Annotated in this window: 50 protein-coding genes, 1 pseudogene and 1 riboswitch (2 of these 52 only partly in view); of the genes and pseudogenes, 31 read left to right on the forward strand and 20 right to left on the reverse strand. The window is 72.4% G+C overall.

Annotation, left to right across the window (positions count from 1 at the left end):
- Positions 1-518, reverse strand: the 5' portion of a protein-coding gene (locus tag ABZ404_RS23180) for a VOC family protein (RefSeq protein ID WP_358837202.1). It extends 271 nt beyond the left edge of the window; 518 of the gene's 789 nt are visible here — the first part of the coding sequence; its start codon is at positions 516-518; its stop codon lies beyond the left edge, outside the window.
- Between the two features lie 212 nt (positions 519-730).
- Between ABZ404_RS23180 and ABZ404_RS23185 the strand changes: the two genes are divergently transcribed.
- The 3 genes from ABZ404_RS23185 to ABZ404_RS23195 all read left to right on the forward strand — a co-directional run bounded on the left by ABZ404_RS23185 (position 731) and on the right by ABZ404_RS23195 (position 3,578).
- Positions 731-1,393, forward strand: coding sequence for a CatB-related O-acetyltransferase (locus tag ABZ404_RS23185; protein ID WP_358837203.1), 663 nt, complete (start codon positions 731-733; stop codon positions 1,391-1,393).
- 48 nt (positions 1,394-1,441) lie between these two features.
- Complete coding sequence (locus ABZ404_RS23190) at positions 1,442-1,987, forward strand: flavoprotein (protein WP_358837204.1); 546 nt, start codon at positions 1,442-1,444, stop codon at positions 1,985-1,987.
- Between the two features lie 265 nt (positions 1,988-2,252).
- Positions 2,253-3,578 (forward strand): phosphatase PAP2 family protein, encoded by a 1,326-nt coding sequence (locus tag ABZ404_RS23195; RefSeq protein WP_358837205.1) that lies wholly within the window; start codon positions 2,253-2,255, stop codon positions 3,576-3,578.
- Between the two features lie 37 nt (positions 3,579-3,615).
- On the opposite strand, the gene ABZ404_RS23200 is transcribed toward ABZ404_RS23195, so the two are convergent.
- Positions 3,616-4,875, reverse strand: a complete 1,260-nt coding sequence (locus ABZ404_RS23200; protein ID WP_358837207.1) for an MFS transporter — start codon at positions 4,873-4,875, stop codon at positions 3,616-3,618.
- A gap of 468 nt (positions 4,876-5,343) precedes the next feature.
- Between ABZ404_RS23200 and ABZ404_RS23205 the strand changes: the two genes are divergently transcribed.
- The gene (locus tag ABZ404_RS23205; protein ID WP_358837206.1) at positions 5,344-5,577 is read left to right on the forward strand and encodes a chaplin; all 234 of its coding nucleotides are present in this window, start codon (positions 5,344-5,346) and stop codon (positions 5,575-5,577) included.
- 213 nt (positions 5,578-5,790) lie between these two features.
- A complete protein-coding gene (locus ABZ404_RS23210) occupies positions 5,791-6,771 on the forward strand; it encodes an endonuclease/exonuclease/phosphatase family protein (RefSeq protein ID WP_358837654.1) in 981 nt (326 codons plus the stop codon).
- Between the two features lie 43 nt (positions 6,772-6,814).
- On the opposite strand, the gene ABZ404_RS23215 is transcribed toward ABZ404_RS23210, so the two are convergent.
- The 3 genes from ABZ404_RS23215 to ABZ404_RS23225 all read right to left on the reverse strand — a co-directional run bounded on the left by ABZ404_RS23215 (position 6,815) and on the right by ABZ404_RS23225 (position 12,039).
- Positions 6,815-7,432: a TOPRIM nucleotidyl transferase/hydrolase domain-containing protein gene (locus ABZ404_RS23215; protein ID WP_358837653.1), complete on the reverse strand. Its 618-nt coding sequence runs from the start codon at positions 7,430-7,432 to the stop codon at positions 6,815-6,817.
- 165 nt (positions 7,433-7,597) lie between these two features.
- A complete protein-coding gene (locus tag ABZ404_RS23220; RefSeq protein WP_358990798.1) occupies positions 7,598-9,340 on the reverse strand; it encodes a ferritin-like domain-containing protein in 1,743 nt (580 codons plus the stop codon).
- Positions 9,337-12,039, reverse strand: a complete 2,703-nt coding sequence (locus ABZ404_RS23225; protein ID WP_358836899.1) for a molybdopterin cofactor-binding domain-containing protein — start codon at positions 12,037-12,039, stop codon at positions 9,337-9,339. Before ABZ404_RS23225 ends, ABZ404_RS23220 begins: the two co-directional genes overlap by 4 nt.
- 116 nt (positions 12,040-12,155) lie before the next feature.
- A riboswitch (cobalamin riboswitch) is annotated at positions 12,156-12,238 on the forward strand.
- A gap of 131 nt (positions 12,239-12,369) precedes the next feature.
- Here ABZ404_RS23225 and ABZ404_RS23230 point away from each other — a divergent pair.
- The 3 genes from ABZ404_RS23230 to ABZ404_RS23240 are packed head-to-tail and all read left to right on the forward strand — an operon-like array spanning position 12,370 to position 15,205.
- Positions 12,370-13,425, forward strand: a complete 1,056-nt coding sequence (locus ABZ404_RS23230) for an iron ABC transporter permease (protein ID WP_358836898.1) — start codon at positions 12,370-12,372, stop codon at positions 13,423-13,425.
- 2 nt (positions 13,426-13,427) lie between these two features.
- Positions 13,428-14,198, forward strand: coding sequence for an ABC transporter ATP-binding protein (locus tag ABZ404_RS23235; RefSeq protein ID WP_358836897.1), 771 nt, complete (start codon positions 13,428-13,430; stop codon positions 14,196-14,198).
- Between the two features lie 8 nt (positions 14,199-14,206).
- Positions 14,207-15,205, forward strand: coding sequence for an ABC transporter substrate-binding protein (locus ABZ404_RS23240; RefSeq protein ID WP_358836902.1), 999 nt, complete (start codon positions 14,207-14,209; stop codon positions 15,203-15,205).
- Positions 15,206-15,314: 109 nt separating this feature from the next.
- On the opposite strand, the gene ABZ404_RS23245 is transcribed toward ABZ404_RS23240, so the two are convergent.
- The 4 genes from ABZ404_RS23245 to ABZ404_RS23260 all read right to left on the reverse strand — a co-directional run bounded on the left by ABZ404_RS23245 (position 15,315) and on the right by ABZ404_RS23260 (position 18,699).
- The gene (locus tag ABZ404_RS23245; protein WP_358836901.1) at positions 15,315-16,460 is read right to left on the reverse strand and encodes a DUF6596 domain-containing protein; all 1,146 of its coding nucleotides are present in this window, start codon (positions 16,458-16,460) and stop codon (positions 15,315-15,317) included.
- A gap of 8 nt (positions 16,461-16,468) precedes the next feature.
- A complete protein-coding gene (locus tag ABZ404_RS23250; protein ID WP_358990801.1) occupies positions 16,469-16,876 on the reverse strand; it encodes a YciI family protein in 408 nt (135 codons plus the stop codon).
- A 195-nt stretch (positions 16,877-17,071) separates the two neighbouring features.
- Positions 17,072-17,932, reverse strand: coding sequence for a methyltransferase domain-containing protein (locus ABZ404_RS23255; protein WP_358835806.1), 861 nt, complete (start codon positions 17,930-17,932; stop codon positions 17,072-17,074).
- A 119-nt stretch (positions 17,933-18,051) separates the two neighbouring features.
- Positions 18,052-18,699: a TetR/AcrR family transcriptional regulator gene (locus ABZ404_RS23260; protein WP_358835807.1), complete on the reverse strand. Its 648-nt coding sequence runs from the start codon at positions 18,697-18,699 to the stop codon at positions 18,052-18,054.
- Positions 18,700-18,785: 86 nt separating this feature from the next.
- Here ABZ404_RS23260 and ABZ404_RS23265 point away from each other — a divergent pair, with 86 nt between their 5' ends.
- A complete protein-coding gene (locus ABZ404_RS23265) occupies positions 18,786-19,592 on the forward strand; it encodes an SDR family oxidoreductase (RefSeq protein WP_358835808.1) in 807 nt (268 codons plus the stop codon).
- 195 nt (positions 19,593-19,787) lie between these two features.
- On the forward strand, positions 19,788-21,059 hold the full coding sequence (locus ABZ404_RS23270) for a hypothetical protein (RefSeq protein WP_358835809.1): 1,272 nt from the start codon (positions 19,788-19,790) through the stop codon (positions 21,057-21,059).
- Positions 21,060-21,073: 14 nt separating this feature from the next.
- Here ABZ404_RS23270 and ABZ404_RS23275 read toward each other — a convergent pair whose 3' ends face one another.
- Positions 21,074-21,520, reverse strand: coding sequence for a PaaI family thioesterase (locus tag ABZ404_RS23275; RefSeq protein ID WP_358835810.1), 447 nt, complete (start codon positions 21,518-21,520; stop codon positions 21,074-21,076).
- Positions 21,521-21,585: 65 nt separating this feature from the next.
- Between ABZ404_RS23275 and ABZ404_RS23280 the strand changes: the two genes are divergently transcribed.
- Complete coding sequence (locus ABZ404_RS23280) at positions 21,586-22,014, forward strand: MarR family winged helix-turn-helix transcriptional regulator (protein WP_358835811.1); 429 nt, start codon at positions 21,586-21,588, stop codon at positions 22,012-22,014.
- 41 nt (positions 22,015-22,055) lie between these two features.
- On the opposite strand, the gene ABZ404_RS23285 is transcribed toward ABZ404_RS23280, so the two are convergent.
- A complete protein-coding gene (locus ABZ404_RS23285) occupies positions 22,056-22,442 on the reverse strand; it encodes a MerR family transcriptional regulator (RefSeq protein WP_358835812.1) in 387 nt (128 codons plus the stop codon).
- An 80-nt stretch (positions 22,443-22,522) separates the two neighbouring features.
- On the opposite strand from ABZ404_RS23285, the pseudogene ABZ404_RS23290 reads away from it, so the two are divergent.
- Positions 22,523-23,658, forward strand: a pseudogene (locus tag ABZ404_RS23290) (alkene reductase).
- A 197-nt stretch (positions 23,659-23,855) separates the two neighbouring features.
- Here ABZ404_RS23290 and ABZ404_RS23295 read toward each other — a convergent pair.
- Positions 23,856-24,083, reverse strand: a complete 228-nt coding sequence (locus ABZ404_RS23295) for a hypothetical protein (protein ID WP_358835813.1) — start codon at positions 24,081-24,083, stop codon at positions 23,856-23,858.
- Between the two features lie 254 nt (positions 24,084-24,337).
- On the opposite strand from ABZ404_RS23295, the gene ABZ404_RS23300 reads away from it, so the two are divergent.
- The 3 genes from ABZ404_RS23300 to ABZ404_RS23310 all read left to right on the forward strand — a co-directional run bounded on the left by ABZ404_RS23300 (position 24,338) and on the right by ABZ404_RS23310 (position 27,536).
- Positions 24,338-25,321 (forward strand): helix-turn-helix domain-containing protein, encoded by a 984-nt coding sequence (locus ABZ404_RS23300; RefSeq protein WP_358835814.1) that lies wholly within the window; start codon positions 24,338-24,340, stop codon positions 25,319-25,321.
- 291 nt (positions 25,322-25,612) lie between these two features.
- The gene (locus ABZ404_RS23305) at positions 25,613-26,026 is read left to right on the forward strand and encodes a hypothetical protein (protein ID WP_358835815.1); all 414 of its coding nucleotides are present in this window, start codon (positions 25,613-25,615) and stop codon (positions 26,024-26,026) included.
- A gap of 328 nt (positions 26,027-26,354) precedes the next feature.
- Positions 26,355-27,536, forward strand: coding sequence for an IMP dehydrogenase (locus ABZ404_RS23310; RefSeq protein ID WP_358835816.1), 1,182 nt, complete (start codon positions 26,355-26,357; stop codon positions 27,534-27,536).
- A gap of 86 nt (positions 27,537-27,622) precedes the next feature.
- Here ABZ404_RS23310 and ABZ404_RS23315 read toward each other — a convergent pair whose 3' ends face one another.
- The gene (locus tag ABZ404_RS23315; protein WP_358835817.1) at positions 27,623-27,760 is read right to left on the reverse strand and encodes a hypothetical protein; all 138 of its coding nucleotides are present in this window, start codon (positions 27,758-27,760) and stop codon (positions 27,623-27,625) included.
- Positions 27,761-27,780: 20 nt separating this feature from the next.
- On the opposite strand from ABZ404_RS23315, the gene ABZ404_RS23320 reads away from it, so the two are divergent.
- The 12 genes from ABZ404_RS23320 to ABZ404_RS23375 all read left to right on the forward strand — a co-directional run bounded on the left by ABZ404_RS23320 (position 27,781) and on the right by ABZ404_RS23375 (position 39,096).
- Positions 27,781-28,011, forward strand: coding sequence for a chaplin (locus ABZ404_RS23320; RefSeq protein WP_358835821.1), 231 nt, complete (start codon positions 27,781-27,783; stop codon positions 28,009-28,011).
- A 465-nt stretch (positions 28,012-28,476) separates the two neighbouring features.
- On the forward strand, positions 28,477-28,914 hold the full coding sequence (locus tag ABZ404_RS23325; RefSeq protein ID WP_358835818.1) for a phage holin family protein: 438 nt from the start codon (positions 28,477-28,479) through the stop codon (positions 28,912-28,914).
- Positions 28,911-29,390, forward strand: coding sequence for a DUF3618 domain-containing protein (locus tag ABZ404_RS23330; protein ID WP_358835819.1), 480 nt, complete (start codon positions 28,911-28,913; stop codon positions 29,388-29,390). The genes ABZ404_RS23325 and ABZ404_RS23330 overlap by 4 nt, the downstream gene beginning before the upstream one ends.
- Positions 29,391-29,395: 5 nt before the next feature.
- Complete coding sequence (locus tag ABZ404_RS23335; protein WP_358835820.1) at positions 29,396-29,662, forward strand: DUF4235 domain-containing protein; 267 nt, start codon at positions 29,396-29,398, stop codon at positions 29,660-29,662.
- A 59-nt stretch (positions 29,663-29,721) separates the two neighbouring features.
- A complete protein-coding gene (locus ABZ404_RS23340; RefSeq protein WP_358990804.1) occupies positions 29,722-29,874 on the forward strand; it encodes a hypothetical protein in 153 nt (50 codons plus the stop codon).
- 238 nt (positions 29,875-30,112) lie between these two features.
- A complete protein-coding gene (locus tag ABZ404_RS23345) occupies positions 30,113-31,204 on the forward strand; it encodes a glycosyltransferase family 1 protein (RefSeq protein WP_358837726.1) in 1,092 nt (363 codons plus the stop codon).
- On the forward strand, positions 31,201-32,271 hold the full coding sequence (locus ABZ404_RS23350) for a glycosyltransferase (protein WP_358837725.1): 1,071 nt from the start codon (positions 31,201-31,203) through the stop codon (positions 32,269-32,271). Before ABZ404_RS23345 ends, ABZ404_RS23350 begins: the two co-directional genes overlap by 4 nt.
- A complete protein-coding gene (locus ABZ404_RS23355) occupies positions 32,268-33,287 on the forward strand; it encodes a glycosyltransferase (RefSeq protein WP_358990807.1) in 1,020 nt (339 codons plus the stop codon). The genes ABZ404_RS23350 and ABZ404_RS23355 overlap by 4 nt, the downstream gene beginning before the upstream one ends.
- Positions 33,272-34,087, forward strand: coding sequence for a galactosyltransferase-related protein (locus tag ABZ404_RS23360; RefSeq protein WP_358990810.1), 816 nt, complete (start codon positions 33,272-33,274; stop codon positions 34,085-34,087). The genes ABZ404_RS23355 and ABZ404_RS23360 overlap by 16 nt, the downstream gene beginning before the upstream one ends.
- Positions 34,088-34,318: 231 nt before the next feature.
- Positions 34,319-36,544, forward strand: a complete 2,226-nt coding sequence (locus ABZ404_RS23365) for a catalase (protein ID WP_358837645.1) — start codon at positions 34,319-34,321, stop codon at positions 36,542-36,544.
- 318 nt (positions 36,545-36,862) lie between these two features.
- Positions 36,863-37,750, forward strand: a complete 888-nt coding sequence (locus ABZ404_RS23370) for an SDR family oxidoreductase (RefSeq protein WP_358990813.1) — start codon at positions 36,863-36,865, stop codon at positions 37,748-37,750.
- Between the two features lie 170 nt (positions 37,751-37,920).
- Positions 37,921-39,096: an aromatic acid exporter family protein gene (locus ABZ404_RS23375; protein WP_358990816.1), complete on the forward strand. Its 1,176-nt coding sequence runs from the start codon at positions 37,921-37,923 to the stop codon at positions 39,094-39,096.
- Between the two features lie 75 nt (positions 39,097-39,171).
- On the opposite strand, the gene ABZ404_RS23380 is transcribed toward ABZ404_RS23375, so the two are convergent.
- From ABZ404_RS23380 to ABZ404_RS23390, 3 genes are all read right to left on the reverse strand, one after another.
- Positions 39,172-39,813, reverse strand: a complete 642-nt coding sequence (locus tag ABZ404_RS23380) for a hypothetical protein (protein WP_358990819.1) — start codon at positions 39,811-39,813, stop codon at positions 39,172-39,174.
- Between the two features lie 196 nt (positions 39,814-40,009).
- On the reverse strand, positions 40,010-41,014 hold the full coding sequence (locus ABZ404_RS23385) for a MerR family transcriptional regulator (protein WP_358835794.1): 1,005 nt from the start codon (positions 41,012-41,014) through the stop codon (positions 40,010-40,012).
- Between the two features lie 3 nt (positions 41,015-41,017).
- Complete coding sequence (locus ABZ404_RS23390; RefSeq protein WP_358835793.1) at positions 41,018-41,689, reverse strand: HEAT repeat domain-containing protein; 672 nt, start codon at positions 41,687-41,689, stop codon at positions 41,018-41,020.
- 215 nt (positions 41,690-41,904) lie between these two features.
- On the opposite strand from ABZ404_RS23390, the gene ABZ404_RS23395 reads away from it, so the two are divergent.
- Positions 41,905-42,576 carry a class I SAM-dependent methyltransferase gene (locus tag ABZ404_RS23395; RefSeq protein ID WP_358835792.1) on the forward strand — a complete coding sequence of 224 codons (672 nt, stop codon included), beginning with the start codon at positions 41,905-41,907 and terminating at the stop codon, positions 42,574-42,576.
- 53 nt (positions 42,577-42,629) lie between these two features.
- On the opposite strand, the gene ABZ404_RS23400 is transcribed toward ABZ404_RS23395, so the two are convergent.
- Both ABZ404_RS23400 and ABZ404_RS23405 read right to left on the reverse strand, forming a co-directional pair.
- Positions 42,630-45,209, reverse strand: a complete 2,580-nt coding sequence (locus tag ABZ404_RS23400) for a SpoIIE family protein phosphatase (protein WP_358990822.1) — start codon at positions 45,207-45,209, stop codon at positions 42,630-42,632.
- A 76-nt stretch (positions 45,210-45,285) separates the two neighbouring features.
- The gene (locus ABZ404_RS23405; RefSeq protein WP_358835790.1) at positions 45,286-49,875 is read right to left on the reverse strand and encodes a HAMP domain-containing protein; all 4,590 of its coding nucleotides are present in this window, start codon (positions 49,873-49,875) and stop codon (positions 45,286-45,288) included.
- Between the two features lie 482 nt (positions 49,876-50,357).
- Here ABZ404_RS23405 and ABZ404_RS23410 point away from each other — a divergent pair, with 482 nt between their 5' ends.
- The 3 genes from ABZ404_RS23410 to ABZ404_RS23420 all read left to right on the forward strand — a co-directional run bounded on the left by ABZ404_RS23410 (position 50,358) and on the right by ABZ404_RS23420 (position 54,489).
- Entirely contained in the window at positions 50,358-51,779 is a 1,422-nt protein-coding gene (locus ABZ404_RS23410) for a hypothetical protein (protein WP_358835789.1), read from the forward strand.
- A gap of 113 nt (positions 51,780-51,892) precedes the next feature.
- Entirely contained in the window at positions 51,893-53,167 is a 1,275-nt protein-coding gene (locus tag ABZ404_RS23415; protein WP_358990825.1) for a MoxR family ATPase, read from the forward strand.
- Between the two features lie 116 nt (positions 53,168-53,283).
- Positions 53,284-54,489, forward strand: a complete 1,206-nt coding sequence (locus ABZ404_RS23420) for a VWA-like domain-containing protein (RefSeq protein WP_358990836.1) — start codon at positions 53,284-53,286, stop codon at positions 54,487-54,489.
- Positions 54,490-54,527: 38 nt separating this feature from the next.
- Here ABZ404_RS23420 and ABZ404_RS23425 read toward each other — a convergent pair whose 3' ends face one another.
- A complete protein-coding gene (locus ABZ404_RS23425; RefSeq protein ID WP_358836790.1) occupies positions 54,528-56,189 on the reverse strand; it encodes a tannase/feruloyl esterase family alpha/beta hydrolase in 1,662 nt (553 codons plus the stop codon).
- Between the two features lie 217 nt (positions 56,190-56,406).
- Positions 56,407-56,598 carry the final stretch of an MFS transporter gene (locus tag ABZ404_RS23430; protein WP_358836789.1) on the reverse strand. It continues 1,032 nt past the right edge of the window, so only the last 192 of its 1,224 coding nucleotides appear in the window; its start codon lies off the right edge, out of view; the stop codon is at positions 56,407-56,409.

Here is a 56,598-nt window from a genome sequence, read left to right on the forward strand (position 1 = left end):
TCCATCGGGGTCCTGGTGACGCCCAGGACGCGGGAGTAGAAGCGCGACGCCGCGTCGGGGTCGCTCGTGTTCAGCTCGTTCCAGATGAACGCACCGGGTTCGTTGACGATCCCCGCGCCGGAGAAGTCCCGGGCCTGCCACAGCCCGAACGCCGCGCCCGTGGGGTCGGTGGCCGTCACCACCCGGCCGAGCGTGCGGACGTCCGTGCCGGGGCCGACCACGGTGCCGCCGCTCTCGATGATCGTCTTCTCGCTCGCGTCGACGTCGGAGACGGCGAAGTAGGTGGTCCACACGCTCCGGTGGGCGGGCCCGCCGTCGGGGGATATCGCGGTGGCGATACCGGCGACGGGTTTCCCCTTCAGGGTGCAGATGGCGTATCCGCCGCTCTCCTGCGTCCCCGTCTCGCACTCCCAGCCGAAGACGTCACGGTAGAAGTCGAGCGCCGCCCGCTGGTCGGGCACCACGAGGTCGACCCAGCAGGGAGTCCCGTGCGGATAGGGGCTGTTGGCAAACGGCATGGGCGGTCTCCCCGTGGTGGATGGTCGGCGCGGTCGCCGCTCCGGGCATCCAGTGACCTCTCCAGCCCCACGGCACCCAAAACCGGAAACGGACCTCAACACGGCCCCGGTGGCCCCAACTCACCGTGGGTACGGGGAAACCAGGTGTCCTGGCAGGCGCGGCGGCGCGATCATGGCGCGGACAGCGACACACCACCCGGAAGGAACACCCCATGCCCGTGCCCGCCGACCCCACCGTCCTCCACCCCCTGCCCGGGCAGCCGCGTGTGGTGCTGCTCAAGCCCCTGGTGACGTCCCCGCTGATCGAGGTGGGGGAGTACACGTACTACGACGACCCGGAGCACGCGACCGCGTTCGAGACGCGGAACGTGCTCTACCACTACGGCCCGGAGAAGCTGATCATCGGCAGGTTCTGCGCGCTGGGCACCGGCGTCCGGTTCCTCATGAACGGCGCCAACCACCGGATGGACGGCCCCTCGACCTTCCCCTTCCCCACCCTGGGCGGCTCCTGGTCGGACCATTTCGACCTGCTGACGGGCCTGCCGAACCGCGGGGACACGGTCGTCGGCCACGACGTCTGGTTCGGCTACGACACGAAGGTGATGCCCGGAGTGAGGATCGGCCACGGCGCGATCATCGCCTCCGGCGCCGTGGTCACCGCGGACGTACCGGACTACGGCATCGTCGCCGGAAACCCCGCCCGCCTCGTCCGTACCCGCTACAGCGAGCGGGACGTCGCCCGGCTGCTGGCGGTGGCCTGGTGGGACTGGCCCGCGGAGCACATCACCGAGCACGTACGCACGATCATGTCGGGCGGCATCGCCGAACTGGAAGCCGCTGCTCCCCGGACGCCCGGCGCGGAGCAGGACCGCTGAGGGGGAGGCGGTTGCATGTGATCCACTTGCCGGGGTGGGATGGGGTTCATGACGATGCCTCGGACTCTCTATCTGTTCTGCTCGGCGGCGCCTCCGGTCTTCGATGTGGCCGGGGTCGTCGAGGCCGCCCAGGCCGACGGCTGGGACGTCTGCCTCGGGCTGACGCCGACCGCCGCCCGCTGGCTGGAGGGCAGCCTGGACGGGCTGGCGGTGCTGACCGGGCATCCGGTGCGCTTCGACTACGGCCGGCCCGGCGAGCCGGAGGTGTGGCCGGCGGCCGACGCCGTCCTGTTCGCGCCGGCCACCTTCAATTCGGTGAACGCCTGGGCCCTCGGGCTGACGAACAGTTTTGTCATCGGGGTCGCCGCGGAGGCCGTGGGGAGGGGGATCCCGACCGTGGCGATGCCCTGTGTCAACGCCGCGTATGAGCGCCACCCCGCGTTCGAGCGCTCGGTGGAGACCCTGCGCGGGGCGGGCGTGAGCGTGCTCCACGGCGAGGAAGCGTTCCTTCCGCATCAGCCGGGCGAGGGGCAGCCGGAGGCATACCCCTGGCATGTCGCTCTTATGGCTGCCGCCCGCGTCCTCACGCCGTAAGGCGAAAGGATCATCTTCTCCGCCGGTCGGCGCTTGCCGGGGCCCCGGCAAGCCGCCCCGGGGCCGATCACCGCGCCACTCCGCCCCGGCAAAGCACCCGCTCCGCTCCGATAGCATGATCGAACGGCGGTCGCCCTCAACGCCCGTCCTTCACCGGAGAAACGCAGTCCGGCACGAAGGGCGACCGGTCAACGGAAAATCTCACACATCGGCCGAATAATTGAACTCGATAATACCGCGGGTGCTTTCGCGAATAAACTTCAGAATGGACGTCGCCGCGCTGCGCCGGCCCCGGGCAAAACTGTGGGCTGCCGTGGCCGTGGTGACCCTCGGGTTTTTCGTGGCACTGGAGATCACCGCGCATCATTACGGCATGTCCGGGCCGATCAGCGGCCAGGTGCCGGAGCTCATCTTCGCCCCCAAGTCGGGGCCGCTCCTGTATGCCGGCATGGCACTGATGATGGTGGTGCTCACCTGGCGGCAACGGTTCATCGCCGCCGGTGTCGCGGTCGGTATCGACGCCGTCTTCATGACGGTGCGCTGGGTCGTCGATGCCAAGATGGCCTTCGGAAACGGTCCGCTGTGGGTGATTCTGGTCTATGCCGTCATCGCCGTCACGCGCCGCACCGGCAAGGAACGGCTCCTTCTGCTGAAGGGTGTCGGGCTCGGCATGCTGCTCGTGGTCGGTCACAAGACCGGCGACACCTGGCTGCTCATCACCTCCAAGACCCGGCCCAACGTGCTCGATCAGTACGTCGTGACCGCCGACCACGCGCTGGGCAACCCCTCCTGGGTGGCGGGCCGGATCGTCGAGGCCGGCGGCCCCGTCGGCTCCCATGTCCTGCACTTCGTCTACGGCCAGCTACCGCTCGCGGCGGCCCTCTTCGCGCTGTACCAACTGCGCAACGTGGCCTCCGAACGACGCTTCCCCAGCCACCACCTGGTGCGCACCTTCCTGGTCGTCGGCCTGGTCGGACCGGCCGTCTACATGCTCTTCCCCGTGGTCGGACCCGTCTTCACCTACGGCGACGGCGCCTTCGGCACCGGCGGCGGCCCCTGGGCCCTGGCCCAGATGTGGCCGGACACGGTGCCCTCCCTCAGCGCTCCGCACCCGTTCCCGTACGACGAGATCACGCCGCGCAACTGCATGCCCAGCCTGCACACGGCATGGGCCACCACGATCTTCATCCATTCCCGCAGCGCCCCGCGGATCGGGCGCGTCGCCGGAACGTTCTGGCTGGTCGCCACCCTCAGTGCGACGCTGGGATTCGGATATCACTACGGCGCGGATCTCCTCGCCGGCGTCGTGTTCGCCGTCACGATCGAAGCGGCGATGCGCTCGTTCGACCGGGGCTGGGACCGGTCGGGAATCCAGCTGGTGCTTTACGGGGCGGTCATCTTCACCGCGCTGCTGCTTTCGTACCGCTATCTGCCGCTGGAAATGGCCCACCACCCGCTCGTGTTCGCACCGCTGCTCCTTCTGACGACGGGCTCCGTCATTTACGGATACGTACGGACCACCAAGCGGTGGAAGACGGAAACGGCACGTTCCGGAAAGCCGGAATGGGAAACGCAGCCCGAAATGGTCTGAGCCGCCAGGGAAATGCGGGACAAAGGGGCCGGCTGCCTCACACCTTGGGGATCTCCTCCCGCTGGGCCTTGCGGCGCAGGGCCTCCTCGTCCGTGTCCGCGTCGTAGGTGACCAGCTTCGGCAGGACGGCCGACAGCAGGGCCACGGACGCCAGACAGGCCAGGCCCCCGGACCAGAAGGCGGACCGGGTGCCCGTCCACCCGGCCATCCCGCCCGCCCGGACCTGGCCCAGCTGCGGCCCGACGCTGTAGGAGAGCACCTCTATGCCCGCCAGCCGTCCCCGCAGATGCTCGGGGATCGTCTGGTTCCAGATCGTGGAGCGGCCCAGACCGCTCAGCATGTCGCCGGCGCCCGCCGCGGCCAGGCAGAGCAGCACCAGCCAGATGTTCGAGAACCACCCGGCCGCCGCGATCGCCAGCCCCCATCCGGCCGCCCCGAAGACCACCAGCAGCCCGTGCCGCCGTACCCGCGAGGTCCACCCGCTGGTCAGGCTGACCAGCACGGAACCGGCCGACCCGGCGGCGTACATCAGGCCGAGGGCCCATGGCGCGTCCAGCTCGTCCGCCAGGAACGGGAAGATCGTGTTCGGGAACGCGAAGAACATCGCCGCCAGGTCGACGGCGTACGTCCCCAGCAGCACCGGCCGCGACCAGGCATAGCGGGCGCCCTCCGCGATACCGCGCAGGGACGGCTTGTCGGCCCCCTGGGCGGGCGGGGCGGGGGAGAGGCGCAGGCACAGCAGGGCCGAGCCGAGGAAACCGGCCGCCATCAGGGCGTACGCCGTGCCGTGACCCGCGTACGCCACCACCAGCCCGGCGGCCGCCGGGCCCGCGATCATGCCGATCTGCCAGCGGACCGCGTTCAGCGCGGCGGCGGCCGTCTGCTGCTCGTGCGGCACGATCCGCGCCAGCAGCGAGTCCAGCGCGGGCCGCTGGAGCCCGGCCAGGGCCGAGACGCCCGCCGCGACCACGTACAGCGGCCACAGCCGCGGGGTCGCCAGGACGGCGTTGCCCAGCAGCAGCACCGCCAGCACGGCCAGCCCCGCCTCGGTCGCCAGGATCACCTTGCGGCGGTCCACGGCGTCGGCGAGCGCTCCGCCGTAGAGCCCGAACACCACCAGCGGCACCAGCTCGACCAGACCCATCGCACCCACCGCGAGCGGCGAGCCGGTGAGCTCCTTGATCTGGAGCGGCAGCGCGATCATCGCCATCGAACTGGCGAGGATCGCGACGATGCCCTGGACCCAGAGCAGCCGGAAGTCGGCGGAGGACCGCCACGGGGACAGGTCCGGCAGCATGCCGGCCAGACGGGAGCGGGGGGTGGGGGATGCCGTGGTGGTCACGAGTGACGATGGTGTGGGGCGGGGCGGATCCAGGGCAATCGAATTTCCGACGGGACGCCCCCCGACCCCTCGGCGGTCCGTCCCCGAAGGTGAGGACGAGCCCCACCCGCCGCCTCGGCCGACACGCGCAGCCCGTCCGCCCGGTCCGGGCGGACGGGCTGCGGACGACGCGAGGGGTGAAAGGGCCGGAGACCGCGCTGACCAGCATCGATTCCGATGCCGCCGTCGGCGTGCGCCGTACGGCGGAGGTGCGTCTCTGCCGCCAGGCGGAGACACCGGGGGCCGGGATTGCGCCCTATGGGTCAAGCGCCTGTATCCCGTGGGAGTGAATCGCTTCAAAAGGAACGATTACCCGATCAGCTGGACCGGCCCGGCGTGATGGGCTTCGGCCGTCACCTCGTTCCACCGAAATCTGGGAGAGACATGCGTATTCGCACTGCCTTCGTTGCCATGGCCGCCGTCGCCGGTGTGTTCGCCGGTACTGGTGCGGCGGTGGCCGACGCCGGTGCCAACGGTGTGGCCGCCGGGTCCCCGGGGTTCCTCTCGGGCAACCTGATCCAGGTGCCCATCCACGTGCCGGTCAACCTCTGCGGCAACAGCGTGAACGTCGTCGGCCTGCTGAACCCGGCCACCGGCAACACCTGCGTCAACCGCTGAGCCCGCTTCGGGCGCCGGGGCCGACCCGGCGCCCGAGCGTGCTGCCCGGCCGGTACGGCGCGTACGTCCGGACCGGCCGGGCAGCACGCACGGTTCCGGCACCGCGAAGCAGCCCCCGCAGGGGGCGCGGGGAGCACAAGGGATCACGCCTTGACGCCATGATCACTCCTGCGGACAATCTCCCCCGGCGAACCGGAACTTCATGGGGGAGACATGCGCGGACTGCGGACCACCCTGCTCACGATCGTCGGCGCGGTGGGTCTCACGGCAGGTCTCACGGTGGGGGCGGCTCCGGCCGGTGCGGTGGCGGACCCGGGCGGGGCGGCGGGCGTCACCGGCACGGCGACGTACAAGGTCTGGCACTGGAACGTGGCCGGCGACGAGTCGAACTTCGGCTCCACCACCAACGGCCTCGTCGACGCGATCATCGGCTCGGTCAAATACCGCGACCCCGACTTCGTCTCCCTCAACGAGGTCTGCCCGGCGCAGTACCGCTCCGTCCTCAAGGGCCTCCAGGACGCCGGCTGGCCGCAGAGTCCGACCAACTTCGCACGGTTCGAGCCGATGCCCGACGTGGACGGCACCGGCTGCCACACGGCCACGGGCACGGTGGAGCCCTACGGCGTCGCCGTGTTCAGCAAGTTCGCCCCGAGCGGCACCGACCGCGTCACGCTGCCCGCCGACGGCGACAAGGCACGAAAGCTGCTGTGCGTGCCCGTGGCCTCACAGCCCGGCGGACTGCGGTTCTGCTCCACGCACATCACCTTCAAGGCGGAGACCAAGGCGGCCCAACTCGACGCCGTACGCGGCAAGATGAACGAGTTCGGCGGCACCGTGATCACGGCGGGCGACTTCAACACCCAGCCCCACGACCCGCTGCTCGACACCTGGTACGCGCCGAGCGTCGCCACCTCGGACAACGGCGGCAACACGGGCGCCTTCCGTGAGCTCGACGACCTCGACACCCTCTGCCCCGGCTGGGGCGAGCAGAGCACCGAGGGCGCGCTCCTCGGCAAGTGCGGGCAGAAGGCGAAGGTGGACCACGTCTTCGCCCCCGAGAGCCGCCTGGTCTCCTACGACGAGGACACGCACCCCATCGCCACCGACCGGTGCACCAACCGCAACGGCGTGTACATCCCCTGCTCCAACCACCGGATCGTGGACGCCTCGGTGACGGTGTCGACGGGACAGTGAGCCGGACGGCCCGGCGGCAGGGCGGGACGTGCGTGCGTCGCGGTCACAGGCACGCGAGCAGACCGTCGAGCGGCGCGGGCACCTGCTCCTGGCCGAGGGCCTCGACCAGGAGGTGACCGTAGCGGATCTTGCGGCCCTTCTTCGTGCCGAGGAAGCGCCGCATCCGCCGCTGCGGTGACCGGTCCTGCTGCGCGGGCTGGCGGGTGAAGGTCTGCCAGGCCGGGAGGTCGCCCTCGGCCCGGACGATCTCCTCGACCCGGGGCACACCCAGGGCGCGGACGAGTTCGTCCTCCAGATCGGTCCGGCAGACGAAGAAGCCCTGGCGGGGCGCCTGGGCACGGTCCAGGGCGCGATCGTAATAGCGTTGTTCGCGCTCGTCGCAGAGGCCGGTCAGGCGCAGTCCCAGCCCGGGCGGCCCGAGGAGAGCGGCGAAGCGGCCCACGCTCATCGCGCCTCCCATGGCGATGACGCACACGCCCTCGGCGGACAGGTCACGGCCGCGGCGCGCGGCGAGCGTCTCGACGGCCGCCAGATCGCTCGGCCCTTCGAGCAGCACCGCGGTCCGTACGCCCAGTCGCGAAGCCAGCTCTTTCGCCGGCTCACCAGGGCCGCCCGCCGCCCAGTCGGTCACCGCGTCCCGGAACACTCGCATCTCCGCCATGGGGGCGATTGTGCCGGTGCCGGGGCGGACGGGGCACGGGGTTTTCCGCGGGACCGGGACCCCATGGTCCCGACCGTGTGCGCCCGGCGGACGCGTCGTCGGCACCGTCACCATCAGCCGTCACCGTCGCCGTCGGAACGTCCCCCGAGCAGTCCGGAGCGGTCCCTACAGCACCAGCGACAGCTCCCACAGCGTCTCCCGGGCACAGTGGGCCGGGTAGTCGTACGGGAGGTGGCGGGAGTAGCGCTGCTGGTCGAGGGCGATCTGCCGCACCATGGTGTGGGTCAGGCGCAGATTCTCCGCACCGTCCAGCCCGGCCGCGTATCCCGCGACGAACACGTCGAAGGGGAGGCCCTCGCCGCGCTGGGCCAGCGCGGTCCCCAGGGCGCGCAGCGGGCCGGTCATGTGCCGGCGCGCGGCGCTGTGGAAGTGCATGCCCTGCCGGTAGGACGCGTCCAGCAGCATGCACACCGCCCAGTAGTGGAGGTTGGCGAGGTGCCGCAGCGCCGGGACCGTCTCGTCGGGGACGGGGCTGCCCGACGGTGGCAGTCCACTGGCGTGGTGCAGCGGGACCACCGGGTGGTCCGGGCTCGCCGGGTTCCATACGTCGGCGCAGTCCCGCAGGGCGGGATGGGTGCCCTCGAACATCGAGCGGAAGAGCGTGAAGTGCTCGCTCTCGCCCTCCTCGCGCAGCAGCTCCAGCCGGGCGAACCAGGACGTGTAGTCGAGCCGGTCCGGCTCCCGGTCGCGCAGCAGTTCCAGTACGCGGGTGACCTTCCGGTAGAGGCTGCCGACCTGGTTGGGGCGCGGGGCCGTGGGCGCCGCCGCGCCGAGCACCTCGTACAGGCGGTCCACGAAGGCGCGGTCCTCGGGGGTGTGCTGTTCGGCGGGGTCGACCGCGCTGGGCGAGGCCTCGACGTACACGTACTTGGCCAGACTGCGCGGGCTCAGCGGTTCCAGCACGAAGTCGAAGGGATAGATGTCCTGTTCGTAGGGGAACTGCTGGCGGCCGAGGTGGGGGGCCGCGCCGAGCGCGACGAGCAGGGAGTTGACGATGTCGAGGTGGGTCATCTCCTCGATGGCCACGCCCATCAGGTGCAGCGGCCGTCCTCCGTAGCGGTGGCTGGGCCAGCCGGCGAGGTCGGCGAAGCGCGGCGTCTTGACCGAGAAGGCGGCGTACAGGTACTGCACGAGCAGCGAGTGCTCGATCTCCGCGCCGTCGCGCAGCAGACGGATCAGCTCCAGGGCCGGGTCGTCGAACACCGGCGTGTACCCGAGCCGTTCGGTGTCCGCCGCCGTCAGGGCGGCCGTCCGGCCCGGACGGGCGGCGGTCCGGTGGTCGGCCGCGTCGCGGACGGGAGGCGCCGGTGGCGCGGCGGGGTGGTGGGCCTCCCGCGCGGCATCGAGCACGCCCGCCCGGTACCGCTCGTAGTTCGTACAGCGGCACACGTGCGAGCCGAGGACGGTGTCGACCGTCTCCTCCAGCGGCTCCTCGGTGTCGCCCGTACCGCCGCCCCGCGCCGCGTGGTCGACGACGACACTTCCGGCGACGGTGAAACCGGCCGCGCAGTATCCGCACTGGAACGCCTGACGGTCCAAGAACGCCTGCTGTACGGGATGCAGCACGTCCCCGGCCGCGAGACCCTCCACGGTGGTCACCTCCCACCCCCGTACGTGCCGCATGCTGGTCATACAGGCCTGACGGGTCACCAGCGGGGCCTGGGCGCGGGTGCGGACCGCGACCGTACAGGCCCGGCACTCCCCGATGGAACAGCCGATCTTCGTGCCGGTCAGCCCCAGGTCCTCGTGCAGGAAGTGGACGAGGGACATGTCGCCGGGCACCGAACGCCCTTGATGGCGCACGCCGTTGACGGTCAGATCCAGCTCGGTGTCGGGCTCCTGCATCATGACCGCCCGTCGTCGGGAAGGGCCAGGTCGGCCAGGCGGATCGGGGTGCGCGTGGGCCAGCACCGGTCGTCCGTATGGCCCAGCGCGTGCGCGACGGCGTTGGCGATGGCGGGGGCGACACTCGTCATGGTCGCCTCGCCCACCCCCTTGTGCCGCAGGTCCGGGCCGTCCGCGCCGAGTACGCCGGTCGCGGGCAGCGGCATCAGCACCGTCCGGCGCCGGATCCCGGTGAGGTCGGCGTACCGGGCGAGGCGGTAGCGGTCGAGGTTGACGTAGGGGCCCGCCCCGGTCTCCGGAGGCAGCTCCTCGTGCAGGGCGTGGGAGATGCCCATGGCGAGCCCGCCCTCGATCTGGCCCTCCAGCGAGGCCGGCAGCAGCGGGTCGCCCGCGTCCAGAAACGTCACCGCGTCCACCACGCGGATCGTGCCGCGTGCGGGCGCGACCTCCACACCGATCAGATGGCCCGCCGCCGCGTACAGCGAACGCGGCACGAAGTCCCCGCCCGGCCCTCGCGCGGGCGGAGCCCTCAGCGGGCCGACGGGCGGGAGCGGCACGGGGTCGTCGTCGGGCGACCGCACGAGCGCCAGCGCGTCCACGGACGCCTCGTGGGACACCCCGTCCGCTTGGAAGGTGGCCCGCGACCAACCGTTGCAGAAGAAGCCGTGCGCCATGACGCACGTCTGCGCTCCCGTGCGCTCCAGCTCACGCGCCAACGCGGCGAGCGGCACCACCGCACGGCCCGGAAGCCGCACGGCGCCGTCCCGCCAGGCCGCCAGCAGTTCGTCGTCGGTCAGAGCGGGCTCGTCCAGCAAGGTGCGTGCCGCCGGAAGCAGGCGCAGGCGCAGCAGGGCCCGGCAGGCCTCCCGGACGACGTGCACATGGAAGAACGCCGTCTTGGAGGCGCTGCTCGCGCCGTGCGTCAGCGAGATCTTCACCTGGTCGTGCGCCCCGGCCTCCTTGAGCCGCTGGGCGAAGCGTTCGAAGGGGCCCACCACTCCGAGCCGGGCGACGGCCGGTACGCCCAGCACGTCGTGGACGGCCTGCTCCAGAGCGCCACGGGAGCCCTGCCCCATCTCCACGCTCTGGCCCCACACCACCACCCGGCCGTCCGGACCCGCCCGGACCGCGGTGTAGACGCTGTCCTGGGTGGTTCCGTAGGCCTCCATACAGCAGGCGAAACCCACCCCGTACAGGGTGCCGTCCCCGCGCCGGGCGGCTTGGTCGCGGGCCTCGTCGCGCCCCTGCCACAGCGGGTGTTCCCGGGCCGCCGCGCACACCTCGGCGGCGGCGACATGGAAGCGCAGCGGGGTGCCCGCGAGGTCGGTGTCGGGGGTGCCGGCCGGGTCGGTGCTATTGGAGCGGACCACGTTGGCCAGGCGGACGTCGATGGGGTCCATGCCCAGGCCCCGTACGGCGAACCGGTCGATCGCGGTCTCCAGGTTGAACGCCACCTGCGGGATGCCGAAGCCGCGCATGGAACCGACGGCGGGGATCGCCCGCTCCAGCACGATGGCGTGCACCGACGCCCGCGGCACCCGGTAGGGGCCGGTGGCGTGCAGGGCCGCCAGCCCCAGCACGGGCCCGTTGAGGTTCGCCTCGACGCCGCCGTGCAGCACCACGAACGACCGCATGGCCCGGATCCGGCCGTCCGGTTCGGCGCGGATCCAGCTGCGGACGGCCGAGGCGTGGCGCTTCAGACCGCCCTGGAACTGCTCGCGCCGGTCGTAGGCCAGCCGGACCGGGCCGGGCGCGAACACGGCGGCGAGCGCCAGGTAGTACGGGAACGGCGACTTGTCCCGGCCGCCGAACCCGCCGCCGCAGTCCTTCGACCACAGCCGCACGGAACGCACCGTCGGGTGCGTCCGGCCGAGCAGCGTCTGGATGTCGGGCACGTCGCCGTGCGGCGACTGCGTGCCCAGCACCAGGTGCAGGGTGCCCGAGGTGCGGTCCAGCCAGGCCAGTCCGGCTTCCGGCTCCAGGAACGCCGGGTCGATCTGCTGGGTGAACGTCGTGGTGACGGCCCGCGGTGCCCCGGCCTGCGCCATGTCCTCCTCGACCGCCAGGAACAGCGCTTCCGCGGCCGCGTCGGGCTGCCCGTTCCTGACGAACGTCCGTTGCGCCGCGTCGTAGGCGACCCGGCCCTTGTTCCAGTGGGAGTAGCCGTCCGGGACCGTGGCGTCGAGCAGGTAGTGCGCCTGGCGCTGGGCGCCGGTGAACTCCCGCCGCGTCCACGCCTCCAGGTCCTCGGCGATCCGCTCCTCCTCGGTGGGCGGCGGCACACCGTCGGCCGGGGCGGGGCCGTACACCACCGGCGCCGCGCCCTCGCGCAACTCCTGGGCCGCGCGGCGGAACCGTACGAAGTCGCCGTAGACCACCACGGCCACCGGCTGACCGACGTAGTCCGCCCTCTCACCCGCCGGCAGCAGCGCCTGGACGTTGTCGGCGGACACCCGGTTGCTGTACGGGGGCTGGGGGAGGTCCGCGGCGGTGACGACCACGTCGGGCCGCAGCTCCACGGGCAGTCGCCCGAAGTCCACCCCGGTGAAGGGCCGGTCGACGTGCCGGCTGCGCAGCAGCAGGGCGTGCAGACAGTCCGCCGGCCACCCCAGGGCCGCCAGATCCGCCGGGCGGAAGTCGCTGGCGAAGACCTTCTGCCCGGTCACCCTGCGCCTGCGCCCGTCGGCCGCGTCGCCGTCCATGCCCATGGCTCCGACCTCAGCACCCGCCACCGCCACCGGCAACCCACGCTGCGCCGTACGGGGCCGACGACCCCCGCACGTCCCCGACGTTTGTTAGGCTCCCCTTGCCTCCCGCGGGGGAAGTCCGGTGAGAGTCCGGCGCTGACCCGCAACGGTGTGCGCGGCGACCTCCGGGTCCTTCGCGTGAGCCCGATCGCCCGTGGAGGGCCAGCGACCCGTTGACTGCTCGCCGTGGACTGCGAGCGGGGGGACCCGCGCGGTCGGCACGGCCGTACGGGCCGTCTCCTGCGCGATGTCCAGCAGGCGGCCCTATGAAGGACGGCCCCTCCCGTGCCCCGAAGCACACCCCCCAGCCGGATACCCGTGCTGCCACTCGGCCTGTCCCTGGGGCTGTTACTCCTGCTGTCCCTCGTGGGCGGTGTCGGACTCGGAGCCGCCGGGGTCGGCTGGCCGAACGTGCCGCGCTTCCTGTGGGCGGGACTGACCGGCGCCACCGTGCACGCGGGGGACGCCGCCGCGTACACCATCGTCTGGGAGATCCACCTGCCCCGGGTCCTGCTCGGCGCCGTGGTCGGGGCGGGCCTGGCGACCGTCGGTGTCGCGGTGCAGGCGATGGTCCGCAACGCGCTGGCCGATCCGTTCGTCCTCGGCATCTCCTCGGGCGCGGCGGTGGGCGCCAACGCCGTCATCCTGCTGGGAGCGTTCGCCGGGCTCGGGGTATGGGCCCTGTCGGTGTCCGCGTTCGCCTCGGCGCTCGCGGCCATGGCGCTGGTGTACGCCGTGGCGCGCTCACCCCAGGGGCTGACACCGCTGCGGCTGATCCTGACGGGAACGGCGCTGGCGTACGGCTTCCAGGCCCTCACCACCGTGATGGTGTTCGGCGCGGCCCGCGGCGAGGCGGCCAGGTCGGCGATGATGTGGCTGCTGGGCAGTCTGGGCGGCGCCACCTGGGCGCAGGTCCCGCTCGCCGCGGTGACGGTGGCCGGCGGATGGGGCTGGCTGCGGTGGCGCGCCGAGGCGCTCAACGCGCTCGCCATGGGCGACGAGACCGCGTCCGCGCTCGGGGTGCAACCGGTAAGGCTGCGCCGGGAGTTGTTCGTGGTGACGGCGGCCGTCACCGGCACCGTCGTCGCGGTCAGCGGGGCCATCGGGTTCGTCGGACTGATGGTGCCGCACGTCGCGCGGATGCTCGTCGGCGCCGACCACCGCCGGGTGCTGGCCGTGGCCCCGCTCGCCGGGGCGGTGCTCCTGGTGTGGGCGGACGTGCTGTCCCGGCTGCTGCTGGCCCCGGCCGAACTGCCCGTGGGCGTGATCACCGCGGTGGTCGGGGTGCCCGCGTTCCTGCTGCTGATGCGGCGCGGCGGCTACGCGTTCGGAGGCCGTTGACCATGCGGCTCGACATCGACGAGGTGACGATCGAGGCCTCCGGGACCCGGCTGGTGGAGGACATCCGGCTCACCGTGGACAGCGGGGCGTTCGTGGGGCTGGTCGGCCCCAACGGCAGCGGCAAGTCGACCCTGCTGCGCTGTGTGTACCGGGGTCTGCGCCCGGCCGGTGGCGCGGTACGGCTCGACGGCGAGGACCTGCACACCATGGACCCGCGGGCCGTCGCCCGGGTCCTGGCCGCGCTGCCGCAGGAGTCGGCGGCCCAGTTCGACTTCACCGTCGCCGAAGTGGTCGCCATGGGTCGGCTGCCGCACCGCGACCGTACGGCCGCGTCCGACCGGGAGATCTGCGCCCGCGCGATGGAACGCACGGGCGTCACCCACCTCGCCGACCGCGGCGTCCTGGCTCTCTCCGGCGGCGAGAGGCAGCGCGTCCTCATCGCCCGCGCCCTGGCCCAGCAACCCCGGGTCCTGGTCCTCGACGAACCCACCAACCACCTCGACATCGCCCACCAGCTGGACGTCCTGTCCCGGGTCCGCGACAGCGGTCTGACCGTGCTCGCCGCCCTGCACGACCTCAACCTCGCCGCCGCCCACTGCGATGTCCTGTACGTCATCGACGGCGGCCGGATCGTCGCCGCCGGACCACCGCACGACGTCCTGCGACCCGATGTGCTCGCGAAGGTGTTCGGGGTCCGCGCCCACCGCGTACGCCACCCCGAAACCGGCGCCGTCCAGTTCCTGTTCGACCTGCTCGCTCCCACCACGTCATGAGGACGCCCATGCGCAAGCTGCTCGCCGCCGTTGTCTGTCTCGCCGCGACCGCCACCGGCTGCGGAGCCGAGGTCGAGTCCTCCCAGGACACCAAGGACTCGGCTGTCACCCTGACCAACTGCGGCCGCCGGGTGACGTACGACAAGGTCCCCGAACGCGTCGTCACCAACGACGTCGGTATCACCGAGCTGATGTTCGCCCTCGGTCTCGAGGACCGCATGGCCGGTTTCGCCATGCCCGACGACAAGGGGGAGGTGGACGGACTGCCCTGGAAGGGCGGCTACGACAAGGTGAAGTGGCTCTCGAAGGACCAGCTCACCAAGGAGAACGTCCTCGACGCGCGCGCCGACCTCGTCTTCGCCGGATGGAACTACGGCTTCCGCGAGGACGGCGGCTTCACGCCCGACGCCCTGAAGAAGCTCGGTATCCCGTCGTACATCCTCACCGAGTCCTGCCACAACGGCCGTACGGGGTCCTCGCGCGGCATCATGCCACCGCTCGACGCCCTCTACACCGACCTGACCAACCTGGGCAGACTGTTCGGCGTTCAGGAGCGGGCCGCCGCGCTGGTCCGCGACTTCAAGAAGCAGATCGCGGACGTACGGGCGAAGGCACCCAAAGGCGCCGACCGCCCGACGGTGTTCCTCTACGACAGCGGCCGCGACACCCCCTTCACGTCCGGCCGCTATGCCGCTCCGGAGCAGATCATCACCGAGGCGGGCGGGGTGAACGTCATGCACGACGTGGCGGACTCCTGGACCACCGTGGGGTGGGAGAGCGTCGTCGAGCGCGACCCGGACACCATCGTCATCTGCGACTACGGCGACGTGAGCGCCGAGGAGAAGAAGAAGTTCCTGCTGTCCTACGCCCCCCTGCGCAACGTCTCCGCCGTCAAGCACCGGCGTATCTTCGTCCTCGACTACGCGGACCTGGTCGAGAGCCCCCGCAACCCGTCGGCGATCGCGAGGCTGGGGGCCTATCTGCGGGCGGGGGCGGGGGAGCGGTGACGGGGACGGCTCGGGCCGTCCACCGCGTCCCCCGTCCACCGCGTCGCCCGACCGCCTTGTCGCCCCCGTCCCCCTCAACCCCCCGACCAGCAGGTCTGCTGCCGTCGCGTCACCGGCCTCCGCGGGTGTGGAGGCGGGCGGCCTGCCGGGTGAGGTAGTCGCGCTCCGCGAGGTTGGGTGCCTTCCGGGCGGCCTCCGCGTACAGCCGGGCCGCGGTCGCCATGTCCCCGTCGCGCTCGTGGAGATACGCGGCCACCGCGGTGTGGCGGGGCAGGGACTCGTCCAGCCCGGCGAGCGCGGCCAGGCCGGCGCGCGGCCCGTCCGCCTCGCCGACGGCGACCGCGCGGTTGAGGCGGACGACGGGGCTGTCGGTCAGACGGACGAGTTCGTCGTACCACTCGACGATCTGCACCCAGTCGGTCTCCTCGGCGGTGAGCGCGTCCGCGTGGAGGGCCGCGATGGCGGCCTGCGCCTGGAACTCGCCCAGCCGGTCGCGTGCGAGGGCCGCCTGGAGGATCGCCACGCCCTCGGCGATCGACGCGGTGTCCCATCGGCCCCGGTCCTGCTCGGCGAGCGGGACCAGGGCGCCGTCGGGCGCGGTGCGGGCGGCGCGACGGGCGTGGTGGAGCAGCATGAGGGCGAGCAGGCCCGCCACTTCGGGGTGGTCGATCCGGGCGGCGAGCTGCCGGGTGAGCCGGATCGCCTCCGCCGCGAGGTCGAGGTCGCCCGAGTACCCCTCGTTGAAGACCAGGTAGAGGACGCGCAGCACGGTGGCCACATCGCCCGCCCGGTCGAACCGTACGCCCGAGACGGTCCGCTTGGCCCGGCTGATGCGCTGGGCCATGGTCGCCTCGGGCACCAGATAGGCCTGGGCGATCTGGCGGGTGGTGAGCCCGCCGACGGCCCGCAGGGTGAGCGCGACGGCTGAGGCGGGCGTCAGCGACGGATGGGCGCACAGGAAGTACAGCTGGAGCGTGTCGTCGACGGCGGGCGCGGGCCCGGACGCCGGTTCCTGGTCGAGGACCTCCTCGCGCCGGCGGCGGGCCGTGTCCGCCCGCACCTGGTCGAGGAACTTGCGCCAGGCGACGGTGACCAGCCACCCCTTGGGATCGCGCGGCGGATCGGCGGGCCAGACACGGACGGCTTCGACGAGTGCGTCCTGCACGGCGTCCTCGGCCGCCGCGAAGTCGGCTCCGCGGCGGACGAGGACGGTGAGCACACCAGGCGTGAGGCTCCTGAGCAGGGCCTGGTCCATGGGTGAGGTCACTCCGTGACGGTGGGAGGGGCGGCGAGGAACGGGCGCAGCTCCACCCACTCGTGGATCGGCTTCCCGCCGGCCCCCGGGGCGGCGGACAGCTCGCCGGCCAGTTCGACGGCCCGCTCGTAGCTGTCGACGTCGATGACCATCCAGCCGGCGATGAGCTCCTTGGTCTCGGCGAACGGCCCGTCGGTGACGGGCGGGCGCCCCTCGCCGTCGTACCGGACGAAGGTCCCCTCGGGGGCGAGTGCCTGGGCGTCGACGAACTCCCCGGTCTTCTCCAGCCGGTCGGCGAAGTCGTGCATGAACCGCATGTGCGCCGAGATCTCCTCCGGCGTCCACTCGGCCATCGGCACGCAGTTGACGGGGTCCGGGGCGCCGCGGTAGTGCTTCAGCAGCAGGTACTTGGCCATGGTGGGTCTCCTCGGTAGTGATGCGGCCCATTGTGGTCGCGTTCACTACGGGGACGGAGCCGGGTACGGCTTCTCGACATCGTCGGCGAAAAAGTTTTCGCGGGGTGTGCCGGGGGCGGTCAGAAGGTGTCCCGGGGCGGGCCGGCGGGCGTGCGGGCGAGGGGGCCAGTGGCCGTGGCTCACCCCGCGTACGGCTCAGGGCCGGGTGGCCACGCAGATGTTGTACCGCCAGGTCTCCTGGTGCCGGTACATCTCCACCCCGCTCATCGCGTTGACCAGGCTGTCGCCGCGCCCCACGGCGCGCGCCGCCGCGTACGGAAGCCGGCCCAGCACCGAGAAGCAGCGCAGCATGGGCAGCATCTTCTCCGTCGCGTCGTACGCCGAATCGACGGTGAAACCGGTCTCCCGGAGAAGCCGTTCGAGGTGCCCGTGGGTCATCGTGAGCATGCCCGGCATGCCGGAGAGCTCGCAGACCCGCACGAGCGCGGACCGCGCGTGCGGCAACAGGTCGTCCTGCGGGGTGCTCGAGTACTCGCACATCACCAGCTTCCCGCCCGGACGCAGCACACGGAAGAACTCGGCGAGCCCCTGCGCGGGGTCGGGGGAGTGGACGAAGGACTCCATCGTGTAGAGGCCGTCGAACGACGCGTCCGCGAACGGAAGCGCGTGGTAGTTGGCCACGAGGAAACGGGTCCGCCCCCTCGGGACGCCGGCACGCGCCGACCGCTGCCGTGCGATCGCGACGTCCGGCTCGATCCCGTCGACCCCGGTGACGTAGGCGCTGCCCACGCGCGCGACCGTGCGCGCCGTGTCCCCGACCCCGCACCCGGCGTCGAGCACCGAGGCCGCCGCGGGCAGGTCCAGCTTGCGGGCCACGACGACTTCCATGCGCCGCATCGCCGCGGTGAAGTCCCAGGGGGAGTGGCCCGGCTCGTACCACCCGAAGTGTCGCGTGCGGCCGAGCAGCGCCGTGTACCCGAAGCGTGAGCCGAACGCCCGGTAGTACGGCAGGACGTGGTGCCGGTAGTGGACGTCGGTCCCGGTCACTTGGGTCATCGCTCGGCTCCTAGTCAGTAGCCCCGTCCCACCCGAGGTCTCCAGGGAGAGCAACGACCATGCGCCTTCCGGGTCACCGGGCGCCACACCGCATGGCCCTGCTTCCGACGCGCAGGGCGTCAGGGGTGCGGCCGGTCGGACGTCGGACCCGGCGTGCGGGTCCCCGGCCACGCCGCGAGCGCCAGTTCCGCGGTCTCGTGAAGTTCTTCCGTCGTGGCGCCGTCCAAGGACCGCTGGGACATGCCCTGGATGATGGTCGCGAAGTACGCGGCCAGTGCCCGTGGCCGGGCGTCGGCGGGCAGCTCACCCGAAGACTGTGCCTCGCGCAGCCGGTTCTCGAAGGTGGTCAGGTTCGCGTTGCGCAGAGTACGCAGGAACGCGGCCACCTCGGCGTCCTGCCGGGTGACATTGGTCGCCGCGGTGATGGTCAGGCACCCGGCCGGGTGGGAGGGGTCGGAGTAGATCTCCGCGGCCTCGCGCAGGATGCGGGCGAACGCGCCGTACGCCGTGGGCTCCTCCTCCAGCGCCACCCCCATGAAGGCGCCGGCCGGGGACCGTCCATAGCTCCCCACCACCTCCTTGAACAGGGACTTCTTGTCCCCGAACGCCGCGTAGAGGCTGCCCGGCTTGATACCGAGGGCGTCGGTCAGGTCGCCGATGGAGGTGCATTCGTAGCCGCGTTCCCAGAACAGCCGGGTGGCGGCCGTCAGGGCCTCGGCACGGTCGAAGGTCCGGGGCCGCCCTCGCTTCGCGGGTGTCTCGCTCATGCCTTCATTTTAGAGCGGCCACTCAACAAACGTGTTAGGTTCTTTATTGAGCGATCCACCAACAATTAACGGAGGCGGTCACCACCATGCGTACGCGGCAGCTCGAGGGCAGGCTTCAGGGCAAGATCGCGCTGGTCACCGGCGGCAGCAGGGGCATAGGCCGGGCCATCGCGGAACGCCTCGCCGGGGACGGCGCCCTGGTCGCCCTGACCTACACCACCGACGAACAGGCGGCGCGGGACGTGGTCGCCCGGATCGAGAAGGACGGCGGCCGGGCCGTCGCCCTGCGGGCCACGCTCGGGCAGCACGGCGACGCGGCGGACCTGTGGGCGGCCTTCGATGCCGAGATCGCCGCGCACGTGCCCGACGGGCGCGCTACCGGTACCGGGACCGGCGTCGACATCATCGTCAACAACGCCGGCATCGGTCGCAGCTCCGACCTGGCCGGGCTGACGGAGCCGGACTTCGACGAGGTCTTCGCCGTCAACGTGCGGGCCCCGTTCTTCATCGTCCAGCACGGCCTGCCCCGTCTGAGCGACGGCGGCCGGATCATCAACATCTCCAGTGGCGCGGCCCGCCTGGCCATGCCGGAGATCATCGCCTACAGCGCGACGAAGAGCGCCCTGGACAACTTCACCATGAACCTCGCCAAGACCCTCGGCCCCCGGGGAATCACGGTGAACTCGGTGGCTCCGGGGATCATCGACACGGACGTCAACGCCTCCTGGCTGCGCGACAACCCGCAGGCCGAGGCCCAGGCGGTGGCTCTGGCGGCCCTGGGCCGCGTGGGGCAGCCGGAGGACGTGGCCGACATCGTCGCCTTCCTCGCCTCGGACGACGCCCGCTGGGTGACCGGACGAGTCGTCGATGCCACCGGGGGATCAGGCCTGTGAGCGTGCACGCGGAGGGGCGGTGCCCCGGGCGTACCGTCCCTCCGCGTGCCCGCCGAGCCGCCGGAGCTGCGCCCCCGACCCCCTCGCGTCCATCATGGGGAGGAGGGAGGCGATCGGGCGTGCTGGACAACAGCAGGACATCAGCACGGTCGAGAGGAGGCCGAGGGCAGCGGGGCGCACCACCGGAAAGGCACCATGGCATCCATCGCATCCGTCCACGCACGGCAGGTCCTGGACTGCAAGCACCGCCCCATGGTCGAGGTCGAGGTCCGGACCTCCACCGGCCACCTGGGGCGGGGAGCCGGCCCCACCGGTCTGTCGGTCGGGATGCACGAGGCGGTCGTTCTCAGGGACGAGGACCCCGGCACGTACGACGGGCTCAGCGTCCACCGCGCCGTGGACAACGTGCACGACCTGATCGCCCCGGCCCTGATCGGCCGGGACGTCGGCGATCAGGCGGCTCTCGACGGTGTGATGATCGAACTCGACGGGACCGACCGCAAGTCCCGGCTCGGCGGCAACGCCGTTTACTCGGTCTCCGTCGCCTGCCTGCGCGCGGCGGCCGCCGTCGCCGGTGAACCCGTCTACCGCACCATCGCCCGTACCGACCTGACCACCGTGCCGGTGCCCAGTTTCAACGTCGTCAACGGCGGCCGGTACGGCGACGTGGTCCAGGCGTTCAACGAGTTCATCATCGTGCCGTACGGGGCCGCGGATATCGCCGAGGCCGTCGAGACCGGCATCCGCGTCTTCGACCGGCTGGGCCCGGTCATCGAGAAGTACACCGGCGCACCCGCCGGCGTCGCCCCCTCGTACGGCTACTGCGCGCCCAGCGACGACCCGCGCGTCGTCCTCGAACTGATCCAGGAAGCCGTCGACACCTCCGGATGCGCCGACACGGTGGCCTACGCCCTCGACTGCGCCTCCAGCGAGATGTACGACGCGGCGACGCGCTCCTACGAACTCAAGGGACGACGCGTCACCTCCGCCGAACTCATCGACTACACCGGCGCGTTGACCAAGGACTTCGACATCCCCTTCGTCGAGGACCTGTTGGACCAGAACGACTGGGACGGCTTCGCCCAAGCCGTCTCCCGGCTCAGCCGCACCCTCGTGCTCGGGGACGACCTCATCGCCACCAGCCGGGGCCGCCTGGACCGGGCGCTCGCGGCCCGGGCGGTCGACGGCTTCGTCCTCAAACCCAACCAGGTCGGCACCATCACCGAAGCCCTCGCCACCTACGACGACGCCGTCCGCAACGGCCTGGTCGCCGTCCCCTCCGGCCGTTCCGGTGGCGTGATCGACGACATCGTCATGGACCTCTCCATCGGGCTGCAGGCACCCTTCCAGAAGAACGGGGCACCGCGTACGGGCGAGCGCATCGAGAAGCTGAACTTCCTGCTGCGGGCCGCCGACACCATCCCCGGCTGCCGGCTCGCGGACCTCCAGCCCCTCGTCCGCTTCTGACCCGCCCCGCCTCCCTAGGCGGCGGGCCCCGGCGGCGTGGCGGTGTCCGCGACGGCGATGGTGCCCTGGGCGATCGCGCAGAGCGTCTCGTTGCCGTCGGAGTCCAGCAGGACCACCTCGCAACGGCACACGACCCGGGTACGGCCGGGGTGTACGACCTGGGCCCTGGCGCGCAGCACCGTGCCGCGGGCGGGGCGCAGATAGTCGATCGTGTAACCGGCGGTGAGGAGCGCGGGGCCGGCGACCGTACCGGCGGCGAAGGTGAGCGCGTTGTCGGCCGCGTAGCTCAGGACGCCGCCGTGGACGAACCCGTTCTGCTGCCGCAGTTCGTCCCGCACGTCGAGCTCCAGGACGGCGACACCGTCCGCGAAGGCCGTCAGCCGGGCGCCCAGGTAGACGCTGAAGGGCTGGGAGGCCAGCACCTTCCGGGCGAGCTCCGGATCCAGGGTGTCCGCGTCCACGTAGACCTCATTTCACCAGTGGAGTGAGCATGGTGCCACCGGGATCCTGCTGTCAAGATCGGACCATGCCCCCTGAGTCCGACCCGCGCCTGTTCTTCCTCCTGCAACGCGCCGCCCACACCCTGCGGCTCACGGCGGACCGCCGCTGCCTGGCCGCCGCCGGGGTCACCACGGCCCAGCTCGGGGCGCTGTTCGCGGTGCGGGACCGGCCGGGCCTGAGCCAGCGGGACCTCGCCCGCACCCTCGGCCTGCGTGAGTCCGCGGTGACACCCCTGGTCACCCGGCTCACCACCGCGGGGCTCGTGACCAAGCGCGCCCATCCCCGAGAACACCGGGCGGTCGCCCTGGAGTTGACGGACGCGGGCTCGGGGGCGCTGCGCGCAGCGGGTCCGGAGATCGAGCGGTTCAACGCCGACATGCGCGATCTCCTCGGCGCCGAGGGCTTCACCCGGACTGCCGCCGCGCTCCACACACTGGCGCACTGGCAGGCGTAGCGGCCTCGCCGCCAGGGCGCCGACGGACGAGGCGTCCGTTCCTACCCCGCCGACGCCGGCGTCGCCCCGCGCGGCTGTGTGGCCAGGTCCATGACCTCGTCCAGGACATCCCGGGAGCGCAGCAGATCCGCGATGAGCCGGTCGATCCGGCGGCGCTCCTCGGCGAGTTCGGCGACGAGTCGTTCGGTCGCCCGCGCGGAGGGGCCGCCGTCCGCGTCCCGCATGCAGGGCAACAGGGCGGCGATCTTGGTGCTGTTGAGGCCCGCCGCGTAGAGGGCCTGGACGCGGATGACCCGGTCGACCGCCCACTCGCCGAACTCGCGGTGGCCGCCGGGAGTCCGCTCGGCGGTGAGGAGGCCCTGCTTCTCGTAGTAACGCAACGAGCGTTCGCTCACGCCCGTACGCGCCGCCAGCTCTCCGATCCGCATGCCTTCTCCTGTCCGCGACGGGACCGCACCGCCCCGCGCCTCTTGAACCTGACACCGGTGTCAACTTCTACCGTACGGACATGACGCAGACAACAGTGAACTCCGCTCTCTTCGCCCCCGCCCGCCTCGGCTCCCTGGACCTTCCCAACCGGCTCGTCATGGCCCCGCTCACCCGCAACCGGGCGGGCGCCGACGGCGTTCCGGGGGATCTGATGGTCACGCAGTACGCCCAGCGCGCCTCGGCCGGGCTGATCATCGCCGAAGGCACCACACCGAACGCCGTGGGGCAACCTACCCCAACATCCCCGGGATCCACAGCGCGGCGCAGACAGCGGGATGGAGGCGGGTCACCGACGCGGTACGTGCCGCAGACGGCAGGATGTTCCTCCAACTCCAGCACGGGGGACGGGTGGGCCACCCGGACAACAGCGGGCTCACGCCGGTGGCCCCCTCGCCGGTCGCCCTGCCGGAAACCATCCACACGCCCACCGGGCGCAGGCCCTCGGTGGTGCCCCGCGCCATGACCGTCGAGGACATCCACGCCACGGTCGCCGACTTCGCCCAGGCCGCCCGCAACGCGGTCGACGCGGGCTTCGCCGGTGTCGAGGTGCACGCCGCCAACGGGATGCTGGTGCACCAGTTCATGGCCGAGAACACCAACCGGCGCGACGACGCCTACGGCGGTCCGGTCTCGCGCCGCGTCCGCTTCGCCGTCGAGGTGACGCGAGCCGTGGCCGCCGCGATCGGGGCGGAACGTACGGGGTTGCGGATCTCGCCGGCGAACACCGTCAACGGGATCGAGGAAGGCGACACCACTCGCATCTACACCGAGCTCATCGCGGCTCTGGCGGATCTCGACCTCGCGTATCTGCACCTGGAACTGGCCGATCCGGACCAGCCCGTCTTCGCCCTCGTCCGCTCCAACTGGCCCGGCACCCTCATGGCCAACCCCAACCTCGGCTGGCCCGCCCCCCTGCCCGCCGACGGCGGCCGGAGCGCGGCCGAGCGTCTGCTCACCGCGGGCGCGGACGTGATCGCCCTGGGCCGCGCGTTCCTCGCCAACCCCGACCTGGTCGAGCGCCTGCGCAGCGGCGCGCCCCTGAACGAGGTGCGGGACAAGTACACGATGTACGTGGGCGGGCCGACCGGGTACACCGACTACCCCACGTTGAACGAGACGGCCGGCCGCCTGCTCGGGGCGGGGCGGGCTGCGTGACGGTGGGGCCGCCGGTTCGCCGGTCGGCGGTGTGCGTACCTCGGTCAATGGTCCGTCGAGCCGTCGACCAGTGCGCGGAGGATGTCCCGGGCTACGGGCGCACGTACACACCGACCGGTCCTGATCGGTCGTTCCGGGCCGAGTTGCCGCGTTGCCGCTTTCTCCTGCTGGACCGCGTTCGGGGGCCTGAAAGGCGGTCAGCGTCGGGCCAGCGCGGCGTTCGCCTTCGTCAGCAACGGGATGAGGACGTAGGCGGCGACGGGCACGACTATCACGGTCAGTATCAACGTCCGCAGCAGGAGCGGCAGATGGGCCGTGGTCGGGCCGAGGAGGCCGAGGACGAGGGTGATGGTCGGGTAGACGGCCAGCCAGGTGATCACGGCGCGGCGGTGGATGGACGGAGCGGCGGGCTGGCGCGCGGACATGGTTCCTCCTGGTCGGGGTGGAGACTTGATCTCCAGCCATCAGGGGGAGTCTGGTACGCGCCCGGCTTCCCTGTCCAACCCTTCGACGGCGGTGGGTGCGGGGTCGTGGCCTGGCCGGACAGCGCCTGCCCGAACCACAGCCGCACCAGCCATTCCGGGCGACGGCCCAGCCATGTTTCGGCGTGCTCATGGCACCCTTACCCGCCCATGAGCACCGTTGGTGTACGAGCAGGAGTCTCTCGGGAGGGCAGCTCATGGCGTACACCTACTTCGACACCGCAGGTCTGCCGCAGGAGGAGCAGTTCACCTGGTGGCGCGAGGCCGTCGGGCGGGGCGTGGCGCCGGTGCACATCACCAGCGACGCCGCCGGCTTCGACGGAAGCATCGGCACCCTTCCCCTGGGACGAGTGCACCTCACGACGATGTGCTTCCCCGAACTGTGCTCCGAGCGGACGCCCGCACTCGTGCGCCAAAGCGATCCGGAGACCTACGAACTCGCCCTCATCCTGGGCGGATCCATGGCCGTCTCCCAAGGCCGCAGCGAAGCCCGGCTCGGCGCGGGCGACTTCGCGATCTGGTCGTCCTCGTCCCCGTACCGGGGTGTGGCCGGCTGCGAACCGGGCGACGACGGCTCACGGGCGATCGTGCTCAACCTGCCGCGCGCACTGGTCCCCGTCCCCGAGGCCAAGCTCCGCGCCGTACTCGCCCGCACGCTGTCCGCCACGAACGGCATGGGCCGCATACTCGCCCAATACCTGGTCTCCGTGGCCCGCGAGGCCCCGGAGCTGAGCGAACAGCACAGCGTCCGACTGGGAGTGACCAGCCTGGACCTGGCCGCCGGGTTCCTGGCGGAACAGGCCGACGCTGCGGCACGCCTGCCCGCGGAGACCCGACAACAGCTCCTCCTGGCCCGTATCGACGTCTTCCTCCAGGACAACCTGGCCGATCCCCGACTCGACCCGGCGGCCGTCGCCGCCCACCACCACATGTCCGTACGGCAGTTGCACCAGCTCTTCCGCGACCACGACGAGACGGTGGCCGCCTCGATCCGCCGTCGGCGGCTGGAAGCCTGTCGCGCCGACCTGGCCGACCCGGCACTTCGGCACGTGTCGGTACGCGACATCGCGCGGCGCCGGGGAATGGACAGCCCCGAGAGTTTCAGCCGGGCCTTCCGGGCCGCTTACGGAGTGACCCCGGGCGAGCACCGGCGCGCAACCGTCGCGAGCGGGCCGCCCTGAACACCGCGTACCTTCCTGCCGCGTACCTTCCCACCGCGACCGCGACCGCGACCGCGACCGGGCCCGCGGCGGTGCGCGCAATGCCAAGGATTCCTGCTCCCGGTGTCAATGACGCGGGTCGCCGCCCGTGGAAACAATGGTCCCGCGCTTGAGAGTTCCGGTGCCACCGGCGTACCGGTACACCGTCCTGGCAGTGCGTGCGGTGCCACGGGGGCCGCGGCCTCGTATCGAATACCCAACGGCTCAGGGCCGCCGCCCGCCTCCAGGACCTTCGCGGACAGGACAGGGGACATGATGAAAAGACGCAACGGCCTCAGGGCGCTCGCGGCAGCGGGGGTGGTCACCGCTGCGGTGATCGGCGCCGCGCCCTCGGCCTCCGCCCAGGGGGAGATCGTCTTCGACGGGTGGAAGACCTATCAGGCGTTCGTCGGCTGCGAGGGGTGGCTCGACAGCGGGCACGAGGTGGGCACCGGCGAGGCGCACGTCCGCGGCGCGTTCAAGCTCGGCCCCAGCACCCGGGGCACCACCTGCAAGGGCTGGCTGGAGCGGCGGACCTCGTCCAGCGCGCCCTGGCAGCGGATCTCGGACGTCCACACCTCCAGCGGCACCACCTACTGGTACTACGACGGCGGCACCTACCAGGCACGCGTCTGCGTCGGTGACCTGCTCTACTCCAACTCCTACTCCTGCGAGGGCTACTGGTAGTACCGACTGACCGGGGGGGCAGCCCGGGGGATGGGGGAGGGGGCCGACGTGGGTGTCGCCCCCGCAGAGCCCCGGCGGCCGGTCCGGTCGCCGGGGCGTCCGCGTCGCGCCCGGCCGAGGACACCCGATTCGTACAACTGCCGGACCAGCCGCTATGGTTCCTGGTCACGACCGCACCCCGTTCGATCCACGGGCCGGTCAGGGCTCTGCCGCGGTCGGTGGCACCTCCAACGGCTGCTGTGCCGGTCTCTGCCTGCCCAGGCCCTGGAACACGGGGGCGATCACGGCGGGGCCAGTCGGGCCCCGGCCGACGGGTCAGGAGGAACGAGTGGCACAGGTCATCGCTGAGGTCTCACGGACGTTCAACGAGTTCCTGCTCTTGCCGAACCGGACGCGGACCGACACCTCGGCCGCGACCGTGGACCTGCGCGCGCCGCTGGTGCGGCACATCGCGGGCGAGGCGTCGACGATCGAGCTGCGCACCCCGTTCACCTCCGCGATCATGCAGGCCGTCAGCACCCCGGAGCTGGCCATCGCCCTCGCGCGCAACGGCGGTCTCAGCTTCCTGCACCACAACCAGCCCATCCAGGACCAGGTCGCGGCGGTCCGCCAAGTGAAGAACGTCAAGGCCGGTTCCGTCACCAGCGACACCGACGTCCGGCCCGACGACAACCTGGGCCACCAGCTCGTGGACGCGGCCGAGCGGCTGCGCGTGGGGGCGGGCATCAACACGCACGACTACCGGGAGCGCGTCCCGGCGCTGCTGGAGGCGGGCGCGGACGCGCTGTGCTTCGACTCCTCCGACGGCTACAGCGACTGGCAGGCGCAGGCCCTGACCTGGGTGAAGAAGCACTATCCGGAGATTCCGGTCGGCGGCGGCAACGTGGTGGACGGCGAGGCGTTCACCTTCCTCGCCGAGGCGGGCGCCGACTTCGTCAAGGTCGGGGTGGGCGGCGGCTCCATCTGCATCACCCGGGACCAGAAGGGCATCGGCCGCGGCCAGGCCAGCGCCGTCCTGGACGTCGCGGCGGCCCGGGACGCGTTCCGCGAACGCACCGGGGAGTACGTGCCGATCTGCTCCGACGGCGGTCTGGCGCACGACTACCACGTGGCCCTGGCCCTGGCCATGGGAGCCGACTTCGTCATGATGGGACGGTACTTCGCACGCTTCGACCAGGCGGCCGGGGCGAAGCTGCCCACCCGCGACGGCTTCGTGAAGGAGTACTGGGGCGAGGGCTCCAACCGGGCCCGCAACTGGCAGCGTTACGGCCAGGGAGGGCAGGGGCTGGTCTTCGAGGAGGGCGTGGACGGATACGTACCGTACGCGGGCGACCTCGACGAAGGGCTCGCCCTGACCGTCGCCAAGCTCAGGACCACGATGGTCTCGTGCGGCTCCAGGACCCTGCCGGAGTTCCGGTCCACGGCGCGGCTGACGCTCGTCTCGGACCAGAGCTTCCAGGAGAGCCACGCCAACGTCACCGTGCGGGACACCCCGGTGACCGTTTCCTAACGGTGCTGCGGGCGGCCGCCCTCTCGCCGGGGAGGTGAGTGCGAAGGAGTACGCGCCGGCGGTACCGACCCGCTGCCCTTCCGGCGTCACGGCGAACAGGCTCCCCAACCACCGTGGGGGAACACCGACTCGATCGGGTCGTGGAGGGTGACCTGGAGGGCGGGTGCGGCGTTGTGGTGGATGTCCCGGCCGTCCGGCTGGGCTCTGCTCGTTCTCTTGTGCAAGGAGTTTCTCTGTGTCTTCGATGCTGAAGCTGTCCGCTACGGTTCTCGCCGCCGGCGCGGCGGTTGCCGGCGGTGCCTCGGTGGCCTCCGCGGACGCGGGCGCCCACGGTGCCGCGACGCACTCCCCGGGTGTGCTGTCGGGGAACCTGGTGCAGGTCCCCGTGCACGTGCCCATCAACGTGTGCGGCAACTCCATCAACGTGATCGGGCTGCTCAACCCGGCGTTCGGGAACGTCTGCGTCAACGACTGACCTCGCCCGTCAGACCGTTTCCCCGGGCCGCACCGACCGGCCGCCCCAGGAAACGTGTGCCGGCCCGCTCGGATGTGCTGAGCGGGCCGGCGTTTGTGTGCCCCGCAGCCCCACACCGCCGAGCACACACAGGACAAGCCGACCGGGTCCGCCGCCGCGGCGTCCCAGAGGCTCCACCGTGCGGGTAACCCGTATCCGGTGGGGTAACCCCGCCGAGCCGTGGTTCTTGAGGCTGATGGGGCCGTTCGTGCGTTGCCGCAGGTAGGAGCCTTCTGGCGAGAGCTGAGCTCCGTCCCGGACGCGGTGGTCGCGCGCGCGCCGCGCCCCTCGGACCCCTTGTACGGATGTTTTCTGCGCCGACTGCGTCATTCACCCACTGAACTGCGATGTTCGGGGTACTCGCGGGCCATGGGAAGGGCCGGACCGCCCGGCCCGCAGGAACGAGAGCGACGGGAGGTGACCGCCATGACGGGCACGCATCCGAAGGAAACCGGGTTCGACCACAGCCCGCGCCACTCCGGGCAGGAGCCGGTGAGCGAGCTGGTGCACCGGGCTTCGCAGCAGTTGACGGAGCTGGTGCGCGGGGAAATGCGCCTGGCGCAGGCGGAGATGAAGGAGAAGGGCAAGCGTTACGGCAAGGGCGGCGGGCTCTTCGGCGGCGCCGGAGTGGTCGGCTTCCTGATGCTCCAGGCGCTGGTGGCCACCGCCATCGCGGCGCTGGCCGTGCCCCTGCCTGTGTGGGCCGCGGCGCTGATCGTGACCGCCGTGCTGGGGGTGATCGCCGCCGTGCTCGCCCTCAGTGGGAAGAAGCAGGTCAGCCAGGCCGCACCGCCCGTTCCTGAACAGGCGATCGAGAACGTGAAGGCCGACGTGGCCGAGATCAAGGAGAGCGCACAGCGATGACCCAGCGACCCCAGGACAAGCCCGCGGACGCAGGTCCCGAGGAACTGCGCGAGCAGGTCGAACACACCCGCGCCGAACTCGGCGAGACGGTCGAGGCGCTCGCCGCCAAGGCAGACGTCAAGGCCCGTGCCCAGGAGAAGGCCGGTGCCGTCAAGGAACAGGCCGCCGTCAAGGCCGGTGCCGTGAAGGAACAGGCCGCGGTCAAGGCCGACGAGCTGAAGACCAAGGCCGTGGACCTGGTCCATCAGGCGCAGGACAAGGTGCCCGACCCGGTCAAGGACAAGGCCGCGCAGGCGGCCGAGGCGGCCCGTGCGACGGCCGCGCAGGCCGGCCGGCTCTGGCACGAGACGGCCCCCGAACCCGTACAGCACAAGACCGCCCAGGGTGCGCGGCTCGCGCGCGAGAACCGCACGCTGCTGCTGGCGGCCGCCGGGGCGGCCGCGCTGGTGTGGCTGGCCTGCCGCCGGAAGGGGTGACCCCGATGAAGGCGTCGAAAATCGTCTACAAGCCGGTCGGTCTGGCCCTCGGAGCCGTCAGCGGTCTGCTGGCCAGTGCTCTGTTCAAGCAGGCGTGGAAGGTCCTCGGCCACGACGAGGACGCGCCGGACGCCACCGACGAAGAGCGCACGTGGAGCGAAGTGGTGCTGGCCGCGGCGTTGCAGGGCGCGATCTTCGCCACGGTCAAGGCCGCCGTCGACCGCGGGGGAGCGACCGCGACCCGCCGTCTGACCGGCACCTGGCCCGGCTGAGCGAGCCACCGGGCCACCCGGGGGGCGTCGGCCGTACGCGAGCCGGCGCCCCCTTCGGTATGTCCCCGGCCTTACGGCGCGGGGCGCCCGGGATCGTAGGGCCGCGGCACGGTCAGCGGCGCACGGTCAGCGGGCTCACCGACCTCGGGCTCGTGGACACCGTCACCCACCGGCTGGACCGTGCCCTGCTGGAGCGGCGGGCGCTGCACTGAGACCGGCGCCCCGGCGGGGCCCGCCCCGGCCCGGCACCCGGGCCGGGGGGCGGCGGACGCGGGGGCGGAGCCTCACCCGTCCGGCGCACACCCGTACGTCGGCTCGTGGACGTGCCGTACGCCACGGCGTCCCCGCCCCCTCCCACCCGGCCCTCCGCCCACATGCGGTATCCGGTGACGCTCAACAGACTGGACAGGGGAGCAGGCGCCGCCTGCTCCGCACCAGAGGAGTGTCACCGTGCCCGTCCGAGCTTCTTCCGCCCGGCCCCCCGGCGAGATCCGGGTCGCATCCGTGCCCGCGGGCCATGTGTACGTACGGCACTGTTCCGCGCCCGAGGGCGACGGTGTCAGGCGGCTGACGGACCCCCGGCCCAACGGCGCGCCCAGCACCTCGCAGCGCTGGTGGCCGCCGGTCATGCTCGACCCGGACTGGGTGAGTGCCCACCACAAGGACTTCGACGTCTTCCATCTGCACTTCGGGTTCGACGCCCAGAGCCCCGCCCAGTTGTCCGCCCTCGTGGACGCGCTCCGGCGGCACGGGAAACCCCTCGTCTACACGGTGCACGACCTGCGCAACCCTCATCAGCTCGACCCCGCGACCCATGACGCCGCCCTGAACGTGATCGTTCCGGCCGCCGACCGGCTCATCACGCTCACCCCGGGCGCGGCCAGGACCATCAGCGACCGCTGGGACCGGACGGCGACCGTGCTGCCGCACCCCCATGTGGTGGAACTGCCGCGGCTGAACCGCCCCAGACCGCCCCGCGACCGGTTCCGCGTGGGAGTGCACGCCAAGAGCCTGCGGCCGAACATGGCCGTCCTGCCCGTCGTCCGCGTACTCGCCGACACCGTGGCCGAGCTGGCGGACGCGGAGCTCCAGGTGAACATCCACCGGGAAGTCGCGGACCCGGCCGCCCGCGCCCACGCACCACAACTGATGGACGAACTCAGGGAGCTGGAGCGCGGGAACCGTCTCACGCTCGCCATCCACGACTACTTCGACGACGATGAGCTCTGGGACTACCTCGCGTCGCTCGACCTGTCCGTGCTGCCCTATCTGTTCGGTACGCACTCGGGGTGGCTGGAGGCGTGCCACGACCTGGGCACCGCGGTCGCCGCCCCGGACTGCGGGTTCTACGCGGAGCAGCGCCCCTGCCTGACGTACGGGCACACCCAGGAGGGCGGCCTGGACGAGGAGTCGCTGCGCAAGGCGGTGCTGCGGGCGTACGAGGAGAGGCCGGCGCCCCGGGCGACCGAGCACCACCGCACACGCGAGCGCACCGAACTGGCCGCCGCCCACCGGGCTCTCTACGCGCATCTGCTGCGATGAGCACGTTGCGGGTGGCCCTCATCGCGTCGGCGCGCTTTCCCATCAAGGAGCCGTTCGCCGGGGGCCTCGAAGCACACACCTGGGGCCTGGCGCACGCCCTGACCCGGCGCGGGCACCGGGTGGAACTGTTCGCCGCGCCCGGCTCGGACCCCGCGCTCGGAGCACGCGAACTGCCCGTGCGCGGGGCGGTGCTGAGCTCCGCGGCCCGCTCGGACGCCAGCATGCCGAGCACCACCTGGATGGAGGAGCACCACGCCTACCTGGGGCTGATGCTCGATCTGGCGCGGGACGGCGAGCACCGTTTCGACGTGGTGCACAACAACAGCCTGCACTACCTGCCGGTCGCGATGGCGTCGGCCCTGCGGGTGCCGGTGATCACCACCCTGCACACCCCGCCCACCCCCTGGCTGGAATCTGCCATCCAGACCCACGACGTGTGCCCCGTCGTCTTCACGGCCGTCAGCCGGTCCACGGCCAGCGCCTGGCGGCCGATGGTGCCCGAGGCGCTGGTCGTACGCAACGGCATCGACACCGACTTCTGGACGCCCGGCCCGGGCGGGACCGAACTGGCCTGGTCCGGACGCATGGTGCCGGAGAAGGGACCCCACCTGGCCATCCGGGCCGCCCGCGCGGCCGGGGTGCCCCTGAAGCTGGCGGGGCCCGTCTCGGACGAGCGGTACTTCGAGGAGGAGGTGGCGCCGCTGCTCGACGAGGGCGTCGCCGAGTACGTCGGCCACCTCGACCGCAAGGAGCTCGTCGAACTGCTCGGCACGTCGGCCGCCGCCCTGGTGACACCCGGCTGGGACGAACCGTACGGTCTGGTGGTCGCCGAGGCACTGGCCTGCTCCACACCCGTCTGCGGCTTCGACCGCGGCGCCCTTGCGGAGATCCTCACCCCGGAGTGCGGGCTGCTGGCACCTCCGGGAGACGTCGAGGCGCTGGCGGAGCTCATCCCCCGGGCGATGCGGCTCGACCGGCGTGCCGCCCGCGCCCGGGCCGAGCGGTTCTGCTCCCTGGAGCACACCGCCGACGCCTACACCGCCCTGTACCAGGAGGTGACGCGGTGATCGGCTACTACGTCCACCACCAGGGCCGCGGCCACCTCCACCGCGCACAGTGCGTCGCCGCCCAGGTGGCGGAGCCGGTCACCCTCCTGTCCTCGCTGCCCCGACCCGCCGAGTGGCGCGGACCGTGGGTCCCCCTGCCGCCGGACACCGCCGAGGACCCCGTCGACCACACCGCCCGAGGACGTCTGCACTGGGTACCGCTGCACCACCGCGGGCATCGCGAACGCATGGGGCGCATCGCCGAGTGGATCAGGGCGGAGCACCCCGCGCTGTTCGTCAGCGACGTGTCGGTGGAGGCCGCCACCCTGGCGCGGCTCATGGGCGTCCCCGTCGTCGTCGCGGCCATGCGCGGCGACCGCCGCGACGAGGCCCACCGCCTGGGCTACGACCTCGCGGACGCCCTCCTCGCGCCCTGGCCCCACACCCTGCCCGAACCGGGCTGGCCGGCGCACTGGTACGCCAAGACCGTGCACACTGGAAGCATCTCCCGCTACGACCGCCGGCCCCGCCCGGCGGCCGACGGCGACCGGCCACGGGCCCACGGCGAGGTCGTCGTGATGCTCGGCGCGGGCGGCGCCGACGTCACCCCCGCGGACCTGCGCGACGCGGCCCGGGCCACCCCCGGCTGGTCCTGGACCGTCCTCGGCGGCGCCGGCGCGGCCTGGACCGAGGACCCCTGGCCGGTGCTGTGCCGCGCGAGCGTCGTCGTCACCCACGCCGGGCAGAACGCCGTCGCGGAGTGCGCCGCGGCGCGCGTGCCGACCGTCGTCATCCCGCAGGACCGCCCGCACGGGGAACAGCACGCCACCGCCCGAGCCCTGCGAGCGGCGAATCTGGCGAGCGTGCGGGAGACCTGGCCGAGCGCCGGGGAGTGGCCCGCCCTGCTCGCGGAGGCGGTCGCCCGCCCCGAGCGCTGGGCCCACTGGAGCCCCGGCGACGGCGCCGAGAGGGCCGGACGCCTGCTCACCGAGCTGGCCGCCCGCCCGGGAAGGCGGACCGCGTGCGTACCGCGGTGATCACCCTCGCCGCCGGCCGCCACACCCATCTGCTCCTCCAGCAGGACGGGCTCGCCCGGGGCACCCGCGCCCCGGACCGGTATGTGATCGTCTCCATGGCCGATCCCCGGATCGCGCCCCTGACCGCCGGACGCGCGCCCGCGGCGGACGTGATCACCCTGCCGCTCGCCGACGGGCGCCTGCCCCTGGCCGCCGCCCGCAACGCCGGGGCGGCGCGCGCCCTGGAAGGCGGCGCGGAGCTGCTGGTCTTCCTCGACGTGGACTGCGTACCCGGCCCCACCCTCCTGGAGCGCTACACCGGTGCCGCCGAGGACGGCGCCCTGCTGTGCGGCACGGTCGCCTATCTGCCGCCGCCACCGCCCGAGGGCTACGACCTGGCCGCGCTCGCGGGCCTGGCCCCGCCGCACCCGGCGCGCCCAACCCCCGCCGAGGGGGAGATCCTGCGCGGGGGAGACCCGCGGCTGTTCTGGTCGCTGTCGTTCGCCCTCACCGCCCGTACATGGAACCGCGTCGGGGGCTTCTGCGAGTCCTACAGCGGTTACGGGGGCGAGGACACCGACTTCGCCGCCACGGCGGCGGGGTGCGGGGTGGACCTGTGGTGGGTGGGCGGCGCTCCCGCGTACCACCAGCACCACCCCACCCACGATCCACCGGTCCAGCACCTCGACGACATCCTGCGGAACGGGGCGCTCTACAAACGGCGTTGGGGGAACTGGCCCATGCTGGGCTGGCTGCGGGCCTTCGAGGCGCTGGGCCTCGCCGTGTACGACCCCGGCGCCGACGCGTGGCACAAGCGGTGAAGGGGCTTTGGCCCGGCGCCGGATGCCGGGCGCGGGGGATACGCATGCCCTGTGCGGAACCGGCGGCACCGGACACCGCCGAGGTGCGCGGCCGGGCGGTCCGGGCCCGAGAACCGGGCAGATGCCATGGACCTCCGGCGGATGTGGGTGACAACCGCCGGTAGCCCGTTTGCGGTCCGCCGTCCAGCGGTCATGGCTGAGGTGTCCTGAAGACCGTCCTTGGGAGAGAGCATGACGACCGAGCACCCCACCCCCGACTCCGACGGCCTGCCGGGCAGGCCGGGACCCGTGTCGCCGCCCGTCGCCGAGCCGACCAGGCCCGCCGAGCCGCTGCCCCCGAAGGCCGACCAGCAGGGGCCGGAGACCGTGAGCCCGACCGGTCAGGCCACGGGCGCCGACCCGGCGCGCACGGCGCAGAGCGGCGCGTACCTCACGACGGCCCAGGGGACGCGCCTGTACGACAGCGACCACTCCCTGAAGGCCGGGGCACGGGGCCCGGTCCTCATCCAGGACCACCATCTGCGGGAGAAGATCACCCACTTCGACCACGAACGCATTCCGGAGCGGGTGGTGCACGCGCGCGGGGCCGCCGCGCACGGAGTCTTCCAGGGCTACGGCACCGCCACCGAGGTGTGCCGGGCGGCCTTCCTGGCCAAGGACGTGGAGACGCCGGTGTTCGTCCGCTTCTCCACCGTCCTCGGGTCCCGCGGCTCGGCCGACACCGTGCGGGACACCCGGGGGTTCGCCACGAAGTTCTACACCGACGAGGGCACCTTCGACCTCGTCGGCAACAACATCCCGGTGTTCTTCATCCAGGACGCGATCAAGTTCCCGGACATCGTCCACGCCGCCAAACCCCACCCCGACCGCGAGATCCCGCAGGCCCAGAGCGCCCACGACACGTTCTGGGACTTCGTGTCCCTGCACACCGAGGCCACCCACCACACCCTGTGGAACATGTCCGACCGAGGCATCCCGCGCTCCTACCGCATGATGGAGGGCTTCGGGGTCCACACGTTCCGCCTGTTCGACACCGGCGGGAAGAGCGTGCTCGTGAAGTTCCACTGGAAGCCCAAGCTGGGTGTGCACTCCCTGGTCTGGGAGGAGGCGCAGCTCATCAACGGGATGGACCCGGACTTCCACCGCCGCGACCTCTTCGACGCCATCGAGGCGGGCGCCTTCCCGCAGTGGGAGCTCGGCATCCAGGTCTTCCCCGACACCCCCGACCAGACGTTCGAGGGAATCGACCTGCTGGACCCCACCAAGATCGTTCCCGAGGAGATCGCCCCGGTCCAGCCCATCGGCCTGATGACGCTGAACGCCAACACGAAGAACTTCTTCGCCGAGACCGAGCAGGTCGCCTTCCACCCCGGCCACCTGGTGCCGGGGATCGACGTCACCGACGACCCGCTGCTGGCCGGCCGGCTCTTCTCCTACCTCGACACCCAGATCAGCCGGCTCGGCGGTCCGAACTTCGCGCAGATCCCGATCAACCGGCCGCACGTCCCCGTCAACGACATGCTCCGGGACGGCATGCACCAGACCGCCGTGCACACCGGCGTCGCCCCCTACCGGCCCAACAGCCTGGACGGCGGCTGCCCCTTCCTCGCGGGCGCCGACGCGGGCGCGTACGTCGAGACCCCGGTCCGCATCCCGGAGGCGAGCAAGGTCCGCGAGGCACCCGCCTCCTTCGCGGACCACTTCACCCAGCCCCGGCTCTTCTGGCTCAGCATGAGCGCCCCGGAGCGCGAGCACATCATCGCCGCCTACACCTTCGAACTGAACAAATGCTTCGAACAGGCCGTCAAGGAACGCGCCTTGCGGGTGCTGGCGAACATCGACACGCAGTTGTGCGAGAAGGTCGCCGAGGGCCTCGGTCTGCCGGCGCCCGAGGCCACCGTGCCCCTCGCCGACGCCACCCCGAGCCCCGCCCTGTCCCAGCTGGGAAACACCTGGCCGCCGGACGGACGCGTGGTCGGCATCGTCGCCGACGACACCGCCCACCTCGACGGCGTACGCGGTGCGCGGCAGGCCGTGCTGGACGCCGGCATGGTCCCCCTGGTCATCGCACCGACCGGCGGCGTCCTGGACGGCGGGGGCGAGCCGGTCGCCGTCCAGCGCACCTTCGCCACCGCCCGGTCCGTCGAGTACGACGCGCTCCTGTTCGCCGGAACGCCCCGGCCGGGCGCCGACGCCTACGGCGCACGGGACGCCAAGGCCGGCTCTCCCGCACCCCAGGGGCCCGACCCGCGTGTGCTGTTGCTGCTCACCGAGGCGTACCGGCACGGCAAGGCGGTCGGTGGCTGGAACGACGCCCGCGGGTTGTTCGAGGCCTCCGGCATCGGCGCGGACGAACCCGGGGTCGTGGTGAGCGACAGCGGCCCGGCCGCCGTGCAGAAGATCGTCGAGGCACTGGCCGAGCACCGCGCCTGGGACAGGTTCCCGGCCGCCGTCTGAGCACACCGCGGCGGGTGCCCGCACAACCGGACGACCGGCGCGGGCGCCCGCCGCGTCCGCCCGCCCGCCCGTACGGCGCGGCGGGCCCACGCCCGCGCGCGTACCCCACCTCCCCGCATACGACTCGTCCCATCCCCAGGCGGTACGCACAGGCATACATGCGCTCATCGGGGTACCTGATGCGTATTCCAGCCATGACCACCCCGGGGCGGACCGGGCGAGCCCACGGGTCGTGCACGACGCCGGCGCCGCGCGCCGCGCCGGGACGACCCCGAGGCGTTCGTCCGCGAGCCGCCCCTCTGACGAAAGGCGCCCTCCATGACCGACCCGACCCGCCCGCAGGACCCGACCGACAAGCACCCGCGGCCCGACCTGCCCCAGCAGGAGCAGCAGCACCCCGGCTGGACCGGCCCGATGGACCCGCCGCCGGACCACGGTGAGCAGTCGTACCGGGGCAGTGGCCTGCTGGCCGACCGCAAGGCGGTCCTGACCGGCGGTGACTCCGGCATCGGGCGGGCCGTCGCCCTCGCCTACGCCCGCGAGGGCGCCGACGTGCTCTTCACCCACCTTCCCGAAGAGGAGGAGGACGCCCGCGAGACCGTGCGTCTGGTGGAGGAGGCCGGACGCCGGGCCGTGGCCGTCGCCTGCGACATCCGTGAGGAGCGGCAGTGCCGGGACCTGATCGACCGGGCCGTCTCGGAGTTCGGGCGCATCGACGTGCTGGTCAACAACGCGGCGTACCAGATGGCGCAGTCCGACGGCATCGAAGCCATCACCACCGAGCAGTTCGACCGCGTCCTGCGCACCAACCTGTACGGCATGTTCTGGCTGACGAAGATGGCCGTGCCGCACATCCCGGCGGGCGGATCCGTCATCAACACCACCTCGGTCCAGGCCTATCAGCCCAGCCCGCACCTCCTCGACTACGCCATGACCAAGGGCGCGATCGTCACCTTCACCAAGGGCCTGGCGCAGATGCTGGCCGAACGCGGCATCCGGGTCAACGCCGTCGCCCCGGGGCCGGTGTGGACGCCGCTCATCCCGGCGACGCTGCCCGACACCGCCGAGTTCGGCAAGCAGGCTCCGCTGGGGCGGCCCGCGCAACCCGCCGAGATGGCACCGGCGTACGTGTTCCTCGCCTCCGAGCACGCCAGTTTCATCACGGCCGAGATCCTGAACGCCACCGGCGGTTCGCCGCTTCCGTAGCGGCGGTCGCGGGGACGGGACACGGCGGACGGGACGGGCGGGATCCTGCCGTCGCCGTCGGCCGCGGAGAGCGCCTGAGCGGCGGAGTGCGAGCACGGGATGGAACGTTGAAAGATCTGCGCCGGGCCTCCCTTCAGTGGAGGCAGTGGGCAACCTGGGAGTGCGCGTCGGTGTTCCGGTCGGCGCGACGAGCGCTCGGCGGGCCGGGGCCCGAGCGGGACACCGCCGTCCAGGCCCTGAAGGCGGCCGCGGCCGCGCTCATCGCCTGGGCGCTGGCGGGCTGGTGGTGGAAGGCGCCGATGGCGCTGCTGGCACCCTGGACGGCGCTCCTGCTGGTGCAGAGCACCGTCTACCGCTCGCTCAAGACCGCGCTGCAACAGTTCGTGGTCGTCGTGGTGGGCACGCTGCTGGCGGCCGGCGCCGGTCTGCTGATGGGCGACACCATGCTGGCCATGCTCGTCGTGCTGCCGCTGACCATGCTCTTCGGCTCGTACGCCCGGTTCGGCACCCAGGGCCTCAACGCACCGACCGCCGCCCTGTTCGTCCTGGTCTACGGAACGTACTCGGGCTTCGAGATCCTGCACCGCTTCCTGGAGACCCTGCTGGGCGCGGTCATCGGGCTCACGGTCAACGCGCTCGTGCTGCCTCCGGTGCACTCCCGCAGCGTGGGCCACCTCCGTGCCCGTCTGCCCGAGGAGAGCGCGGCGCTGCTCGGTACGGTCGCGGACGGGCTCGGTGACGGCGGCTTCTCCCGGGAGGACGCGCAGGCCTGGCACGACCGGGCGAGGCGGCTCACCGACCACGTCACCGATCTGCGCACGGCCCGCCGCTGGTCGGACGAGAGCTACCGCTTCAACCCGGGCCGCAAGCTGCGCCGCTCGGCACCGGTCCCGCCGGCCGCCGAGTGGGACTTCGTCTGGGACCGCATCACCAGCCATGTCGAGGCGATCACCCGGACGCTGGCCGAGGCGACGGGCGGCCGGCCCGACGGCCCTGTCCTGCCGGACCCGGCGCCCGGCATCGTGGCCCGGCTGCTGCGTGCGGCCGGGGACGTGTGCGTGCTCGACGACACGGCTGAGCACCGCCCGGCCCGCGAGGCGGGGGACGGCGACGGCGAGCCCGGTGAACGCGACCGGGACCGCGACCGGCGCGAGGCGCTGCGCGGCGCGTACGCGGCGCAGAACGAGCTGACCTCCCTGTTCCGCGAGCGCGGCGACGCTCGGCAGGACGTCCTCGCGGCCGTCACCGCGGACACCATCCGGCTGCTCGCTGACCTGTCGACGATCGCGGGAGGGGACCCGGACGACGAGGCGGACCGGGCGGGCACCGACGCGGGCGGGGCGTAGGGCGGGGGAGCGCGGGAGGCGGGCCCCAGCGGGGACGGTCCCGCTGGGGTCTCCTGTCCTCTGCTACACGCCTGGTCAGGCGTGCGGCGCAGCGGCGGGCAGCTCTGCGGCGGGCAGCTGCGATGTCGTACCGAGCGGCACCGTCAGGCCCGGCAGCTCACTGACGGGGGCCGCCGGGGCGGCGGGGTGCTGAACCCCCGCGGGGTTCGCCGGAGCGGCCGGCTTGGCCGGCGTGTTCTCCATGGCACCGGTCTGCTTGGGCGTCTCCTGCGTGCCGGGGGCCGCCGGGGTGTTGGGCGTGTGCGGCGTCTGGGCCGCGGGGTCGTGCGCGGCCGGCTTGGCCGGCATGTTCTCCAGGGGCGCCGCCGGCTTGGCGGGCATGTTCTCCATGGGGGACGCCGGCTTGGCGGGCACCTCCACGGGGGACGCCGGCTTCGCCGGGACGTTCTCCACGGGAGTCGCCGGCTTGGCGGGCATGTTCTCCGTGGGGGCGCTCGGCTTCGCCGGCTGCTGTGTGCCGTTCGGCGGGGTCACGGGCGCGGCCGGCGGTAGCGGCGTCACCGGGGGCGTGGGGTTGGGGTCTTCGGCGGTCGCGGTGGTGGGGGTGGTGGGCGCGTGCGTGGTGGCGGCGGCGGTCGGCGCCGCGGCGATCACCCCGGCTGCGGCGAGGAGGGCGAGCGGCCACAGCGGACGACGGTGACGGGGAAGCAGATGCACGGTGGAACACCTTTCAAGTACCGTAATGCCCCAGTTGGAGCCTTTCATTGCCACTCAACACCTCTGCGGCGTTCTTCGCTTCTCCGGTGTGTCATACGTGCCATGCCCCCAAGAAGTCGCGTTCTGGCGGCAGTAGCCCGACTGGGGTAACGGCACAGCCCGTCACCACCGCCGCTTCCGCACCTGCACGGCCCGGTCATCCCGCGTCGCGCAGCCGCAGCAGATACGTCGCGGTCAGCGCGACGGCACGGTCCTCGTCATCCGACAACTCCGCGAGGGCGCGTGACGCCGTCGTCCCGGGGATGCCCGCCAGCGCCTGGGTCAGCCGCCCACGGGCCGGCTGGTGCGTGAGGTCGAGGGCCAGACAGCCGACGAGCAGGGCCGCGATCCGGTCCGCCCTCGCGGTGTCGCTCGCCAGCACGCTCAGGGCGTCGGCGGCGTCGGTGTCGTTCCTGCCCTCCACGATCATGTCGACGAGCACCGGAACCGCGTCGGCCACTCCGTTCGCCCCGAGTGCCAGAGCCGCGCACCCGCGGACCGCGGGGTCGGAGTGCGTCAGCGCCGCCCGCAGCTGGTCCATCGCCTCGCTCCCGGGCAGCTCGGCGAGGGACCGGACGGCACGTTCCCGTACGGCCGCCACCGGCGAGGCGAGGCCCTTCACCAGCAGGTCCGGTGCGCCGCCGCCCGCTCGCGCCAGCGCCCAGCGCAGGGCCCCGGCGACATACGGATCCGTCTCGCCCAGTACCGCGTCGACCAGGGCCTCGACCGGCACCGCCACGTCGTCGGCCGAGGAGAGGGCCGCGCGCTGGCGGGCGCCGGCGCTCTTCGACCCCAGGGCTTGGAGGAGCGCGACGACCTGGAGGACGTCCTCCCAGCCGTCGGGTTCCGCGGCCTCGATCCGGGACAGCCGCGTGAGCAGCTCCGTCTCGGCCGCGATACGGGTACGTGTCTGCTGGATGAGGTCCCCGACGAGCGCCGAGGGCGTGGAGCCGGGGTCGTCGAGCGCGCGCCCGATGTCCCGCAGCGACAGCCCCAGCGACCGCAGGCTCTCGATCTGGAAGATCCGCCGGATGTCCGCGCCGGAGTACTCCCGGTACCCCGAGCCGGTACGCCCCGAAGGGCGCACCAGCCCGAGCGACTCGTAGTGCCTGAGCATGCGGGCACTGACCCCGGACCGTCGCGCCACCTCACCGATCAACACGTCTCATCTTCCCTCCTGACGGTCCCCGCCGAGGACCACCACGCGTTTCGCCTCCTCGATGGCGAACCCGAATCCGGCGTCCGGGTCGCGCAACAGCCGCTCTGTGGCGAGCGCGTGAGCACATACCCGCGGGTCGGGCCCCGTCATCGCCGCTCGCAGAGCCGACACGATCACCTCGTCCAGCGCGACCAGTGCCCGGCTGAGACTCAGCTGCGTCTCGCGGTCACCGCGCCCGAGCTGCGAAACCAACACCTCGGCCAGCGCGGACTCCTCGCCCTCCGGTACGAGAACGACCCCGGCCCGCCACGCGGCCCGCGCCACCTCCTCGTCCGCGTCGCACAGCAGTGCCCGGGTGACCGCGGGCCAGGCCCGCCGGTCTCCGATCTTGGACAGGGTGTGCAGCGCCTGGCTGCGGGCCTGCGACCGCTCCGAGCGGACCGCCCGCAGCAGTGCGGGCAGGGTCAGGGACACCGGGTGGCGGGTGAGCGCCCACGTCAGCATGTCGCGGACGAAGAACTCCGGCTCGCTCGCGCAGCGTTCGACGAGTGCGTCGACGAAGCGCGGGTCGGGTGCCGTCCCCACCGCCAGAGCGGCCCGCAGCCGTACGGACGAGCGGGCGTCCGCCAGCGCCTGGAGTGCTCGGACCACATCGGTGTCCTGGTGCGTGATCGTCATGGGACCACCTCCTCGGCAGACAGTGAAGGGCTTGTCACCGTGTCAAGGTCAACCAGAGGGGGAGGGGCGCGGTGGTGTCACGGCCGAGCGGACGTGTCCTCGCGGGCGGGGTGGGCGACGCGGAGGAGGTACCCCGAGAACCGGGTACCGGGCCCGGCGCTCCCCTCACCGCCGCTGCCGCTTCCAACATCCGCGCACCGCCATATGGTTGGCGGATGCGCGCACACCGTATCGACCGCCCCGCCGATCTCGACGAGGTCCGTGAGTCCTATGACCGCGTGGCCGACAACTACGCCCACATGGTGCTGACGACGGGGATCGGCGACATCAGGACCGGACATCCCTGGCTCAGGGCGTCCATCGACGTCTTCGCGGCCGCGGTGGGCGGGCTCGGGCCCGTCCTCGACGTCGGCTGCGGGCCCGGAACGGTGACCGCCTACCTCGCCGAGCGCGGCCTGGACGTGTCGGGCGTGGACCTCTCTCCCCGCATGATCGAGAACGCGCGCCGCCTCCACCCCGAGTGCCGCTTCGGTGTCGCCTCGGCCACCGAACTCGACCTGGGCGAGGCGTCCTTGGGTGGGGTGCTCGGCTGGTGGTCGCTGTTCAACCTCCCCCGGGACGTCCTTCCGCAGGTACTCGCCCAGTTCGCCCGCGCGCTGAAGCCGGGCGGCCACTTCATCACCGCGACCCACGTCGGCGACGAGGACGTGGAGCGCACGGAGGCGTACGGGGGTGTGCCGGTGCGCTGGACGACGCACAAGTGGCGGCCGGAACCGCTCGTGGAGCTGATCGAGGAGGCCGGGCTGCGTACGGTCGCCGAGCTCCGGCTCCCGGCGGACGAGCACACCGGGCCGGGCGTGGTCGTCATGGCCAAGCGGCCCGGCTGAGGGGCCGTGGCCCCGTGTGGCCCTTCCGGGGAAGGGCCACACGGGCGCGGTGGTCAGGCCGACGGCTCCTCAAGGACCTCGATGCCGATGAGGCAGGTGTCGTCGTCGGTGTCCGACTTGCTGTAGGTCAGCAGCCGGTCCAGGCGCTGGCTGAGGCCGTCGACCGGGGTCTGGGCGTTGGTCAGCAGCTGGGTGAGGGATTCCTGCATGGCGGTGTCGCGCCGCTCGACGAGGCCGTCGGTGTACATCAGCAGGGTGTCGCCCGGCTCCAGTTGCACCTCGTCCTCTTCATAATCGGCCTCCGGCAGCGCTCCCAGCAGGAGGCCCCCGGTGAGCGGCAGGGCGCTCGCCCGGTCCGTGCGGACGAGGACCGGGGGGAGGTGGCCGGCCCGGGCCCAGCGCAGCGTACGGGTGGAGGGGTCGTACAGGGCGCAGACCGCGGTGGCGGTGACCTGGTCGGTCAGATGGTGGGCGACGTTGTTGAGCCAGGACAGGAGCTGGCCCGGACTGGCCCCCGTCATGGCCAGACCGCGCAGGGCGTTGCGCAGGACCACCATGCCGGTGGCCGCGTCGATGCCGTGGCCCGCGACGTCGCCGACGCACAGCAGGATGTGCTCGGAGGGCAGGACGACGGCGTCGTACCAGTCGCCGCCGACGAGCGCCTCGGACTCGGCGGGCCGGTAGCGCACCGCGACCTGGAGCCCCGAGACCTGGAGCGGGCCGTGGGCCGGCGGCATGATGGCGTGCTGGAGTTGCAGCGCCAGCCGGTTGCGTTCGGCGGACTCCTGCGCGGTCTGGGCGAGTTGGTCGCGGGTGGCCGCGAGGGCGACCTCGGTCCAGTGCTGGGCGGAGATGTCCTGATAGGCACCCCGGATACGGAGAAGGTGCCCCTCGCTGTCCAGGACGGGTTCGGCGACGATGCGGATGTGCCGGGTGACTCCGTCCGCGCGCTGGAGCCGGAAGGCGACGGTGGAGGAGCGCTGGTGGAACAGCACGGTGCGCAGGAAGCGGCCGATGGCGATGGCGTCGTCGGCGTGAGCGTGCGCGGCGAGGTCCTTGAGGGGGACGGGGCCCTGCGTGAGGGGCCGTCCGTGCAGGGCGTACAGCTGGCTGTTCCAGGTGATCTCGCCGGTGGCGAGGTCCTCCTCGAAGCCGCCGATGCGGCCGAGCCGCTGGGCGTGCTGGAGCAGACTGGCCAGACGGGCGGTCTCGTCCTCGATGCGCCAGATCACCAGCAGGCTGCTGCCGTGCCGGGTGACACTGATGTCGGCGACGACCTGCAACGGCACCTGGTCGACGAGCGTGGTGAGCGCTATGCGCTGGACGCGCAGGGGCTCACCGGTGGCGTAGACCCGCTCCATGTGGTTGTAGAGGTCGCTGCCCCCGATGGCCATGGGGTAGGTCTCCAGCAGCAGTCCGCCGTTGAGGGCGCTGCGCGGCCGGCCGGCCGGGTCCTTGAAGTGGACGTTGGCGTGGTGGATGCGGAAGTCGGCCAGGGTGCCGTCGGTGTTCAGGTGCGGTGTGAGGACGAGGGCCGCGTCGTGCAGCCCGTCGGACAGGTCGACCAGTTCGGCCGCGGCCGGGTCGTGCCCGCCGGAGCGGGGCACCGACGGCGACGGCGTGGGCAGGCTCTCCAGGGTGTGGGCGCACAGCTCGGCCAGCGCCTCCAACTGCCGCTCGACCGCCTGGGGGAGCGGCAGTTGCAGGGGCCGGGGCCAGCAGATCTCCAGCACGCCGTGGATGCGGCCGCCGGTACCGGCGCAGATGGCGACCCGGCCGCCCTCGGGGCAGCTCGGCTGGCCGATCGACGGCATGGACGCGACGGATTCGAGGTGCACGGTGGTACGGCTCGACAGGGCCTGGCGCGCCACGGTCGCCACGCCGGGCGGTACGTAGCGCCACCGTTCGGCTTCCTCCCTGCTGAACCCGGCGTGGCCGCTGAGGGCCAGGGAGCCGTCGCGGCCCGCGGTCCACACGGCCACGGCGACCGCCTCCAGCGGGGCCAGCGCGTGTTGCAGCAGCGATTCCGCGACCGCCTGGGTGTCGTCGGCGGCCAGGGCCGCGCTCTCCGCGGTCCGCAGCCGTACCGCGACCGAGGTGGCGCTGTCCGCGTCGGTGTCCGCGTCGGTGTCCGAGGCCGTGCGCCGTACGAAGTCGGCGGCGATCTGGGCGACCTGGTCGCGGGCGGCCTCGTTGATGATGTCGGCGGCCAGTTCCAGCTCGGACATGCCCGCCTGTTCGGCCAGTTCGGCGAGTTGCCGGGCGGCCTGGGCGGGTCCGCAGTGCAGCCGCTCGATCATGACGCCCTTGGCGAGTTCCACCAGGGCGCGGCCCTCGACGGCGGCCCGCGCGGCCTGCACCTCGGCCCGCAGCCGCTCCACGGTGGCGGCCAGCCGGCCCACGGCCTCGCCGCCGTCCTGGCCCACGGCCGGGGCGGGTGTGTGCGGGCGCCTCGGCGTGCTCTCGGTGACCGCCGTCGACGGCTGCGGACCGCCCGCGGACGCGGCGCCCTTCTGCGTCGGCACCGCCACCGTGGTGGAAGCGGCAGTCGGCTGCGGCGTATCGGAGCCGGGGGACACGTCCTCACCGCTGTGGGGTTCGGCGTGGCCCCCGGTCTGCTCGCTGACACTCATGGCGCGAGGGACTCCTTGGTGTCAACGACGGACGGACGGAGACGGCCGGGAGCGGCCCGGCGGGCCGGTGCGGGCGTCACTTCTCACCCAGCCAGTGCCGGATGCACGCCAGGAGGTCGTTGGCGTCCACGGGCTTGGTGATGTAGTGGCTGGCGCCGGAGGCGAGGCTCTTGTCGCGGTCACCGGGCATCGCCTTGGCGGTGACGGTGATGATCGGCAGGTCCACGTACTCGGGCATCTGCCGGATCTCGGCGGTCGCGGCGTAGCCGTCCATCTCGGGCATCATCACGTCCATCAGGATCAGGTCGATCTCGGGATGGGCGCAGAGCGTGTCGATTCCCTTGCGCCCGTCCTCCGCGTGCAGGACGCGGATGCCGTGCAGCTCCAGGATGCCGCTGATGGCGTAGAGGTTGCGGGCGTCGTCGTCGACGACGAGGACGGTACGGCCCCTGAGGGACTCGTCGACGCCGTCGACCTCCTGATGGCGTGGCTTGTCACCTCTGACCAGCGCGATGACATCGCCGGGCTGCTCGGCGGAGAGATGCAGCACGATGCGTTCGCGCAGTTCGTCCAGGCTGGAGAGGACCTCCAGCGGGCGCTCGGAGGCCCGGGCCTGGAGCGCGTGCTCCTGCTCCGCGTTCAGCCGCTGGCTGTTGTGGGCCAGGACGGGCACCTGACGCAGGGCGGCGTCGCCGTCCATGGCGTCGAGGAACGTCCACGCCTCGCTGTTCGCCATGTCGACGTCGAGGACGACACAGTGGAAGGGGTCGGCGGCCAGCGCCGCGGCCGCTTCCTGCGCGCCGACCACGGTGATGACCTCGTGGCTGTGCTCACCCGGCAGCTCCGGGCTGTTCTCCAGGTTGGCGACCGCGCTCTCGGCGACCAGGGACAGCAGGCCGCGCTGACGGTCCTCGATCACCAGCAGCCGCCGGGGACGGCGGTCGGGCACATCCGCCGCGGCCGGGGGCAACTGCCGCTGCTCGGCCGAGGACAGACCCCTCACCGCGTCCTCGGCGGCGGCCAGCGCGTCACTTCCGGTCACCTGGGCGAGCAGGTCGCTGGACGAGACCGGCAGGTACAGCGTGAACGTGCTGCCCAGCTCGGGCGTGCTCTGCGCGGTGATGGCACCGCCGAGCAGATGGGCCATCTCCCGGCTGATGGACAGCCCCAGGCCCGTGCCGCCGTGCTTGCGGCTGGTCGTGCCGTCGGCCTGCTGGAACGCGCCGAAGATCGCCTCCAGATGCTGGGCCGCGATGCCGATACCGGTGTCCTTGACCCGGAAGGCCATCACCGGGCAGCCCTGGTCCACCGCCGGCGGGATCTCCGCGTCCTGGGCCACCTCGATGGACAGCTCGACACTGCCGTACTCGGTGAACTTGACCGCGTTGGAGATCAGGTTGCGCAGCACCTGCCGCAGCCGCGAGTCGTCCGTGAACAGCTCGGCCGGCACGCCCGGAGCGGTGGTGATGGTGAAGCCGAGGCTCTTCTGCGTGGTCATCGGACGGAACGTCGCCTCGATGTCGTTCAGCAGGGGGCGCATCGGGACCCGCTCGGGGTTGATGTCCATCTTGCCCGCCTCGACCTTCGACAGGTCCAGGATGTCGTTGATCAGCTGGAGCAGGTCCGAACCCGCCGAGTGGATGATGCCCGCGTACTCGACCTGCTTCGGGGTGAGGTTACGGGTGTGGTTCTGCGCGAGCAGCTGGGCCAGGATCAGCAGGCTGTTGAGCGGGGTGCGCAGCTCGTGGCTCATGTTGGCCAGGAACTCCGACTTGTACTTCGAGGCGAGCGAGAGCTGCTGGGCGCGGTCCTCCAGCTCCTGGCGCGCCTGCTCGATCTCCAGGTTCTTCGCCTCGATGTCACGGTTCTGGGAGGCGAGGAGCTGCGCCTTGTCCTCCAGTTCCGCGTTGGAGCGCTGAAGCTCCTCCTGCTGGACCTGGAGCTCCTCCGAGCGGGCCTGCAACTCCGCGGCCAGACGCTGGGACTCGTCCAGCAGCTCGTCGGTGCGCGCGTTGGCGAGGATGGTGTTGACGTTCGCGCCGAGCGTCTCCATGAGCCGGTCGAGGAAGTCGCGGTGGATGTCCGTGAACGGGGTGAAGGCGGCCAGCTCGATCACGCCGAGCACCTGCTCCTCCACCACGATGGGCAGGATGATCAGACCGCCGGGCGTCGCCGTGCCCAGGCCGCTGGAGATCCCGATGTACTCGGCGGGGACGCCCTCGGCGGCGATGACGCGGCGGCTGCGCGCCGCCTGTCCCACCAGCGACTCGCCGGGCTTGAACCGGTCGTGACCGGTGAGGCCGACGGGCCGGCCGTAGGAGCCGACGAGCGTCAACTGGGTGCCGTCCGGCGTCTCTTCGGCGAGGTAGAAGGCGCCGTACTGCGCCGACACCAGCGGAGTGAGCTCGTCCATGACCAGCTCGGCCACCACGGCGAGGTCCCGGTGGCCCTGCATGAGTCCGGAGATGTGGGCCAGGCTCGACTTGAGCCAGTCCTGCTCCTCGTTGGTCCGGGTCGTCTCGCGCAGCGAGCCGACCATGGCGTTGATGTTGTCCTTGAGTTCGGCGACCTCGCCGGAGGCCTCCACCGTGATCGAGCGGGTCAGGTCGCCCTCGGCGACGGCGCTGGCGACCTCGGCGATCGCGCGGACCTGCCGGGTCAGGTTCCCGGCCAGCTCGTTGACGTTCTCCGTCAGCCGCTTCCAGGTGCCGGAGAGGCCCTCGACCTCGGCCTGCCCGCCGAGCCGCCCCTCGCTGCCCACTTCGCGGGCGACGCGGGTGACCTCGGCGGCGAACGAGGAGAGCTGGTCGACCATGGTGTTGATGGTCGTCTTGAGCTCCAGGATCTCGCCCCGGGCGTCGACGTCGATCTTCTTCGTCAGATCGCCGTTGGCGACCGCGGTCGTCACCTGGGCGATGTTGCGGACCTGCCCGGTGAGGTTGTTCGCCATCGAGTTGACGTTGTCGGTGAGGTCCTTCCAGGTGCCGGCGACGTTGGGCACCCGCGCCTGGCCGCCGAGCCGTCCCTCGGTGCCGACCTCGCGGGCCACCCGGGTGACCTCGTCGGCGAACGCGGAGAGGGTGTCCACCATCGTGTTGATCACGCCGGCCAGCGCCGCGACCTCGCCCTTGGCCTCGACGGTGATCTTCTGGGAGAGGTCGCCGCGCGCGACGGCGGTGGCCACCTGGGCGATCGAGCGGACCTGGCCCGTCAGGTTCGACGCCATGACGTTGACGTTGTCGGTGAGGTCCTTCCAGGTACCGGAGACACCCCGCACCGTCGCCTGTCCGCCGAGGTTGCCCTCCGTGCCGACCTCGCGGGCGACGCGGGTGACTTCGTCGGCGAACGCGGAGAGCTGGTCGACCATCGTGTTGATGGTGTCCTTCAGCTCCAGGATCTCGCCCCGGGCGTCCACCCGGATCTTCTGGGAGAGGTCGCCCTGCGCGACCGCGGTGGTGACCTCGGCGATGGAGCGGACCTGGGCGGTGATGTTGTCCGCCATGACGTTGACGGACTCGGTGAGGTCCTTCCAGGTACCGGAGACCCCCTTGACGTCCGCCTGGCCGCCGAGCCGTCCCTCGGTGCCGACCTCGCGGGCGACCCGGGTGACTTCGTCGGCGAACGCGGAGAGCTGGTCGACCATCGTGTTGATGGTGTTCTTCAGCTCCAGGATCTCTCCGCGCGCGTCCACACCGATCTTCTGCGACAGATCGCCCTTGGCCACGGCGGTGGCCACCTGGGCGATGGAACGCACCTGGGCCGTCAGGTTGCCGGCCATGAAGTTCACCGAGTCGGTCAGGTCCCGCCAGGTGCCCTTGACCCCCTTGACGTCGGCCTGTCCGCCCAGACTGCCCTCGGTGCCGACCTCGCGGGCGACGCGGGTGACTTCGTCGGCGAACGCGGAGAGTTGGTCGACCATCGTGTTGATGGTGTTCTTCAGCTCCAGGATCTCCCCGCGCGCGTTCACGGTGATCTTCTGGGAGAGGTCGCCCTGGGCGACCGCGGTCGTCACCTGCGCGATGTTGCGGACCTGGTCGGTCAGGTTGCCGGCCATGAAGTTGACCGAATCGGTCAGATCGCGCCACACCCCGCCGACTCCGGGCACCTGGGCCTGGCCGCCGAGCTGTCCCTCACTGCCCACTTCGCGCGCGACGCGGGTGACCTCCGCGGCGAACGAGGAGAGCTGGTCCACCATTGTGTTGACGGTGTCCTTCAGCTCCAGGATCTCCCCGCGCGCGTCCACGTCGATCTTCTGCGAGAGGTCGCCGCGCGCCACCGCCGTCGCCACCTGGGCGATGTCGCGGACCTGCGTGGTGAGGTTGCCCGCCATGGCGTTGACCGAGTCGGTCAGGTCCGCCCAGGTGCCGGAGACCCCCGGCACGTCGGCCTGTCCGCCCAGCGTGCCCTCGGTGCCCACCTCGCGGGCCACCCGGGTCACCTCCGAGGTGAACAGGGAGAGCTGGTCGACCATGCCGTTGAAGACGGTGGCGATCTCGCCCAGCAGGCCGTCCGCGCCGTCCGGCAGCCGGGTGCCGAAGTCGCCGTCGCGTACGGCTGTGAGACCGGCGAGGAGCTGACGCAGCTCCGGCTCGCCGACCTTCGCGGCGGCACGCGGCGACTTGGCCCGGGTCACCGGGCGTGACGTCTCAACCGACGTCTCAGGCATGACAACCTCGTTCCAACGCTGGCGGTACGACATGGTGGGGTGCCGTAGAGCCGTACCGGCGCTGAACCTTCACACACCGGCGAACCCCCGACTGTTTCCGTGAGGAAACTGTGTACAACGATACCCGCCGCCCATAAGTGGGAAGGTGATCCAAGAGGTTCTTGTGACCGGTGATGAAAGCGGCGGGGCGCGTTTGTGACCAGCCCCGTTTGCCCCTTTCCCGGGACTCGAATCACGCCACTCCCGTGACCTGGACCACACTTTGCTGTCGAGGGCCGCTTGGGAGGGTGAAATGCCCGCCTATGTCGTCATGTGAGCAAAGGTGACGGACCCGTCACCGGAAGCATCCCCTCCGAGGGAGCGCCGCAGCGCGGTGCGGCGATTATGTGGTGGCGGATCAACATCGCTGTGGCTACGCTGCCGGTGATGAAGAACTTCTCCTCGTACGGATTGGGGGAATCGTTCGCGCAGGGTGAGTGCTGATGGCACCTCGCTCCGCGCATCCGATTCCGGCCCGCCTTCTGATGTGGCAGCGCGTACGTGAGTACGCCGTGCCACCGTCCATGATCGAGACTGCCACCGCACGGCGTGCGGTCGGTGACTGGGCGGGCGCCTGCGCCGCCGCCCGGCTCGACGTCGATCTCGATCCGCACGCCGTGCGCGCCCGCCACGGCACCGAACTCCTCACCCGCCTCCGCGCGGATCTGCGGCGCCTGGCGCCCGATCTGCTCCGCTGGAACATGCCCCGGATCGCCCCCGACGGGCGGCTCCGGCCCGGCCTCACCCTCTCCCTGGCCCGCTACCGGACTCCCGGCGCCCCACCGCTGCACCTGGTGGTACGGACGCCACCGGCCCGGGCGGACGCGGGACAGCGCATGTCGCTGGCCGTGTGGGAAGGGACCGCGCACGCCGCCCCTGGCCCGCACCCGCACCCCCACCCCGACCGCCGCTTCCGGCTCGACCTGCACCGCCACCTGTGGGACGCCGAGCGCGCCGGCGAGCTGGCGCCGCGGTGCGGCGCGGACGGATCCCCCGTCCCCGACTCGCCGTGGGCGGTGGCCCGTTGGGCCGCCGAAGCGGAGCTGCTGCTGCGGGCCGAGGGGCGTCCTCGCGGGGCCTTCACCGTGCGGCTCGGCGCGCGGAGCCGTGCCGTACTCGAACTCGTCGCCCCCGACGACAGCCACGTCCCGGTGGCGCGGCCCCTGCGGGAAGCATTGCCACCGCAGGACATCGCGGCGCTTCCGGTCCTTCCCGAGGCGGCGGCCCGGGTCCTCCCGGACCTCGAACTGCTGCGCGCCGGGCTGGTGGCGGCCGAGCGGCTGCACCCCCTCGTCGCCGCGGCGCTGCCACAGCTCGGCCCGGCACGGTCGGCCGCTCCCGAGCCCGGCCCCGGTGATCCGCACCGGGTGGAGTGCCGGGGCGCGGTCCACCGGATCGCGCTGCGGGACGGCGTGCTGACGGCGATCGACCACGACCCGGCCCAACTGCGCCGGGAGGGGCTGCTGGTGGCGCTCGGCGGCCCGGCGCTGCCGTGCCTGCGCGCGATCGACGCGGTGCACCGCGGCCCGGAGGCACTGCCCGCGGTACGGGAACGGCTCGCCCACGGCGATGTCACCGGGGCACTGGCCGTGATCGAGGGGCTGCTCGGTCCCCGTGCCGTCCTGCCCGACGGGCCGCTGCGCGAGGAACTGCGGTCGGCCGCGGCCCGCCGTGTCGACCACGGGCTCTTCCGCGCGGGTCTGGACACCGACCGCCCCACCGCCGGTGCGGCGGCGGAGGACGACACCTTCCGTACGGGACACGCCGACGCGGACCGCCGCCCCCGCATCGACCGCCGTACGCCTCCCTGGGTGCGCGCCAAGCGGACCAACCGCGCCCGGCCCCGCACCGGCCTGACCGTCTGACCGGCACCCCCGCCGAAGTCCCGCTCCCTTCTCCTCTCGCGCGTTCCGCGCCGCATGCCTCCATGACCTCCGGGACGGCTCGCCCCGTCCCTCCCACACCCCAGGTGATGCCCATGAACCCCACTGCCCTCCATCCCGCGCCCGCCGAGGCGCCCGGGACCGACACCCGCCTCGCACTCGCCGACGGCCTCCTGAGCCTCCTGCGGACGACCACCACCGAACCGCGCCCCGACGAGCAGCTCGAAGCGCTCACCCTGGCCGTCGCGGCCGATCTGCCCGTACTGCTCTGGGGCGAGCCCGGTATCGGCAAGACCGCCGCTCTGACCCAGCTCGCCGCCTCCCTCGACCTGCCGCTGACCACGGTGATCGCCAGCGTCCACGAGCCGTCCGACTTCTCCGGGCTGCCCGTCGTGGGCGACGACCCGGCGGTGAACGGGGTCCCGATGGCGCCACCGCGGTGGGCCGTGGATCTCGTACGCGCCGGACGGGGGCTGCTCTTCCTGGACGAGCTCTCCACGGCCACCCCGGCCGTCCAGGCCGCGCTGCTGCGGGTGGTACTGGAGCGGAGGGTCGGCGCGCTGCGACTGCCCGAGGGCGTACGGATCGTGGCCGCCGCCAATCCCCGCGCGTCGGCGGCGGACGGGTGGGAGCTCAGCCCGCCGCTGGCCAACCGGTTCGTGCACCTCCACTGGACCCACGACCACGAGGTGGTGGTGCGCGGGCTCGGCGGCGTGTGGCCACGGGCCGAGCTGCCCCGGCTGGCAGCGGAGCGGCTGCCGGAGGCGGTGGCGTTCGCCCGGCGCGCGGTCTGCGGTTTCCTGCGCGTCCGGCCGACGCTGATCCACCGCCTGCCGAGCACGGAGACGCGACGCGGGGGCGCCTGGCCCTCGCCCCGGAGCTGGGAGGCCGCGCTGACGCTGCTGGCCTTCGGTACGGCGGCCTCGGTCTCCCGGGAGGTGCTGGCCCTGCTGGTACGGGGCGCGGTCGGAGACGGGCCGGGGCTCGAACTCCTTGCCCATCTGGACCGGATGGACCTGCCGGACCCGGAAGCGCTGCTGGCCGACCCGGCCCACGCCGAACTCCCGGCGCGGGGCGATCTGCGTCAGGCGGCGCTGGAGGCGGTGGTGGCCGCCGTGGGGACGCGCCCGGAGCGGGCGCGCTGGGAGGCGGCCTGGGCCGTGCTGGCCCGGGCACTGGAGACCGGCGCCCCGGACCTGCTGGTCGCCCCGGCGAAGGCGCTGGCCGCGCTGCGGCGCGACCCGTGGGAGGTGCCGGAGGCGGTGGAGCGGCTGGCCGGAGTGGCCGGACTTGCCCGGCGGGCCACCCGGTCGGTGGAACGCGCCGAGGCGGCGGCCGACGCCGGGCGAACGGCGCGGGCGCGCCGATGACGGGGGCCGCGAAGCGCCCCGTGCCCCGGCCCGCGCCGCCGCGCCCGGTCCGGGCCGCCGTGCCGGGGCCGGCCGACTCCGGGGGAGCGCACGGCCGCCCCCGACTCGCCCTGGACATGGAGAAGTTGCTGGCCGCCCGGCTGCACGCGGTGCGGGTCCGCCCCTACCTGGCCGGTGCGCTCTTCGCGCTGCACGTGGTGGAGGACCGGTCCGTACCAACTATGGCGGTGGACGCGCACTGGCGCTGCTACGTCTCCCCGGCCTTCGTCGCCCGCACCCCCGTGGAGGAGTTGGCGGGCGTCTGGGTGCACGAGGTCTCCCACCTGCTCCGCGACCACCACGGGCGGGGCGAGCGGTATGGGCGCGAGCACGGCGAGTACGGGCCGGGTGAACGGCTGCGGCGGAACATCGCCGCCGACTTCGAGATCAACGACGACATCTACGGCGACGGTCTGCCCCGGCCCGCAGGCGCGGTGCTCCCGTCGCTGCTGGGACTGGACGAGGGGCTGCTGATGGAGGAGTACCTGCGGACCGCCTCGATGTCCGGGCTCGCGGCGGACCTGGCCTGGCTGGACTGCGGCAGCGGCGCCGACGGGCAGGACCGGCCGTGGGAGCTGGGGCCCGACGGGGCCCACGGCCTGAGCAGGCAGCAGCGGGACGCGGTCCGCTTCCGGGTCGCCGAGGGCATCAAGGGCCGGCCCGGCGACGCGCCGGAGGGGTGGCGCCGCTGGGCGGACGAGGCCTTCCACGCGCCGCAGCCGTGGCGGCAGTTGCTCGGGGCCGCGATCCGTTCGGCGGCGAGCGCGCCGGGGGTGGGCGAGAACCACAGCTACCGGCGCCCGTCCCGGCGCTCGGCCGGTGTGCCCGGCGTCCTGCTGCCGAGCCTGCGCCGTACACCGGCCCGGGTGTGCGTCCTGATCGACACCTCCGGGTCGGTGAGCGACGCCGAGCTGGGCAGCGCCCTGCTGGAGGTGGCGGCGATCTCACGGGCGGTGGGCGGGCGGCGCGACCTGGTCTCGGTGATCTCCTGCGACGCGGCGGCCGGGGTCGCCGTGCCGCTCTGCCGTGCCGAGAACATCGAACTGGTCGGCGGCGGGGGGACGGACCTGCGCTCGGGCTTCGCCCGCGCGCTGCGCTCCCGGCCGCGCCCGGACGTGATCGTCGCCCTGACGGATGGTCAGACACCGTGGCCCTCCGCCCGGCCGCCCTGCCGCACCGTCGTCGGCCTCTTCCGCCGTCCCGCCGGCGCCGTGGACGAGGAGAACCCCGACTACGTTCCGGACGCCCCGCCGCCCTGGGCGCGTGTCGTCACCATCGGCTGAGGGGACGCGGCGCTTGGGCGGAAGGCGTCCGGCGAGGTCTACGGGCGGGGTGCGGGGAAGCAGGTGAAGCCGGCCGCGGAGTCGGGGCTGCCGACGCCGGTGTACCTCGGCCAGGAGGGGTGGGCGCACAGCGGCCGGGTCCTGCCGTGCGCGGCGGGGTTGGCGTCGGTGACCACGGGCCGGGCGGGCGCCGTGTCCCGCTCGGCCCAGTCCTCCAAAGCGCTCAGCGAGTCCCAGCTCGCCGCGAACGAGGCGTCGATGTTGGCGTGGTTGGCGCCGGGGACGAGGTAGAGCCGGGCGAAGGCGTCGGTGGCGCGCCGGCCGACGCGCTGCTGGACGCGCTCGAAGTAGTCGACGGTGGAGCGGTGGCTGACGAGTTCGTCGGCCGTGCCGTGCAGGATGAGCAGTTTCCCGCCGGCCCGGGCGAAGGGGCGCAGGTCGGGGTTGTTGACGTCCTGGAGGGCCGACAGGTCGCTGATGCGCCGCCGCCACGCGCCGGGGTGGCGCGGGTCGAGGGACAGGGCGTCGAAGGAGGGGTCGCGGGTGACGAAGTAGCGCGCCCACTGGTCCCAGAACTGCACGCCGTAGCCGCTGTTCGTCGGCATCGGGTGGCCCGGCGCCACCGCTCCCATGCCGAGCAGGGGAGTGGTCATGTCCGCGCCGGACAGGAAGGGGAAGCCGGGGTAACCGCGCTCACCACTGGCCAGCGGGTAGCGCCACCGCAGGGGCGCGGAGAGCGCTTCGACTGCGTGGATCTGCGGGTCGGACAGACAGGTGTCCGCGGTGTCCAGGCCGTGGGGGCAGCGCAGCGTGCGGGGGTCGAAGCGGCAGCCGCGTTCGTCGGAGACGACGCCGTCGCGCAAGCCGTCCCGGCCGTCGCAGGCAGTGACGACGCGGCGGTGGAGCAGGTCCTGCTTCGCGGGGCCGGGGAAGGCTCCGGGGCGGGAGAGGATTTGGGCCTCGTATCCGAAGAACAGGTCCAGGCTCGCGGCGTTCCAGGCGGGATAAGCGGCGATGACGCCGTCGAAGTCCCCGGGTCGGCGCTGGGCGACGGCGAGCGCCTCGCGTCCGCCGCTGGACCCGCCGGCGAAGTAGGTGTGGGTGGGGGTGGCGCCCGCGTAATGCAGGCGGATGAGATAGCGGGCGGCGTCCCGGGTCTTTTTGAGGGCGTCGCCCGCGAAGTTGCGCACGGCTTCGTCGTTGAGGCCGAAGGACCCGTCGAGCGAGGGGGTCGGCGGGAAGCCGGGGGTGGCCTGGTGGCCGGAGTCGCCGGCGAAGGTGGCGTAGCCGCGGCCGAGTGGCCGGGGCCGGTCGAGGGGACCGAAGGGGACGTTGCCGGTGACGTCGGGGACCGTACCGTCGTATCCGCCGCCGCCGAACATCATGGCCTTGCCGTTCCAGCGGACGGGCAGGGCGGCCCGCAGGTGGATGTCGGGGGCGCCGGGGTCCACGGGGTGCAGGGAGGCGTCGACCCGGCAGTATGCCCCGGTCGCGGTGGCCCCGGTCCCGGTGGCAGCGACAGGGGTCGCGGCCGTCACCTCACCGCCGGTGGTGGGCAGCCCGATCACCGAGGCCGGGATCGTACGGCCGGGCAGGGCGGCGCACGATCCCGGAGCGGGTGCGGCGTGCGCCGCGGGCAGAGCGCTGGTGGTGCCCATGAGCGTGAGCGCGAGTCCTGTTACGGCGACGGCCTTCTTCATGGCGGCTCCATGAGGTGCGCGGGAGGGTAGGGGGCGCGCACAGATTAGGGAGGCCGTGGGGGAGGGGACCATGGCGTGGGCGCACACATCGGCGGGGGACGGGGTGTATGCACCGAGACCCCGGCCCTCTGCTGTGAAACAGCCCTGCGGGCGACACGCGGTTCCGGTCGGCCGGGACGTCGTACGGCAGCCTGCGGGCAGCCGCCAACTCCTGGCGCTACGGCGTCTGCGTCGTGGGCGGCTGTGCGGGAAGGGACTGCTCCTGCCGCAGGGCCAGGGACGCCGAGAACCGTGCGCGGGCGACCGGTCCGACGAGGGCGACGGGCAGGGTGACGGCGGCGGCGATCGCGAAGAGCGTGCCGAAGTGCTCGTCGTCGGCCAGCCCGCTGACCAGATACGTACTGAGGGC

The organism is Streptomyces sp. NPDC005878, from assembly GCF_040629815.1.
Lineage (GTDB): Bacteria > Actinomycetota > Actinomycetes > Streptomycetales > Streptomycetaceae > Streptomyces.

Bases quoted from the DNA above. Each gene is read 5' to 3' on its own strand.
- ABZ404_RS23225 (WP_358836899.1), bottom strand. From the start codon at position 12,039: ATGGACGGCGACGCGGCCGACGGGCGCAGGCGCAGGGTGACCGGGCAG.
- ABZ404_RS23370 (WP_358990813.1), top strand. From the start codon at position 36,863: ATGACCGACCCGACCCGCCCGCAGGACCCGACCGACAAGCACCCGCGG.
- ABZ404_RS23255 (WP_358835806.1), bottom strand. From the start codon at position 17,932: ATGACCCAAGTGACCGGGACCGACGTCCACTACCGGCACCACGTCCTG.
- ABZ404_RS23415 (WP_358990825.1), top strand. From the start codon at position 51,893: ATGAACCCCACTGCCCTCCATCCCGCGCCCGCCGAGGCGCCCGGGACC.
- ABZ404_RS23245 (WP_358836901.1), bottom strand. From the start codon at position 16,460: ATGGACCAGGCCCTGCTCAGGAGCCTCACGCCTGGTGTGCTCACCGTC.
- ABZ404_RS23235 (WP_358836897.1), top strand. From the start codon at position 13,428: ATGCGGCTCGACATCGACGAGGTGACGATCGAGGCCTCCGGGACCCGG.
- ABZ404_RS23300 (WP_358835814.1), top strand. From the start codon at position 24,338: ATGGCGTACACCTACTTCGACACCGCAGGTCTGCCGCAGGAGGAGCAG.
- ABZ404_RS23305 (WP_358835815.1), top strand. From the start codon at position 25,613: ATGATGAAAAGACGCAACGGCCTCAGGGCGCTCGCGGCAGCGGGGGTG.
- ABZ404_RS23195 (WP_358837205.1), top strand. From the start codon at position 2,253: ATGGACGTCGCCGCGCTGCGCCGGCCCCGGGCAAAACTGTGGGCTGCC.
- ABZ404_RS23190 (WP_358837204.1), top strand. From the start codon at position 1,442: ATGACGATGCCTCGGACTCTCTATCTGTTCTGCTCGGCGGCGCCTCCG.
- ABZ404_RS23260 (WP_358835807.1), bottom strand. From the start codon at position 18,699: ATGAGCGAGACACCCGCGAAGCGAGGGCGGCCCCGGACCTTCGACCGT.
- ABZ404_RS23320 (WP_358835821.1), top strand. From the start codon at position 27,781: ATGCTGAAGCTGTCCGCTACGGTTCTCGCCGCCGGCGCGGCGGTTGCC.
- ABZ404_RS23200 (WP_358837207.1), bottom strand. From the start codon at position 4,875: ATGCTGCCGGACCTGTCCCCGTGGCGGTCCTCCGCCGACTTCCGGCTG.
- ABZ404_RS23405 (WP_358835790.1), bottom strand. From the start codon at position 49,875: ATGCCTGAGACGTCGGTTGAGACGTCACGCCCGGTGACCCGGGCCAAG.
- ABZ404_RS23335 (WP_358835820.1), top strand. From the start codon at position 29,396: ATGAAGGCGTCGAAAATCGTCTACAAGCCGGTCGGTCTGGCCCTCGGA.
- ABZ404_RS23295 (WP_358835813.1), bottom strand. From the start codon at position 24,083: ATGTCCGCGCGCCAGCCCGCCGCTCCGTCCATCCACCGCCGCGCCGTG.
- ABZ404_RS23395 (WP_358835792.1), top strand. From the start codon at position 41,905: ATGCGCGCACACCGTATCGACCGCCCCGCCGATCTCGACGAGGTCCGT.
- ABZ404_RS23265 (WP_358835808.1), top strand. From the start codon at position 18,786: ATGCGTACGCGGCAGCTCGAGGGCAGGCTTCAGGGCAAGATCGCGCTG.
- ABZ404_RS23420 (WP_358990836.1), top strand. From the start codon at position 53,284: ATGGAGAAGTTGCTGGCCGCCCGGCTGCACGCGGTGCGGGTCCGCCCC.
- ABZ404_RS23425 (WP_358836790.1), bottom strand. From the start codon at position 56,189: ATGAAGAAGGCCGTCGCCGTAACAGGACTCGCGCTCACGCTCATGGGC.
- ABZ404_RS23410 (WP_358835789.1), top strand. From the start codon at position 50,358: ATGGCACCTCGCTCCGCGCATCCGATTCCGGCCCGCCTTCTGATGTGG.
- ABZ404_RS23365 (WP_358837645.1), top strand. From the start codon at position 34,319: ATGACGACCGAGCACCCCACCCCCGACTCCGACGGCCTGCCGGGCAGG.
- ABZ404_RS23250 (WP_358990801.1), bottom strand. From the start codon at position 16,876: ATGGCCAAGTACCTGCTGCTGAAGCACTACCGCGGCGCCCCGGACCCC.
- ABZ404_RS23325 (WP_358835818.1), top strand. From the start codon at position 28,477: ATGACGGGCACGCATCCGAAGGAAACCGGGTTCGACCACAGCCCGCGC.
- ABZ404_RS23270 (WP_358835809.1), top strand. From the start codon at position 19,788: ATGGCATCCATCGCATCCGTCCACGCACGGCAGGTCCTGGACTGCAAG.
- ABZ404_RS23330 (WP_358835819.1), top strand. From the start codon at position 28,911: ATGACCCAGCGACCCCAGGACAAGCCCGCGGACGCAGGTCCCGAGGAA.
- ABZ404_RS23205 (WP_358837206.1), top strand. From the start codon at position 5,344: ATGCGTATTCGCACTGCCTTCGTTGCCATGGCCGCCGTCGCCGGTGTG.
- ABZ404_RS23210 (WP_358837654.1), top strand. From the start codon at position 5,791: ATGCGCGGACTGCGGACCACCCTGCTCACGATCGTCGGCGCGGTGGGT.
- ABZ404_RS23240 (WP_358836902.1), top strand. From the start codon at position 14,207: ATGCGCAAGCTGCTCGCCGCCGTTGTCTGTCTCGCCGCGACCGCCACC.
- ABZ404_RS23185 (WP_358837203.1), top strand. From the start codon at position 731: ATGCCCGTGCCCGCCGACCCCACCGTCCTCCACCCCCTGCCCGGGCAG.
- ABZ404_RS23285 (WP_358835812.1), bottom strand. From the start codon at position 22,442: ATGCGGATCGGAGAGCTGGCGGCGCGTACGGGCGTGAGCGAACGCTCG.
- ABZ404_RS23390 (WP_358835793.1), bottom strand. From the start codon at position 41,689: ATGACGATCACGCACCAGGACACCGATGTGGTCCGAGCACTCCAGGCG.
- ABZ404_RS23215 (WP_358837653.1), bottom strand. From the start codon at position 7,432: ATGGCGGAGATGCGAGTGTTCCGGGACGCGGTGACCGACTGGGCGGCG.
- ABZ404_RS23350 (WP_358837725.1), top strand. From the start codon at position 31,201: ATGAGCACGTTGCGGGTGGCCCTCATCGCGTCGGCGCGCTTTCCCATC.
- ABZ404_RS23220 (WP_358990798.1), bottom strand. From the start codon at position 9,340: ATGATGCAGGAGCCCGACACCGAGCTGGATCTGACCGTCAACGGCGTG.
- ABZ404_RS23340 (WP_358990804.1), top strand. From the start codon at position 29,722: ATGTCCCCGGCCTTACGGCGCGGGGCGCCCGGGATCGTAGGGCCGCGG.
- ABZ404_RS23280 (WP_358835811.1), top strand. From the start codon at position 21,586: ATGCCCCCTGAGTCCGACCCGCGCCTGTTCTTCCTCCTGCAACGCGCC.
- ABZ404_RS23400 (WP_358990822.1), bottom strand. From the start codon at position 45,209: ATGAGTGTCAGCGAGCAGACCGGGGGCCACGCCGAACCCCACAGCGGT.